At 41.4% G+C, this 57,671-nt stretch carries 55 protein-coding genes and 1 riboswitch (1 of these 56 running past the window's edge); of the genes, 15 read left to right on the forward strand and 40 right to left on the reverse strand.

Annotated features, from left to right (window positions below; all coding sequences use genetic code 11):
• Window positions 1-414: 414 nt before the first annotated feature.
• From ACGHCK_RS06370 to typA, 4 genes are all read right to left on the reverse strand, one after another.
• Window positions 415-1,608 (reverse strand): acetate kinase, encoded by a 1,194-nt coding sequence (locus ACGHCK_RS06370; RefSeq protein ID WP_251423438.1) that lies wholly within the window; start codon window positions 1,606-1,608, stop codon window positions 415-417.
• Window positions 1,609-1,693: 85 nt separating this feature from the next.
• Window positions 1,694-2,629, reverse strand: a complete 936-nt coding sequence (locus ACGHCK_RS06375) for a class I SAM-dependent methyltransferase (protein WP_251423441.1) — start codon at window positions 2,627-2,629, stop codon at window positions 1,694-1,696.
• Window positions 2,630-2,671: 42 nt separating this feature from the next.
• The gene (locus ACGHCK_RS06380) at window positions 2,672-2,902 is read right to left on the reverse strand and encodes a DUF3165 family protein (protein WP_202231218.1); all 231 of its coding nucleotides are present in this window, start codon (window positions 2,900-2,902) and stop codon (window positions 2,672-2,674) included.
• Window positions 2,903-2,976: 74 nt separating this feature from the next.
• The gene (gene typA, locus ACGHCK_RS06385; RefSeq protein ID WP_271328228.1) at window positions 2,977-4,812 is read right to left on the reverse strand and encodes a translational GTPase TypA; all 1,836 of its coding nucleotides are present in this window, start codon (window positions 4,810-4,812) and stop codon (window positions 2,977-2,979) included.
• Window positions 4,813-5,102: 290 nt separating this feature from the next.
• On the opposite strand from typA, the gene ACGHCK_RS06390 reads away from it, so the two are divergent.
• The 3 genes from ACGHCK_RS06390 to ACGHCK_RS06400 are packed head-to-tail and all read left to right on the forward strand — an operon-like array spanning window position 5,103 to window position 6,673.
• Entirely contained in the window at window positions 5,103-5,315 is a 213-nt protein-coding gene (locus ACGHCK_RS06390) for a YqgQ family protein (protein WP_202231220.1), read from the forward strand.
• The gene (locus ACGHCK_RS06395; protein ID WP_202231221.1) at window positions 5,308-6,276 is read left to right on the forward strand and encodes an ROK family glucokinase; all 969 of its coding nucleotides are present in this window, start codon (window positions 5,308-5,310) and stop codon (window positions 6,274-6,276) included. Before ACGHCK_RS06390 ends, ACGHCK_RS06395 begins: the two co-directional genes overlap by 8 nt.
• 16 nt (window positions 6,277-6,292) lie before the next feature.
• On the forward strand, window positions 6,293-6,673 hold the full coding sequence (locus ACGHCK_RS06400; protein WP_251423447.1) for a rhodanese-like domain-containing protein: 381 nt from the start codon (window positions 6,293-6,295) through the stop codon (window positions 6,671-6,673).
• Window positions 6,674-6,706: 33 nt separating this feature from the next.
• Here the strand turns inward: ACGHCK_RS06400 and ACGHCK_RS06405 are convergent, their stop codons facing one another.
• Window positions 6,707-7,153 carry a Dps family protein gene (locus ACGHCK_RS06405; protein WP_251423450.1) on the reverse strand — a complete coding sequence of 149 codons (447 nt, stop codon included), beginning with the start codon at window positions 7,151-7,153 and terminating at the stop codon, window positions 6,707-6,709.
• Window positions 7,154-7,711: 558 nt separating this feature from the next.
• Between ACGHCK_RS06405 and ACGHCK_RS06410 the strand changes: the two genes are divergently transcribed.
• Window positions 7,712-8,365: a prepilin peptidase gene (locus tag ACGHCK_RS06410; protein WP_202231224.1), complete on the forward strand. Its 654-nt coding sequence runs from the start codon at window positions 7,712-7,714 to the stop codon at window positions 8,363-8,365.
• Here the strand turns inward: ACGHCK_RS06410 and dinB are convergent.
• The 7 genes from dinB to mvk form a co-directional block, all read right to left on the reverse strand.
• Window positions 8,319-9,416, reverse strand: a complete 1,098-nt coding sequence (dinB, locus tag ACGHCK_RS06415) for a DNA polymerase IV (protein WP_202231225.1) — start codon at window positions 9,414-9,416, stop codon at window positions 8,319-8,321. The two genes, ACGHCK_RS06410 and dinB, sit on opposite strands and share 47 nt — an antisense overlap.
• Before the next feature lie 304 nt (window positions 9,417-9,720).
• Entirely contained in the window at window positions 9,721-10,329 is a 609-nt protein-coding gene (locus ACGHCK_RS06420) for a superoxide dismutase (RefSeq protein WP_202231226.1), read from the reverse strand.
• Window positions 10,330-10,382: 53 nt separating this feature from the next.
• A complete protein-coding gene (gene fni / locus ACGHCK_RS06425) occupies window positions 10,383-11,438 on the reverse strand; it encodes a type 2 isopentenyl-diphosphate Delta-isomerase (RefSeq protein ID WP_202231227.1) in 1,056 nt (351 codons plus the stop codon).
• The gene (locus tag ACGHCK_RS06430; RefSeq protein WP_202231228.1) at window positions 11,431-12,372 is read right to left on the reverse strand and encodes a mevalonate kinase family protein; all 942 of its coding nucleotides are present in this window, start codon (window positions 12,370-12,372) and stop codon (window positions 11,431-11,433) included. The genes fni and ACGHCK_RS06430 overlap by 8 nt, the downstream gene beginning before the upstream one ends.
• Window positions 12,359-13,306 carry a diphosphomevalonate decarboxylase gene (gene mvaD, locus ACGHCK_RS06435; RefSeq protein ID WP_251423459.1) on the reverse strand — a complete coding sequence of 316 codons (948 nt, stop codon included), beginning with the start codon at window positions 13,304-13,306 and terminating at the stop codon, window positions 12,359-12,361. The genes ACGHCK_RS06430 and mvaD overlap by 14 nt, the downstream gene beginning before the upstream one ends.
• 265 nt (window positions 13,307-13,571) lie before the next feature.
• A complete protein-coding gene (locus tag ACGHCK_RS06440; protein WP_202231240.1) occupies window positions 13,572-13,985 on the reverse strand; it encodes a universal stress protein in 414 nt (137 codons plus the stop codon).
• A gap of 223 nt (window positions 13,986-14,208) precedes the next feature.
• Complete coding sequence (gene mvk / locus ACGHCK_RS06445) at window positions 14,209-15,141, reverse strand: mevalonate kinase (RefSeq protein WP_202231230.1); 933 nt, start codon at window positions 15,139-15,141, stop codon at window positions 14,209-14,211.
• Between the two features lie 160 nt (window positions 15,142-15,301).
• On the opposite strand from mvk, the gene ACGHCK_RS06450 reads away from it, so the two are divergent.
• Window positions 15,302-15,481, forward strand: a complete 180-nt coding sequence (locus ACGHCK_RS06450) for a hypothetical protein (protein ID WP_202231231.1) — start codon at window positions 15,302-15,304, stop codon at window positions 15,479-15,481.
• A gap of 112 nt (window positions 15,482-15,593) precedes the next feature.
• Here ACGHCK_RS06450 and rsmI read toward each other — a convergent pair whose 3' ends face one another.
• The 5 genes from rsmI to tmk are packed head-to-tail and all read right to left on the reverse strand — an operon-like array spanning window position 15,594 to window position 19,128.
• The gene (rsmI, locus tag ACGHCK_RS06455; RefSeq protein WP_251423461.1) at window positions 15,594-16,460 is read right to left on the reverse strand and encodes a 16S rRNA (cytidine(1402)-2'-O)-methyltransferase; all 867 of its coding nucleotides are present in this window, start codon (window positions 16,458-16,460) and stop codon (window positions 15,594-15,596) included.
• The gene (locus ACGHCK_RS06460) at window positions 16,457-16,798 is read right to left on the reverse strand and encodes an initiation control protein YabA (RefSeq protein WP_202231233.1); all 342 of its coding nucleotides are present in this window, start codon (window positions 16,796-16,798) and stop codon (window positions 16,457-16,459) included. The genes rsmI and ACGHCK_RS06460 overlap by 4 nt, the downstream gene beginning before the upstream one ends.
• A gap of 24 nt (window positions 16,799-16,822) precedes the next feature.
• Entirely contained in the window at window positions 16,823-17,596 is a 774-nt protein-coding gene (gene ricT, locus ACGHCK_RS06465) for a regulatory iron-sulfur-containing complex subunit RicT (protein ID WP_251423464.1), read from the reverse strand.
• Between the two features lie 12 nt (window positions 17,597-17,608).
• Complete coding sequence (locus tag ACGHCK_RS06470; protein WP_251423467.1) at window positions 17,609-18,472, reverse strand: DNA polymerase III subunit delta'; 864 nt, start codon at window positions 18,470-18,472, stop codon at window positions 17,609-17,611.
• A 26-nt stretch (window positions 18,473-18,498) separates the two neighbouring features.
• Window positions 18,499-19,128, reverse strand: coding sequence for a dTMP kinase (tmk, locus tag ACGHCK_RS06475; RefSeq protein WP_271328227.1), 630 nt, complete (start codon window positions 19,126-19,128; stop codon window positions 18,499-18,501).
• Window positions 19,129-19,483: 355 nt separating this feature from the next.
• On the opposite strand from tmk, the gene yycF reads away from it, so the two are divergent.
• Genes yycF through ACGHCK_RS06490 form a run of 3 tightly spaced genes read left to right on the forward strand, consistent with a single transcriptional unit; the run spans window position 19,484 to window position 22,405 of the window.
• Complete coding sequence (gene yycF / locus ACGHCK_RS06480) at window positions 19,484-20,185, forward strand: response regulator YycF (protein ID WP_202231237.1); 702 nt, start codon at window positions 19,484-19,486, stop codon at window positions 20,183-20,185.
• A complete protein-coding gene (locus ACGHCK_RS06485) occupies window positions 20,178-21,596 on the forward strand; it encodes an ATP-binding protein (RefSeq protein ID WP_251423469.1) in 1,419 nt (472 codons plus the stop codon). Before yycF ends, ACGHCK_RS06485 begins: the two co-directional genes overlap by 8 nt.
• A complete protein-coding gene (locus ACGHCK_RS06490) occupies window positions 21,593-22,405 on the forward strand; it encodes an MBL fold metallo-hydrolase (protein ID WP_251423471.1) in 813 nt (270 codons plus the stop codon). The genes ACGHCK_RS06485 and ACGHCK_RS06490 overlap by 4 nt, the downstream gene beginning before the upstream one ends.
• A 121-nt stretch (window positions 22,406-22,526) precedes the next feature.
• On the opposite strand, the gene ACGHCK_RS06495 is transcribed toward ACGHCK_RS06490, so the two are convergent.
• From ACGHCK_RS06495 to ACGHCK_RS06505, 3 genes are all read right to left on the reverse strand, one after another.
• Window positions 22,527-24,155: a hypothetical protein gene (locus tag ACGHCK_RS06495; RefSeq protein ID WP_271328226.1), complete on the reverse strand. Its 1,629-nt coding sequence runs from the start codon at window positions 24,153-24,155 to the stop codon at window positions 22,527-22,529.
• A 220-nt stretch (window positions 24,156-24,375) separates the two neighbouring features.
• Complete coding sequence (locus ACGHCK_RS06500; RefSeq protein WP_202231691.1) at window positions 24,376-24,591, reverse strand: YdbC family protein; 216 nt, start codon at window positions 24,589-24,591, stop codon at window positions 24,376-24,378.
• A gap of 47 nt (window positions 24,592-24,638) precedes the next feature.
• Complete coding sequence (locus ACGHCK_RS06505; protein WP_251423876.1) at window positions 24,639-25,904, reverse strand: UDP-N-acetylglucosamine 1-carboxyvinyltransferase; 1,266 nt, start codon at window positions 25,902-25,904, stop codon at window positions 24,639-24,641.
• Between the two features lie 220 nt (window positions 25,905-26,124).
• Here ACGHCK_RS06505 and ACGHCK_RS06510 point away from each other — a divergent pair, with 220 nt between their 5' ends.
• Window positions 26,125-26,844: a hypothetical protein gene (locus ACGHCK_RS06510; protein ID WP_251423879.1), complete on the forward strand. Its 720-nt coding sequence runs from the start codon at window positions 26,125-26,127 to the stop codon at window positions 26,842-26,844.
• Between the two features lie 436 nt (window positions 26,845-27,280).
• Here ACGHCK_RS06510 and ACGHCK_RS06515 read toward each other — a convergent pair whose 3' ends face one another.
• The gene (locus ACGHCK_RS06515) at window positions 27,281-29,374 is read right to left on the reverse strand and encodes an ABC transporter ATP-binding protein (protein ID WP_271328225.1); all 2,094 of its coding nucleotides are present in this window, start codon (window positions 29,372-29,374) and stop codon (window positions 27,281-27,283) included.
• A gap of 54 nt (window positions 29,375-29,428) precedes the next feature.
• Window positions 29,429-31,162 (reverse strand): ABC transporter ATP-binding protein, encoded by a 1,734-nt coding sequence (locus ACGHCK_RS06520; protein WP_271328224.1) that lies wholly within the window; start codon window positions 31,160-31,162, stop codon window positions 29,429-29,431.
• A 339-nt stretch (window positions 31,163-31,501) separates the two neighbouring features.
• Here ACGHCK_RS06520 and ACGHCK_RS06525 point away from each other — a divergent pair, with 339 nt between their 5' ends.
• Window positions 31,502-32,734: a cation diffusion facilitator family transporter gene (locus ACGHCK_RS06525; RefSeq protein ID WP_251423885.1), complete on the forward strand. Its 1,233-nt coding sequence runs from the start codon at window positions 31,502-31,504 to the stop codon at window positions 32,732-32,734.
• A 111-nt stretch (window positions 32,735-32,845) separates the two neighbouring features.
• Here ACGHCK_RS06525 and ACGHCK_RS06530 read toward each other — a convergent pair whose 3' ends face one another.
• From ACGHCK_RS06530 to ACGHCK_RS06545, 4 genes are all read right to left on the reverse strand, one after another.
• Entirely contained in the window at window positions 32,846-34,483 is a 1,638-nt protein-coding gene (locus ACGHCK_RS06530; protein ID WP_271328223.1) for a hypothetical protein, read from the reverse strand.
• A gap of 150 nt (window positions 34,484-34,633) precedes the next feature.
• Window positions 34,634-34,849, reverse strand: coding sequence for an adenine methyltransferase (locus ACGHCK_RS06535; protein ID WP_394304514.1), 216 nt, complete (start codon window positions 34,847-34,849; stop codon window positions 34,634-34,636).
• A 189-nt stretch (window positions 34,850-35,038) separates the two neighbouring features.
• A complete protein-coding gene (locus ACGHCK_RS06540; RefSeq protein ID WP_271328364.1) occupies window positions 35,039-35,578 on the reverse strand; it encodes a folate family ECF transporter S component in 540 nt (179 codons plus the stop codon).
• A 43-nt stretch (window positions 35,579-35,621) separates the two neighbouring features.
• Window positions 35,622-35,719: riboswitch (THF riboswitch) on the reverse strand.
• A 162-nt stretch (window positions 35,720-35,881) separates the two neighbouring features.
• Window positions 35,882-38,422 (reverse strand): M1 family metallopeptidase, encoded by a 2,541-nt coding sequence (locus tag ACGHCK_RS06545; protein ID WP_251423660.1) that lies wholly within the window; start codon window positions 38,420-38,422, stop codon window positions 35,882-35,884.
• A gap of 134 nt (window positions 38,423-38,556) precedes the next feature.
• Between ACGHCK_RS06545 and ACGHCK_RS06550 the strand changes: the two genes are divergently transcribed.
• Both ACGHCK_RS06550 and ACGHCK_RS06555 read left to right on the forward strand, forming a co-directional pair.
• Entirely contained in the window at window positions 38,557-39,357 is an 801-nt protein-coding gene (locus ACGHCK_RS06550) for a hypothetical protein (RefSeq protein ID WP_251423662.1), read from the forward strand.
• A gap of 9 nt (window positions 39,358-39,366) precedes the next feature.
• Complete coding sequence (locus ACGHCK_RS06555; protein ID WP_271328365.1) at window positions 39,367-39,843, forward strand: effector binding domain-containing protein; 477 nt, start codon at window positions 39,367-39,369, stop codon at window positions 39,841-39,843.
• Window positions 39,844-40,168: 325 nt separating this feature from the next.
• On the opposite strand, the gene tsaD is transcribed toward ACGHCK_RS06555, so the two are convergent.
• The 5 genes from tsaD to ACGHCK_RS06580 form a co-directional block, all read right to left on the reverse strand.
• Window positions 40,169-41,188 (reverse strand): tRNA (adenosine(37)-N6)-threonylcarbamoyltransferase complex transferase subunit TsaD, encoded by a 1,020-nt coding sequence (gene tsaD / locus ACGHCK_RS06560; protein WP_251423668.1) that lies wholly within the window; start codon window positions 41,186-41,188, stop codon window positions 40,169-40,171.
• A gap of 1 nt (window position 41,189) precedes the next feature.
• The gene (rimI, locus tag ACGHCK_RS06565) at window positions 41,190-41,630 is read right to left on the reverse strand and encodes a ribosomal protein S18-alanine N-acetyltransferase (RefSeq protein WP_251423670.1); all 441 of its coding nucleotides are present in this window, start codon (window positions 41,628-41,630) and stop codon (window positions 41,190-41,192) included.
• Complete coding sequence (gene rimI, locus ACGHCK_RS06570) at window positions 41,614-42,150, reverse strand: ribosomal protein S18-alanine N-acetyltransferase (RefSeq protein WP_271328367.1); 537 nt, start codon at window positions 42,148-42,150, stop codon at window positions 41,614-41,616. The genes rimI (ACGHCK_RS06565) and rimI (ACGHCK_RS06570) overlap by 17 nt, the downstream gene beginning before the upstream one ends.
• Window positions 42,134-42,844, reverse strand: a complete 711-nt coding sequence (gene tsaB, locus ACGHCK_RS06575; RefSeq protein WP_202231382.1) for a tRNA (adenosine(37)-N6)-threonylcarbamoyltransferase complex dimerization subunit type 1 TsaB — start codon at window positions 42,842-42,844, stop codon at window positions 42,134-42,136. The genes rimI (ACGHCK_RS06570) and tsaB overlap by 17 nt, the downstream gene beginning before the upstream one ends.
• A gap of 546 nt (window positions 42,845-43,390) precedes the next feature.
• Window positions 43,391-44,791, reverse strand: coding sequence for an APC family permease (locus tag ACGHCK_RS06580; protein ID WP_251423673.1), 1,401 nt, complete (start codon window positions 44,789-44,791; stop codon window positions 43,391-43,393).
• A 436-nt stretch (window positions 44,792-45,227) separates the two neighbouring features.
• On the opposite strand from ACGHCK_RS06580, the gene ACGHCK_RS06585 reads away from it, so the two are divergent.
• The 3 genes from ACGHCK_RS06585 (at window position 45,228) to ACGHCK_RS06595 (ending at window position 47,867) form a co-directional block, all read left to right on the forward strand.
• The gene (locus ACGHCK_RS06585) at window positions 45,228-45,458 is read left to right on the forward strand and encodes a DNA-directed RNA polymerase subunit epsilon (RefSeq protein ID WP_202231384.1); all 231 of its coding nucleotides are present in this window, start codon (window positions 45,228-45,230) and stop codon (window positions 45,456-45,458) included.
• Between the two features lie 134 nt (window positions 45,459-45,592).
• Window positions 45,593-47,281: a ribonuclease J1 gene (gene rnjA / locus ACGHCK_RS06590; RefSeq protein WP_251423675.1), complete on the forward strand. Its 1,689-nt coding sequence runs from the start codon at window positions 45,593-45,595 to the stop codon at window positions 47,279-47,281.
• Window positions 47,282-47,402: 121 nt separating this feature from the next.
• The gene (locus tag ACGHCK_RS06595) at window positions 47,403-47,867 is read left to right on the forward strand and encodes a VanZ family protein (RefSeq protein WP_251423677.1); all 465 of its coding nucleotides are present in this window, start codon (window positions 47,403-47,405) and stop codon (window positions 47,865-47,867) included.
• Between the two features lie 15 nt (window positions 47,868-47,882).
• On the opposite strand, the gene add is transcribed toward ACGHCK_RS06595, so the two are convergent.
• From add to ACGHCK_RS06640, 9 genes are all read right to left on the reverse strand, one after another.
• On the reverse strand, window positions 47,883-48,914 hold the full coding sequence (gene add / locus ACGHCK_RS06600; RefSeq protein ID WP_251423680.1) for an adenosine deaminase: 1,032 nt from the start codon (window positions 48,912-48,914) through the stop codon (window positions 47,883-47,885).
• Window positions 48,915-49,139: 225 nt separating this feature from the next.
• Entirely contained in the window at window positions 49,140-50,810 is a 1,671-nt protein-coding gene (locus ACGHCK_RS06605; protein WP_394304515.1) for a hypothetical protein, read from the reverse strand.
• A gap of 211 nt (window positions 50,811-51,021) precedes the next feature.
• Window positions 51,022-51,477: a SprT family protein gene (locus ACGHCK_RS06610; RefSeq protein ID WP_251423475.1), complete on the reverse strand. Its 456-nt coding sequence runs from the start codon at window positions 51,475-51,477 to the stop codon at window positions 51,022-51,024.
• Complete coding sequence (locus ACGHCK_RS06615) at window positions 51,467-53,599, reverse strand: Tex family protein (protein WP_251423478.1); 2,133 nt, start codon at window positions 53,597-53,599, stop codon at window positions 51,467-51,469. The genes ACGHCK_RS06610 and ACGHCK_RS06615 overlap by 11 nt, the downstream gene beginning before the upstream one ends.
• A gap of 287 nt (window positions 53,600-53,886) precedes the next feature.
• Window positions 53,887-54,870 (reverse strand): serine hydrolase domain-containing protein, encoded by a 984-nt coding sequence (locus tag ACGHCK_RS06620; RefSeq protein ID WP_271328149.1) that lies wholly within the window; start codon window positions 54,868-54,870, stop codon window positions 53,887-53,889.
• On the reverse strand, window positions 54,833-55,735 hold the full coding sequence (murQ, locus tag ACGHCK_RS06625; protein ID WP_251423484.1) for an N-acetylmuramic acid 6-phosphate etherase: 903 nt from the start codon (window positions 55,733-55,735) through the stop codon (window positions 54,833-54,835). The genes ACGHCK_RS06620 and murQ overlap by 38 nt, the downstream gene beginning before the upstream one ends.
• A gap of 12 nt (window positions 55,736-55,747) precedes the next feature.
• Window positions 55,748-56,596 carry a MurR/RpiR family transcriptional regulator gene (locus ACGHCK_RS06630; protein ID WP_202230050.1) on the reverse strand — a complete coding sequence of 283 codons (849 nt, stop codon included), beginning with the start codon at window positions 56,594-56,596 and terminating at the stop codon, window positions 55,748-55,750.
• A gap of 15 nt (window positions 56,597-56,611) precedes the next feature.
• Window positions 56,612-57,091 carry a PTS sugar transporter subunit IIB gene (locus ACGHCK_RS06635; protein ID WP_202230049.1) on the reverse strand — a complete coding sequence of 160 codons (480 nt, stop codon included), beginning with the start codon at window positions 57,089-57,091 and terminating at the stop codon, window positions 56,612-56,614.
• A 38-nt stretch (window positions 57,092-57,129) separates the two neighbouring features.
• Window positions 57,130-57,671: the 3' portion of a PTS system mannose/fructose/sorbose family transporter subunit IID gene (locus ACGHCK_RS06640; protein WP_202230048.1), read on the reverse strand. Its footprint extends 295 nt past the window's final position; 542 of the gene's 837 nt are visible here — the last part of the coding sequence; its start codon lies off the right edge, out of view — the gene reads right to left on this strand; it ends in the stop codon at window positions 57,130-57,132.

A 57,671-nucleotide genomic window follows, 5' to 3' on the forward strand; every position in this document is an offset into this window, starting at 1 on the left:
AGTAGTCGTGGACACGCCCGCCGACATTGATGTCCACTTCATTCAACCGGTCATTGATGGCCCGTTGGTTGAAGGCTTGGAAGGCGAAGGTGCCGCCTACTGCGAGTAACAAGAGCGACAGGAGTGCAAGGTTGCGCAGCCGCCGCTGTTTTTTCTTTTCTGGTGTCATAAACTCCTCCTTTGGCGTAACATTTACTTTTGGATTTTCATTACAACTACATTTCTAATGTTACGTTTACTTTCTGAGTCTATAGTATAAAAAAAAAAAGGTCAAATGAAATGAGTGTTTGATGAGAAAAGCGAGGAGGGCTTTCACTTGGACTTGTTTTCAGCTTCCGTAACCAGCGCCTGAAAAGCGGACAAAAAAGAAGCTCTTGCCTGAGCTAGAGCTTCTTCACTTAATCTCACCACTTTTTACTTAGCTTTCGCCGCTTCAACATCACGCGCAATAACAAGTTCTTCGTCAGTTGGAATAACAAAGACCTTAACACGCGACTCTGGCGTTGACAGTTCACCTTCAAAGCCAAAAACATTCTTAGAAAAATCAACATCAATGCCAAACCATGACAGTCCTTTTAAGACAGCTTCACGTACAGGAGCAGAGTTTTCACCTACACCTGCTGTAAATACAATCGCATCTGCACCATTCAACACAGCTAAGTATTGTCCTATAAATTTTTGTATACGGTCCACATACATCTCAAAGGCCAAACTTGCATCTGCATCTCCTGCATCACGTGCAGCAATGATTTCACGCATATCTGAAGACAAGCCCGATACACCAAGCAAGCCTGACTCTTTATTCATCATATCGACAACGTCTTGAGCATCTTTGAGTGAATCATCGTTGGCAATAAGGTAAGGGAAAACAGAAGGATCCATATCGCCTGTACGTGTTCCCATCATTATCCCTGCTAATGGTGTGAAGCCCATTGAGGTATCCATTGACTCGCCACCCTTAACAGCAGTGATAGAACCACCATTTCCGATGTGTGCAGTGATAATTTTTGTATCCTTAATATCCTTGCCCAACATTTTTGCAGCTTCCTGTGCCACAAACATGTGTGAAGTTCCGTGTGCCCCGTATTTACGCACGGCATTTTCAGTGTAATATTTTTTAGGCAAAGGATAACGGAAAGCTTTTTCAGGCATTGTTGTGTGGAAAGCCGTATCAAACACAGCTACAGCTGTAGCATCAGGCAGGAGTTCCAAGAAGGCCTTGATTCCTGCTGCATTTGCTGGATTGTGCAGTGGAGCAAGCGGCGACAGTTCCTCTATTTGTTGCACAACTTCTTGGTTAATCAAAGTAGATTTTTTAAAAATTTCTCCACCAGCAACCACACGGTGTCCCACTCCCGTGATTTCAGTAAATTCTTCAACAATGTGGAGACGCTTCAAATCTTCAAGCAAAATATGAACGGCTTGTGTGTGGTCTACAATATCAAGTACCCGCTCTTCTTTTTGGTCTCCAAACTTTACAGTTGTAACTGAATCTTTTAAGCCAATACGTTCAATCAAACCTTTGGCAAGAACTTTTTCTTCAGGCATCTCATACATTTGCCATTTCATTGATGATGAACCAGCGTTAACTGCAAGCGTTTTTGTCATTTTATTTGTTCCTTCTTCTTTCAATTCTCCCTTAAATTATATCACAAAACCAAATTGAAGGCAGTGACTGGCTAAGAGTTTTTGGTCAAATCTTGACATTTTTCACAAACTCAGACATAAATTCTTGTAAAACAGAAGGGTCTGCTAAGTCGGTCAACGGATAGACAAAAGTAGGTGTGTGCAGCTGCTTTTTGCTGAGTAGATAAATCGATTTTCCAGCCCCTTTAAACAGCGATGAAGGCAGTGTGATAACTGCTGCGACATGGGCGTTTTCTTTTATCCAGCCTTTCAGGAGCTCTGATTGTGCACTGGTTAAAAGATTATCCGGTGCCAGGAAAAGAGCAAATCCTGTCTCTTTAAGATATTTAAAGGATTGCTCCATCATCAAATGATGGACATAAGTATGCTCTGACTTGTCGTGAACTTGAAAATGGCGCGCGGTTTCATCATCAGGATAATATCCCACCGGAAGATCACTAACCACAAGGTCTACAGCCTCTAATGTTTGGGGTTTCACTGCATCTACTTGCACAAAAGTTGCATCGGTTCCTATCACTTCTGACATAGAAGCAGCCAAATCCAATAATAAGTCATCTATCTCAAAACCGACATAGTCCAACTCTTTCTGCAAATAAACCAGGAGCGTTTCTGCCAAGTTTCCTGTACCTGAGCCAAACTCCAGCACACGTACTTTCCTCTCCTTATGTAGTTCTTCGATAATAAAATTAAAGATGAACCCAATGGAATCTGGTGTTAAAGCGTGATTTGCCTGCATCGGTGCTACACGTGACCCTTGGAGTAAGACAAACTGAAAAAGTTTCTGCCACTCACTCTTTGTAAGATTCATTGAACGAACCTTGTCATTGTTAACTTTTGTAATGTCAGCAAACTCCAAGGCCCCCAGATAAGCTGCATTTTGTTCCACAAAGGCATCATAAAAATCCGTCGTCAGTTCAGCTTGAATCCCCATGATGTTCTCAAGTACAAAACCGAAGGCTTTTTCGATTTTTTCTATATCCATATTACCTCCAAAAAATAGTCTGTCAGAGACAAACTATTTTTTCTATAATTTTTCAATTTCCACAAGTGCCTTAAAAGCAAGCGCTAAAAGGGCAATCACCATTGCAATATCATACAAGGCTGCTCTATGACTGACAGCCTGACCAATTACAACAGCAACGATAAGCACAGCCACTGAGGCAAAGACAAAGATATCTGTACTTCTTCTCACATCCTTAGGCATTAAAAAGATATAGCCCAAGGCAAATAAAACCAAAAGTATCAGATAAAACATGCTTTTCTCCTTATCTTATTTGCTTTTAAAACTGCTTCTCTTCTGAGATTAGAAAGACGTTTCAACTCTATTACTCAGCATTTTTTCTTCTTCGTTGCCTTTTCACGCATTGCTTTGTCAAGAATTTGTTTACGCAAGCGGATGGACTCTGGTGTGACTTCCATGTATTCATCATCACCCAAGAACTCGAGAGATTCTTCAAGTGACAAGATTTTAGAAGCATTGAGCACTGAAGTTGAGTCTTTATTAGATGAACGAACGTTTGTTTGTTGCTTAGCTTTTGTAACGTTAACAGTTAGGTCATTATCACGTGAGTGTTCACCAATAATCATACCACCATAAACTTCTGTTCCTGGTTCAACAAAGAGGACGCCGCGTTCTTGTACATAGCCCATAGCATAAGCTGTTACTGTCCCCTGATCCATAGAAATCAAAGCCCCACGACTACGTCCACCGATTGTTCCTTTAACCATTGGCATATATTGGTCAAAGGTGTGGTTCATGATACCATAACCACGTGTCATTGACATAAATTCTGTTGTGAAACCAATCAAACCACGTGCTGGGACTAAGAAGACCAAACGGGCTTGACCGTTACCAGTGATTTCCATATCCAACATATCCCCTTTACGTTCTGAAAGGGCTTGGATGATTGAACCTTGATATTCTTCAGGTGTGTCGATACGTACACGTTCAAATGGTTCGCACTCTACGCCGTCGATTTCTTTAACGATAACTTCTGGACGTGACACTTGAAGTTCATAGCCTTCACGACGCATTGTTTCGATAAGGATAGACAAGTGCAACTCTCCACGGCCTGAAACGATCCATTTATCTGGTGAATCAGTACTTTCAACACGAAGCGAAACGTCTGTTTGAAGTTCTGCTTGCAAACGTTCTTCAACTTTACGTGCAGTTACCCATTTACCTTCGCGTCCTGCGAATGGTGAGTTATTTACAAGGAAAGTCATTTGAAGTGTTGGTTCGTCAATGTGAAGTACTGGCAATGGTTCAACAGCATCTGTCGGTGTAACAGTTTCACCAACGAAGATATCGTCCATACCAGAAACAGCAATCAAGTCCCCTGCTTTTGCTTCTGTGATTTCTTGACGTTCAAGCCCAAAGAAACCAAAAAGTTTTGTGACACGGAAGTTCTTCGTTGAACCATCAAGTTTAGACAAGGTTACATTGTCGCCTACTTTGATCGTTCCACGGAAGACACGTCCGATACCAATACGACCCACGAAATCATTGTAGTCCAAAAGAGAAACTTGGAATTGCAAGGGTTCGTCAGAGTTATCGATAGGCGCTGGAATGTGTTCGATGATTGTGTTGAAGATTGGATCCATCGTTGCTTCTTGATCTGCTGGATCATCGCTCAATGAAGATGAACCGTTAATTGCTGAAGCATAAACTACTGGGAAATCCAATTGATCATCGTCTGCACCAAGTTCGATGAAAAGTTCCAAAACTTCATCAACAACTTCTTGTGGACGTGCAGATGGTTTATCGATTTTGTTCACGACAACGATTGGTGTCAAGTTTTGATCCAAAGCTTTTTTCAATACAAAACGTGTTTGAGGCATTGTACCTTCATAAGCATCCACGACAAGAACAACGCCGTCAACCATCTTCATGATACGTTCTACTTCACCACCGAAGTCCGCGTGCCCTGGTGTGTCCAAGATGTTAATGCGTGTGTCGCCATATTCTACGGCTGTATTTTTAGCAAGGATTGTAATCCCACGTTCTTGTTCAAGAGCGTTGGAGTCCATCGCGCGTTCAGCGAGGTTTGTACGGGCATCAAGCGTTTGAGATTGTTTAAGCAACTCATCAACCAAAGTTGTTTTACCATGGTCGACGTGGGCAATAATCGCAACGTTTCTGATGTTTTCGCGTAATTTAGTCAATTTATTTCTACCTATTCTTTCGAAAATTTCCTGCGGAAATCGTATCTCCACAGCTTGAACGCTAGCTTTCATGGGCGCCCAAACAATATATCAGACTTATTATAGCACACTTTTAGGCAAAGGCGAAAATGCACGCGTTTACAAGTTTTAGAGAGAAAAGTCATGCTCCTCCCCTTATAAATTTGTCCCCTTTCTTTGAAAAAAATCATGGCTAAATACACACCGAATGTTAGAGAGAAAAATTCCTCCCAACACTTGAAAACCGCTTACAGTTAAGGTAAAATAGAGAGATGAGAACACTTTACGATGTACAAGAAATGTTAAAAAAATATGGGTTTATTAATTTCATGACCAATCGCTTAGATGCGATTTATTTTATGCAACAAGAACTCTCCCAAATGGCTGAGCAAGGTATTTTCGAGAAAAGTGATGAGGACTACCTTACAGCTCAACTTATTTTACGTCGTGAAGAAAGAATTGAGGAGGATAAACGAAATGGCTAACAAAATTATTGGTGTTGATCTCGGTGGAACGTCCATCAAGTTTGGGATTTTGACACTTGAAGGTGAGGTACAAGATAAGTGGGCTATCCCGACAAATATCTTGAATGACGGAAAGCACATCGTCCCTGATATTATCGAATCCATCAACCACCGCTTGGAACTTTACAACTTGGATAAATCAGACTTCGTCGGTATTGGTATGGGAACGCCTGGTACAGTTGATATTGAAGCTGCTACTGTCCGTGGTGCATACAATCTAAACTGGGAAGATGTCCAAGAAGTTGGAGTCCCAATCAGCCAAGGTGTTGGACTACCTTTTATCCTTGATAATGATGCAAATGTTGCTGCTTTAGGCGAACGCTGGGTTGGTGCTGGCGAAAATCAACCCGATGTTGTCTTTATCACCTTAGGAACTGGTGTTGGTGGCGGTATTGTTGCCGATGGTGCTCTCCTCCACGGTATTGTAGGCGCCGCTGGGGAAATCGGACATATCGTTGTAGAACCCCATAACGGCTTTGCTTGTACATGTGGAAACTATGGCTGCCTTGAGACGGTAACTTCTGCAACTGGTATTGTACGTCTCGCAAGAAAATTCGCTGAAGAATACGAAGGCGACAGCCAAATTAAAGCAAGTATTGACAACGGTGACGAAGTAACTTCTAAAGACATCTTTATTGCAGCTGAGGCTGGCGATGCCTTTTCATTGAGTGTCGTTGATAAGTTTGCTTACTATCTTGGCTTTGCTTGCGCAAATCTTGGAAGCACACTTAATCCTGCTGCTATCGTTATCGGGGGTGGAGTATCTGCTGCTGGCGAATTTCTTCGCGCCAAAGTAGAAGCAAACTTCAAAAAATACTCTTTCCCAACTGTACGTGAATCAACAAAAATAAAACTTGCTGAACTGGGGAATGATGCTGGTATTATCGGCGCAGCAAGTCTCGCTTTAAAATTTAAAAAATAATCTTAGGAGAAAACAAATGCTTTGGGTCATTAACTTTATACTTTTAGCTATCATCATCGTCTTTTTCATCTATCCACGTTGGACACTTAAGCGTAATGCTAAAGTTGTGGAACAGCTTGAATTTGAACGCTTGATGGCAACATCACAACTTATTGATATACGCGAGATTTCAGAATTTCGTGTAAAGCATATCCTCAGCGCGCGTAATTTACCAGCCTCACAGATGGAGCAGAGCCTAAACGCTATCAATAAAAAGAAACCCGTCTTGCTCTATGAAAATGGCAAACCACTTGCCTCAGTCAAGGTCGCTAAGCAACTCAAAAAAGCTGGTGTCCCTGAAATTTATATCCTCAAAGATGGGCTTAACAACTGGACAGGGAAAATAAAAAAAGGATAACGAAAAGAACCTTAAAAACTAAGGTTCTTTTTATTATCCAAGCTCTGCTTCAAGCATCCAGATTGTTTTCTCAACATCGCCTAGTGCAACTGTATAAAGGTCAACTGTAACTGCATCTCCTTCAGCTTCAGCCACGTCCATACCTTCTTGGAAAAGTTTCGCCAAGTACTTATAGGCATTCAAAACTTCTTGCAAACGTTCAGACATTGACTTGTCCCAAGTTGCAGGATGAAGCTCAATTTTTGACTTTTCATCAAATTCTTTAAGTGTTGAAACAGGTGAACCACCGATAGTGATTAAACGTTCTGCAAACTCATCTAAATGATCGTTCAGTCCATCCATGAACTCGTCCATTTTAGGGTGCAATGTTAAGAAGCCAGAACCACGCATATACCAGTGAGTTTGGTGAATAAGCGCTGCTGCTTTAGATAAATCTGCAACTGTTTGATTCAAAACTTCTTGTGTTTTTTCCTTTGACATAGTAACCTCCAATTTTTTATTTCTACTATAATTATATAAAAATATAGCCAAGTAATCCAATAATAGAACCGCACATATCGTATAGATATTGGTACAATTGTCAAGAGGATTTACAGCACTTTAAAGCATAAGACAGAGCCTCTTATTCCCTATAAATTAGAGCTTGACTGCTTGTCCCTAATCCAATCTTTGAACTATCCATTGCGGAAGATATGTGCCAAAAACGCAAGCAAATATAGGAGCTGTAGAAGAACTTCACCAAATGGATACTTTTAGACCGTACAATGGATAACCAAGCGGCTATTTACAATTCTACTGCCACTCTTTCGTTTTCTACAATAACATGTTAGCTTGCCAAACAGAAGGGAAGGTGGGGACTAGCACTTTTTGCCTCCATATGCTGATACCGCTGCTTAAGCACTTTGTATTTTTGAGACCTTTATTCCAGCTGCCCTTGGCGGGTACAGTTTTATTTATATTTTTTAACTACTTTTTAAACCACTATCTCTTATTTTAATTCTTTGGTGAATTTTTTCGCTTTTTTACGTCTTCATAAGTATGCTTGTATTTTTCATTTTTACAGTGGGTTGCAGTGTTGGCTCTTTTCTAGGATTGGTCACCGACCGCTGGTATTCAAAGGATTCCATTATCTGGGGACGTTCTCGCTGTAACAGTTGTCAAAGGGTACTGACATGGAAGCAGTTAGTCCCTTTGTTTTCTCAACTCATTTTTAAAAGCCGCTGTTTCTATTGCCAAGCCCGTTTTTCTTATAGCTATTTTTTTCTAGAATTTTTGACAGGGGTTTTATTTGTAGCCGCATGGTTTGATTTAGATTTTTTACATTTTTGGACCTTGCTCCTTAGCTTGCTTCTAAGCAAGTTTGATATTGATTCTTTTTCTTACCCTTTGAGTCTCGGGCTATTTTTTGCCGGAATATTTTTCTTATGCTTTCCCTCAAATGCTTGGACGTATTTTTGGCTGGGCCTTGCCTACTTTTCTTATTTTTTCGACATCAAAATCGGTGCTGGAGATTTTCTCTGGCTTTTTCTCGCATCATTTTCGCTTTCACTAAATCAGCTGCTTTCTTTGATTCAAATTGCGTGTATACTTGGACTCTGCTTCTTATTGATCAAAAAAGAACGAAAATTACCCTTTATTCCTTTTCTTAGTCTGGCATATCTAATCGTAATTCTTCTGCCCCAAATCCAGTAAGCGTCACACCCAGAAGGCGAACTCCTAGGGTATCATCATAGTCAATTTCCTCAAGTAAATCTTGAGCAACAAGTGCCAAAGCTTCTGCTTCACTCAGTTTCTCAGAAAGTTTTTTTCTTTTTGTTAAAGTTCGAAAGTCTGAATAACGCAACTTTAAAACGACTGTATCTCCTTTAAGATGATGTTTTTTAAGACTGTCTGCAACGCGTTCTGATAGATTGATGAGCTCTTGCTTTACATCTTCAATCTGATAAAGTAATTTGCCATAGGTTTTCTCTTTTCCTACAGACTTACGCTGGCGGCTAGTAACTACTGCCGAATCATGGATACCATTTGCTTTTTGAAAAAGTTTCCATCCGTAAAGACCAAAGCGTTCTGCTAAAACTAAAGGATCTGCTGCCTGTATGTCTGCTCCTGTAAATATGCCCATCTCATGCAGCTTCATTTCGGTTGCCTTGCCTACTCCATGAAATTTTTCAACTGGAAGGTCTGCTAAAAACTTTTTAGCATCTTTAGGCATGATAACCGTCAGACCGTGTGGCTTTTCATAATCCGAAGCAATCTTTGCTAAGAACTTATTGTAAGAAACTCCTGCCGAACAGGTCAAGCCAAGCTCAACAAAGATATCATGTTGAATAAGCTTGGCGATTTTTATTGCACTTGTTGATCCTATCTTGTTCTCAGTTACATCTAGATAAGCTTCATCGATAGAAGCAGCTTCAATTTCATCCGTATAACGCCTAAAAATTTCACGCACCTGTTCGGAAACTGCACGGTATTTTTCATAATTTCCACTAATAAAAATAGCCTGTGGACAGAGATCGTAAGCTTCCTTGGCACTCATTGCCGAATGAATACCAAAAGCTCTTGCTTCATAAGAACAAGTTGAAACAACACCTCGTCCTCCTGTCTGTAAAGGGCTCCGAGCAATAACAACAGGTTTTCCTTTCAAGCTTGGATTATCACGAATTTCCACCGATGCAAAAAAGGCATCCATATCAATATGGATGATTTTACGTGAAATGTCATTAATCAGTGGAAAAGTTAACATGTTTTCATTATATCATAGACAGTCCGAGGGGAAGTTACTTCCAAACTGACATGGAAATTCCAAAATAATTCCCCACAATCCTTAATAAGCAGATAGAAAAACTAACGCAATGGCAAAGCAAAAAGACAGATTTATCCAATACCACTACATGTACCATAGCAAGGGCATCATGAACTTCCCTTTTCCATAGGGGAACTTTTTCAGATAAAAGCCCAGACATGCATTAAAAAGACCAGACTCTCTTCTTCAAAGATCTGGTCTTAAGACTTTATTAATTTAAGAGCAGCGCTCTATCCTTTTACGCTTATTTAGCCTTTGTATAAAGTTCGTTTACCTTATCCCAGTTAATCAGGCTGAAGAAAGCTTCAATATAATCTGGACGAACGTTGCGGTACTTCAAGTAATAAGCATGTTCCCAAACGTCAAGACCAAGCACCGGAATTTGACCGTCAGAAATTGGATTGTCTTGGTTTGCTGTAGAAACAACTTTAAGTTTACCATAGTCAAGAACCAACCAAGCCCAGCCGGAACCGAAACGACCTGTGGCAGCAGCCTTAAATTCAGCTTTAAAGTTGTCAAATGAGCCGAAAGCTTCATCAATTGCTGCAGCAATGTCGCCCGTTGGCGCACCACCTGCGTTTGGAGCTAACCATTCCCAGAACATTGTGTGATTAAGATGCCCACCACCATTATTGCGTACTGCAGTACGAATATCTTCTGGTAAACTGTCCAAATAAGCCACTAATTCTCCAACAGTTTTATCAAAAAATTCAGGGTGCTTCTCGATGGCTGCATTAAGATTATTTACATAAGTTTGGTGATGTTTATCATGATGCAGATGCATTGTTTCTTCATCAAAGAAAGGTTCCAAAGCATCGTATGCGTAAGGTAATTCTGGAAGTGTGTAAGCCATAATATTCTCCTTAAATGTTAATATACTCTATATTATAAAGAAATAAGAACCGTTTACAAAATTATCTGCTTATCTTTTCTTTCTTCAAGAAAATGCCTCAAGGATTGATTATAGATAAATTCGACCTGTGATAGATCATTGAACTGACGGGCGCCAACTAAAGTATAGAGTTTCACCAGCTCATCTTTCCACTGACTAAACAGTTCATCCAAGGCCTGAGAACCTTCATCCTTAAGCACAGACAGGACATATCCGGCAGAGCTTACGAGAGAGGCCCCAAAAAGCTGTGCTGCAAGAATATCCATTGAAGAAGACACAGCTCCCGTAGCAATTAAGGGCTTATTATTTTTGGCCAGTCGGGCTTCTACGAGACTTTCTGGTCCCGTGAAACCGTAATGGTCTAAGTTTAGAGTAGTTTGGCCTCGCTCACGTTCAATCCAAGCAAAGTTCGTTCCTCCTTTGCCGCCAATATTAATTCCTGCTACAGCTGTCTGACTGAGTTGCTTGAACATTTTTTGGCTCATACCAAAGCCTACTTCTTTGACTACAACAGGAACTCCTAAGTTTTCAGCAATACCGTTGATATTTTCAAGCCAGTAAAAAGAACGATCTCCTTCACTGTCTTTCATGACTAACTCTTGGCCAGTATTGATATGGATTTCTAAAGCATCAGCAGAGAGCATCTCGACAGCTTTTTGAGCGTTTTCCAATGAATGCCCTGCGCCTATGTTCGCAAAAATAAAGCCTTGAGGGTTATGCTGACGCACTTGACGAAAGCCTTCCGCCAACTCAGGGTATTTAAGGGCAATAGACTGTGAGCCAACAGCCATAGCAAGCTTTTGACTGGCAGCTATTTCGGCAAGCTCTAAGTTAATCCTGTTTCCCATTTTTGAGCCGCCTGTCATAGCTTCTATGTAAAAAGGAAATTCAAACTGATGTCCAAAGAGAGTCAGAGATAAATCCACTTCTTCTGTGGAAATTTCAGGCAAACCATTCGGAACCAAGCGTAGAGCAGATGAAAATTCAGAATGGTTTCGCCCTTCCTTCCAGTATTTTAAGGCAAGTGACAAATGCTCATCTTTACGATGACTATGTATTTCTTTACTCATTTATTTTTCCTATCCTTGCTTTTTCAAGCTTCATCCCTTCTGCTTCAAGGACAGCACCCAATTCAGCTATATTCTCCTCATGTTCTGCAAAGAGAATGATATTTTCACCAAAACCAGCACCTGAAATTTTCCCAGCCAATTCTGGTTGACTATTAATAATATTTAAGGCCAAGGCAAGTTGATCTGTCATGTAACCCTTGGTCTGGTTATTTATGAGGAGTATCTGATTTTCTAAAAGTTTCTCTTTAAAAAGGGCAAAGTCTTGCATATCAATAGCTGTGCTGATTTCAATGACGAGTTCATCACTTTTTTCAAAGAACTCCTTAGGCCACTTTTGCTTTAGTTTTTCTCCTGTCTTAGAAGATTGATTGGTCTGTACAACATAAGGCTGCCAAGGAATATTTATGGGAAAAACACGTTGATGATTTTCATAAAAGATACTGCCGCCGTACATAATAGCCGCAACATCCCCCCGCGAACCGCTGCCTTGCACATCGTAATGCGCTTGTCCAGCAAGTCTAAAACGCTGTTCAAGTGACAAATTTAAACGAAAAAATTCGTTAAGCGCATTGACGACACCCACCACAACACAGGCTGATGACCCATAGCCTTTTTTGTCTTTTCCAAGACCTAGACCACTCTTGATTTCAAGCTCAAACTCTTCGTTCAGTTTGACTTCCTTTCGCACATACTCAATCGCCGTCATGACAAAATTCCACGGACCTGTTCGTTCAGGCTTGAAATTTTTCATTGAAAAAGTATAGTCTGGTATATCAACATTGGTTCGTAAGAGACTGACTTCTGTCGCTGTTGTGATGCTTACTTGGAAATCACTTTCCAGACTAGTGACCAGCGCCAATCCACCTGGGCGAGTGACCGCATATTCTCCCGCAATAAAAAGCTTTCCAGGAACATCTATCTTATAAGTATTCAAGACCGCCTCCAGCATGTGCGACATCAAAGGTAATTTCTGGGAAATTCGCACGAAATTTTTCTAAAAGTATCTTTTCTGTAGCTTTATCCGTGATAATCTTCACATTTGGTCCGGCATCAATCGTCACAAAAGCTAGAAGTCCTGACTTATAGCATTTTTGCGCAAAGGCAATGATACGCCGCGTATCCTCTGTAAAATAGTCAAAAGGTTCTGCACATGAACGATTTTGCTCATGCATGCCTAAAGCATTGTCTTCCGCAAGGAGACCTATCTTTTCAATATCCGCTTGGCGAATGGCTGCTTTCATTTCTTCCAGTTGACGTGCTGATTTTTCTACCCAAGAACGATAAGTTGGTGCGGTTTGTGCTAGCTGCATGCCTCGTGTTGAAGGCATTTTCTTTTGCGCACTTGAAATCTCTGCTACAAGCATTGACAGTTGGATGTCTTCATCATAAAAACTCTCCGCATAAGAAGAGGCATCATTCTCGCCCTTATTCCAGACTGCAAAATTTCCAAAAAGCGAGCGTGACGCTGATCCAGAGCCACGACGAGCAATGCGAGACATTTCGGTCAAGTCTTCTGACAATTCTAAAAGTCTAAACATTGCACCTGTTAAAGCCGCGAAGCTTGATGCCGATGATGCTAATCCTGCCGCAGTGGGCACATGATTTGTCGAAGTCACTAAGACAGCAGGAAAATCACCATGTTTTGCACGGAGTATGTCTAGGAAATTATGCACCCGTGTCGCATCTGCAGTTTGTCCATTTAAGACCAGCTGATCCTGATCAGCAAATGCAACTGAAGTCGTTGTGTAAAACCTATCCAAAGTCATTGATAAGGAACTCGTTGTTGGGATGTTTAATGGCACGTTCGCTTTACCCCAATATTTAATCAAGGCAATATTCGTATGTGCTCTTACGGTAATTTCATTCATTTTATTTTTCCTCTTGTGGGGATTAATCTCTCCCATTATAACAAAGGTACTGAAATTTAGCCATTTGTTATTTTTCACCTTGTCCCAACTGCCGCAGATTTTAAAGGAAATTTGCAAGTTGCTATGGTTCTCCCCCTTTTTTCTTCTCTTAATAAAGAAAAAAAGAACAGGAAAAAGAATTACGTTCCTCGTGTATAATCAACTGTTCTGATTCGTATATTGTTTTAATTTCTGTTGAATGAGAAAAATATATTGCCCATGTCTACTACTTCACCACTGTAACATTACAAGGGGCATGGTTAACAACATAGGCTGTAGTTGAACCTAAGGTCATTCGCTCAAAATAATTTGCACCTGTAGCTCCCATGACAATCAAATCACTTTTCTGCTCTGTCGCAAATTCTACAATCTGTTTTTTAGGCAGTCCAACAACCACAAAGATTTGACTTTTGACAGTGTCTTTTACCACATCTAGAGCTTCTTGCACAATCATTTCTGAAGCTCTTGTGTAGCGTTGTTTAGGAATAGGCAAAGCATGACCGTATAATTTCCCGTCATCCTGTACTATCAAAATAGAAATTTCATCCTTATTCGCCTGAGCAATTTCTACTGCTTCACGAAGTGCCTTGTATGCATTTTCTGAGCCATCTACTGGCACCAAAATGTTTTTATATCTTATCATGATACTCCTCCATCGCTCTGCTTATATTATAATGCTTTCTAAGGACAAATGAAAGCGCCACGCTTTTATAAATAAATGTACTTCACCAGTTAGGAAAATCTAAGGACTAAAGGCAATCTCCAAGCTTATAAATAACGTCCCCTTAAAACCTTAAGTCATTTTGAAATAAAAAAACCTTCAGGAAAACCATATTCCTAAAGGTCAATCACATCTTTAGACTTTAAAAAGAGTAAATCCAAGTGTTTTTCGCCCCATTTTTCAAAAGTTTTTGACTGATATGGATGGCATCTTTTTCATTAGAAGCCAAAGCGACCATCACTCCGCCCAAACCAGAACCTGTGAGCTTCGCCCCCAGCGCGCCATTTCTTAGGGCCGTATCCACAAGGGTATCCAAACGAGGGTGCGACACACCGAGAGCCGAGAGATTTTCATGGGCTTGATTCATCACCTGCCCAAATTCCTCCAATTTATTGGTCATCAAAAAATCTTTTGAAGCTTTAGAAAGACTTCCCAGATTCTCAATATATTCTTGAGCTTTTACCCTATTGTCAGATAACTTTTCTCTTACTATACTAATAGCCTGACTTGTAAAACCATGTACTCCTGAGTCTCCGATAACCAAATGGCCTGAAAGCTTCAAGTCAAAAGGTTCCGCCGTTTGCCCCTTGATAAACCAAAGCGGCGACTCCGAATTAACGGTTGCCACATCAATACCCGATGAGCGCCCGTGTGTGATGTTCTCTGAGAAGTTGGCAAAAGATAAAAGTGTCTTATCTGTTAGCTCTGTGTCAAAGAAATCATAAAAAGCACGTGTGATGGCTGTTGCCAAAGCAGCGGATGCCCCCAAACCACGACCAAGAGGGATATTAGAATCTACTTCTAACGAAAAAGGAAGCTTTACAGACTGAAATTTCTCCAATAGGCGTAAAATAAGTTGGCGCACCCCCTCAAATTCGTCTCCCAGCACATCCAATCTACGACGAGATTCATTATTTTCAATGTATTGTCCGTATTTGATAGAAGAAATTGTAACCGTTGTTTTCAAAATCTTGACAGGAAGCGCAATGGCAGGCTGTCCATGGACAACTGAATGCTCTCCAATCAAAATTAATTTAGCATGAGCTGTTCCCGTGCCCATTTTATTTGTAGTCATAACTATAAATTCTCCATTAAGGTACACAAAGGTACTTGACAATTTTATAAAATTTGAGAGTGAAAATCAAGTGGCAATTTCTTTTTAAGAAAATCTGTAGGAGAAATGACGCTCTGTACTTTCTTTTCCTAAATTTTAGAAAAAAAGATATAATGAACCTATGGAAAATTTACGTTTAGCCCTTGAAAACATGGAGATTGTCACTTTGGATGCGGCCGTTAAATACAGTGGTTTAAGCAGAGAAGAAGCTCTTAAATTTATTCTTGACAATCCCCAGCTAAGAATTTTTGATGAGAAAAATCAGCGCTGGATTAATGAAAATGTAGACGGACACTGTTAAGCATAATCAGAGATGCAGAGATAAAAAATTTATCCAAAATAAGAAAAAAATCGCTCAACAAAGCATTATTATATGCCAAATGGAGCGATTTTTTTTTACTTTTTGAAATTTTTTATAAGTTATGATACTGCGCATAAAGCTCTTGACGCACCAAGTTCCGTTCTTTTGCAACTTGTTTAATGGCCACATTCGGCTTTATCCCCTCCTCAACAAGACGAGCAACAGCCTCCAAAGGGGAAGTTTCTTCAACTCCTTCAGTCTCTCCTCTACCGCTAAAACCCGAAACGATAATCAAGCATTCTCCTTTTATCGGTTGTTCTTTCAATGAGAGCAAAATTTCGGAAATTTTTCCACGCCGGTATTCTTCATAGATTTTTGTCAATTCTCTGACCAGAGTCACTTGGCGATTGCCATAAACCTGAAACATATTCTCTAAGGTTTCTGCCACACGATATGGGGATTCATAAAAAATCTGCGTTTCTGGATAAGCCTTCTTCATTTCCAAAAACTTTTTCTGCTCCCCCTTTTTTCGTGGTAAAAAGCCATAAAAAACATGAGGCTGAGGCACCAAACCTGAAGCGATAAGCGCTGTAATACCCGCTGAGGCGCCAGGGAGAGCAATGACATCAATATTTAGCTTAATCGCTTCAACAACCAAGTCATGACCCGGATCCGATATCGAAGGCATGCCTGCATCAGATACCTGAGCCACTGACTTTCCTGCCAAAAGAAAATCCAGAAGCTTGGGAATTTTCTCAAAGGAATTATGTTCATGAAAAGATTCTTGTGCAACTTTAATCTCAAAATGGTTTAAAAGTTTTTGAGTATTGCGCGTGTCCTCACTTGCCACCACGTCCACACTGCGCAATGTTTCTAGCGCACGTAGGGTCATATCCTGCATATTGCCAATGGGCGTGGGCACCAAGTAGAGTTTTCCAGCTTCTTTTTCTCCTTTGAAACTCCTTTGTATATTGATCATCTGTATAACAGCTCCAAACAGTCCAAGCAATTCTCACCATCTTGCAAACGTTCAGCATAATGCAAGTGGCATACATGAAAGCCTTCATTAAAAATTTGAATAAGATTTGGATTAGGCTCATTTTTTGATTTTGAGCTGGCTTTTCCTTCTTTCTTCTCAACATGGGCCAAACGCTCACGTAGCTTCTCATTTTCCATGCGAATTGTCGCATTTTCTCTTAAGGATTCATCAAGCGCATCACGTACTGCTGAAATCTGGCTCAATGTATAAGCTAAACTTTCTTCTAATAGTCCAAGTTGCACATAAATCTCATTCTTATCAATCATTGTTCCCCCCATAAATCACCTAAATCTTAAGACACCTTACATCTCAACCTCTGAAATATCAAACTCTTTTATCGTATGCTCAAGCTGTAGCTTAATTTTATTGTTCAAAATATTCAATCCGATAACTTTTCCTTCACCTTGCGCAGTCGTAATATGCTCACCAAAATCAGGGAAATTTTTTCGTGCTTCCCGGTAAAACTCGTCTTCATAGGACAGGCAACACATCAAACGCCCACAGAGACCATTAAGCTTACTTTGTTTCAAAGATAGGGACTGATTTTTAGCCATCTTAATCGAAACATTAGGAAATTCGTAGATAAATTCAGAACAACACAGCGGACGCCCACAAGGACCAACTCCTCCATAAATTTTTGCAGCATCACGCGCACCGATCTGTCTGAGTTCAATACGTGTACGGAAAGTCGCTGCCAATTCTTTCAGTAACTCTCGGAAATCTACTCTGTTTTCCGACGTAAAAGACACAAAGAGCTGACTCTGGTTTAAATTATAGGCTGCGTTGATGACCTTCATATCGATACCATGAGCAGCAACAATTTGACGAATCTTAGTACATGCTTTTTGCGAAAGTTCCTCCGTTGTTTCAATCAACTCCCTGTCTTCTTCCGTTACTGCACGCACAATCTCTCCCGAAGTGTTCATCTCACTTCCTTCCGGCAATTGCTTTATTACACGCCCATGACATTTTCCTTTTTCATTTTGGATAATGACTTGAGTTCTGGGCATAAGCGCTATGCAGCTACTTACAAAGGCGTTTTGCTCCCCATGCGTAAACTCTATTTTATAAATCATAGTATTTTCTTCCTATTTCAGTACTATATATTCTAAACAAGCTCCAAAGCGAACATTACTTTTCCACATCTTTTCTGCCTGAAAAGTACTTTGAAGCTTTTCAGACAGTTTCTCTTGATTAAACAGTTCTAAGAGCAATGAAAAAATAAGTTTCTGCCTCTCTTTTTCCTCAACATTCTCCACTACACTTGAAAGATAAAGAAAGGCTTCTCTCTGATCGGTTCTTATTAATTTTATCAGCTGTTGTAATTTATTGAGAGTCTCAGTAAACCAGGAGGCTCCTGCTATCTCCTGGGCCTCTTCAACAGAAGTGCAAATTCGTCCAAGCAGCTCTGCCTGTGTTTTTAATATGCCTCTATTTTCAAGAAATTCTTGCATATAAGCACTGTTTTTAGGAAAGCTAAAGACTTGTGCCCGGGACTTCACCGTTGGTAAAATCAAATTTTCGTTTTCTGTCAGCAAAAAAACATGGGTTGCGTTATCTGGCTCTTCAATGGACTTGAGGAGAGCATTCGCCGCATTACTATGCATTTTTTCTGCCTCAGTAATAATCACTACCTTTTGACTCCCCTCAAATCCAGACTGACTAAAAATCTCTGATAAGTCGCGAATCTGACCCGTCTTTATAGTTTGCCCTTCTGGACGAATGATGTGCAAGTCAGTAAACTCTTCCATTGCGACTAACCGACAATGTCGGCACGCTTCACAAGGTAGACCTTTCTTTGGATTTTCACAAAAAATCGCTTGGCTTAACCATATCGCCATATCAAAACTGCCGAAACCACCACTGAATAAATAAGCATGACTCAACTTATGGTTTTGCAAAATATGTTGAAATCTTTTATAAAGCATGGGCTGGATTTCTGCGATTTTCATAGAAACTCCTTAATTTTGAATTTTTATTACAAGAAAAACCTTTTTTTGATAGCTCTTAGCGTATCTGCAACAACTGTATCAATATCTTGACTTGCATCTATTGTGACAAAGCGTTCTGGGTCATGTTGCACAATTTCTAAATAACCTTGTCTTACTTTGCGGTGCATCTCAGCACGCTCCAAGTCAAGGCGGTTCAGCTCATCCGCTCTGTTCCTCATGATGCGCTCCAGTGCAATATTTGTATCAATATCGAAATATAATGTCAAATCTGGTTTAAGACCGTCTGTTGCAAATTCATTAAGCCAATTTACAGGTTCAACACCAAGCGCACGTCCATAACCTTGATAAGCAACTGAAGAATCAATAAAACGATCGACAAGCACAAGTTTCCCTGCTGCAAGAGCAGGGAGCATTTTCGTCTGCATGTGTAGCCGCCTTGCTGCAGCAAATAGCATCAGCTCCGTCTTGCTGTCAATTTCTGTATTTTCTGTGCTGAGAATTATCTTGCGAATTTCTTCTGCCACACGTACTCCGCCTGGTTCACGTGTTGCAAGCACTTCATATCGTGATTTTTCTAGTTCAGGAAGTATCCTTTGTAAAACCGTTGTTTTACCGGCTCCATCCGGTCCTTCCAGACTAATAAGTATTCCATTCATAACTTATATTATAGCAAAAAAGCAGGGAAGTTGCTTTTCTCCAAGTGTCCTATTCACTAAAATCTAGAAACGATTTTTTTTTACTTTTTTGTCTGCAATTTGCTTGAATAGTATCCCAAAGTCTGAATCGTGTGTCAAAGTTCTTATAGATTTCTGTAAAGAGCATTATGACAAAATTTATGCAGAAATTCTTATTTTGTAAACATTTTTTACCATATAAGTTTCTTATTTTACAAATGATTTCGCTTTTGTAAAATTTCTATATTATGGACATCTTTACCTTGCTATACTACTGTAATAATTGTATAATGAGAAAAGCAATTAATATTAAATACATCTAAGCGAAAGGATTATCATGAAAAAAATTCTTGTTGTTGACGACGAAAAGCCAATTTCAGATATTGTTAAATTTAATCTCGTCAAAGAAGGGTATGAAGTAGTCACTGCTTTTGATGGTGAAGAAGCTCTTGAACTCTTTGAATCAGAAAAACCAGACCTTATCTATCTTGATTTGATGTTGCCAAAAATTGATGGCCTTGAAGTTACACGTCAAATCCGTAAGACTTCTGAGGTTCCGATTTTGATGGTTTCTGCCAAAGATACAGAGTTTGATAAAGTTATCGGTCTTGAACTTGGCGCAGATGATTATATTACGAAGCCATTTTCAAACCGTGAATTGCTGGCGCGCATTAAGTCAAACTTGCGGCGAATTACAAACATGCCTGTGGAACAACCCAAAGATTCTAAAAAAGAATTGGTTATTGGTACTTTGCGTATCAATCCTACACACTATGCAGCCTACAAAAATGAGAAGCAGTTAGATCTCACACATCGTGAATTCGAGTTACTTTACTATCTTGCACAGCATCTTGGTGAAGTAATCACACGTGAAACATTACTTGAAACTGTTTGGGGCTATGACTACTTTGGGGATGTCCGTACTGTTGACGTTACCGTTCGTCGCTTGCGTGAAAAAGTTGAAGATACACCAAGCCGCCCACAATACGTGTCTACACGTCGCGGTGTCGGCTACTACATGAGCGAACCACATGAATAAATTCTTTAATTCGATAGTATTGAAAGGAGTAGTGATTCATCTACTTCTTTTTGGCATTTTTGAGATAATGAACAGTACATATTATCTTAGTGATACAAAAGCCCTCTTACTGTTTTTTATTTTTTACATCGTTACTCTGAGCTTGCTTATCTGGTACCTCAGCAATTTAGCTCAGACTGCAAACAAAATTTCCAATCAAGTTGATAATTTTCTAAATAATAACTATGAGAATCTCCAAAAATCAACGGAAAATGATGAACTCTCTACAGCCTATAATAAATTAATCACACTCGGACATGAAATAGAAGATCGGCAAGAACATCTCGAAAATCAAAGAAGCCAGCTTGAAAGCATTTTGACCTACCTTGTCGATGGCGTTATCACAACAGACAGACATGGACATATTAACTTGGCTAACCACGCAGCTCTGAATTTACTTGATCAGTCGAATGAAGGCATCCTCGGAAAAGAACTGATAGAGGTATTAAAAATATCCGACAAATATTCTTTTCATGACTTACTCCAGAAAGAGCCTGAACTGACCTTAAACACTGTAAACTGTGAAGGGGCAAGTGTCATTCTTCGTGTTAATTTCATGCTTTTTCGAAGCGAATCAGGCTTCATCTCTGGTATCATAGCCGTTTTGCATGACACAACTGAACAAGAAAAGACTGAACGTGATCGCCGCCTTTTTGTGTCTAACGTTTCCCATGAATTGCGAACACCTTTAACTTCTGTCAAAGCTTACTTGGAAGCATTAAACGATGGAGCACTCGCTGACCCCAACTTAGCTGCGAGCTTTGTTGACGTCTCTCTCAACGAAACAGACCGTATGATTCGCATGATTGGTGAGCTGCTAGAACTTTCACGCATGGATCAAGACAAAGTCAAACTTCATACTGAAATTATAAACTATGTTGACTTTATCAACTATATTCTTGATCGTTTTGATAAAATCATCGAAAAAAATTATAGAAACTTTAAAATTAAGCGCCAAATACCTCGCCAAGAAATCTGGCTTGAGATTGACACTGATAAGCTCTCACAGGTTATTGACAACATCATTAACAACGCCTTTAAATATTCGCCAAATGGTGGCACTATAACTGTAACGGTATGGTGTAATAACAATAAAGCATTTACCTCTATTGCTGACCAAGGTATAGGGATTCCTAAACCAGCGTTGTCTAAAGTTTTTGATCGCTTTTATCGCGTAGATAATTCTTCTCGAAACAGTCAGATTGGTGGTACTGGCTTAGGACTATCTATTGCCTACGATATCATGAAACTGCACAAAGGCGATATTCAGGTCACTTCTGATGGCAAAAATGGCTCAACTTTCACTCTGTCTTTCCCCTACAGTGATGAAATCAATCAAGAAAATAACGACTGGGAGGATTTTGCTGAATGAGTAAGGAAGCAGCATTTAAATATTCGATTTTAGCCTCTGGAAGTACTGGAAATTCTTTTTACTTAGAAACCCCAAAAAAGAAAATCCTTGTAGATGCCGGACTGTCTGGGAAAAAAATAGAAAGTCTTCTGAAAGAAATTGACCGTGATATCAAGGACATCGACTCCCTTCTCATCACGCATGAACATGGGGATCACATCAAAGGAATTGGGGTTCTTGCTCGAAAATACGGGATTCAACTCTACGCCAACGAACTGACTTGGCAAGAGTTGGACAGTAAAAATTCATTGGGAAAAATCCCGCATGAACAAAAACATGTTTTTGAAATGGGCAAAACTAAAACTTTCGGTGATATTGATGTTGAAAGTTTCGGTGTCAGCCATGATGCTATTGCCCCTCAGTTTTATCGTTTTATGAAAGACAATAAGTCTTTTGTTTTACTGACTGACACAGGTTATGTTAGTGATCGCATACGAGGAACGATTGAAAATGCAGATGCTTATCTCATGGAAAGCAATCATGATATCGAAATCCTGCGTATGGGAGGCTATCCTTGGAAGACAAAGCAACGTATCCTCAGTGATCAAGGGCATTTGTCCAACGAGGACGGTGCTGAAGCAGCCTTTAGGGTTCTAGGAAACAAGACAAAACGTATCTTCCTCGGTCATCTCAGCTTGAACAACAATATTCAAGAATTAGCCCACATGACCATGGACGGCTTTCTTGCTCAACATGACGTGGACACTAAGCGCGATGTACATATCATTGATACTAGTCATGAACATGCAAGCAAGCTCTATGATATTTAAGGTAAAGCTAGTAGTACATATGGCTTTCCTCTAAAGAGGAAACTAAAAAAATCGTTCAGTCACGCCTTTCTTTAGGCTAAGATTGAACGATTTTTTTGCTGATGAATAAGATTAATGGGTTTTATTGGTTGATGATGAGGGCGGGACGAGCACCGCCTTCAGGACCACCCCATGTATTAAGACGGTCGCCACCCATCCAGCCTCCCATGCTGACGATCCAGCCATGTCCTGATGCTCCGGGAGTACGAAGCATCCAATAAGCACCATATGGAGGAATGTGAGGTAGTCTCCGTTCTTGTCTATTACCAAAAAGACGTGTCACATCTGCCACAGATAGAGGAAATGCACGTGGCGTTCCGCCCGGAACAACTCGAGATACATCTGCATCAGCTTCTGGAAAGTCATGCAAATTGGTTGGTCTATTTATAGTCCCATCTGTCCAAGTTACATCCTCATGTGGAATAGCACCTGTCGTAAAAGTATTGGCCACAGGTTGCACCATATTTCTAACCGATGCATCTAGTCCACTATACCATGTGTCAATGAAGCTCTCTTGATTATGAAAACGAGCATTACTAATCACATTGTTCCGAATAATCAGATGATTCCCAGAACCTTGATTCTCCAGATAACGATACTGCTCCCCAGCCATGGTAAAGATACGGCCCGGGCGCATGGTCGAAAAGTCAAAGGCTGCAGGGGCACTGTCTTCGTTAGGCAGTGGGTTCGGGCCGTCATCGTACATCGCTCCGTTCTGGATACCACGGAGAAGGTCTGCCAGCTCCGCATGGTGTTGCTCCCCGTCATTGAGGAACTCCTCATGCTGGTCAGGACTCACCAGTCCACTCTCGACATGAATCCCATAGTAGTAAAAGCCGTTAAAAACCTTGTCCTCAATGGCAGCTGTCATCTCCGCTGCATCAAGCAGGTAAGAGCTGGCTTGCTCACTGTTCAGTCTGTTGGCCCAGTAAGCCCAACCTGTGTTGTGGTCAACCACCCAGAAGTTGCCTATCTTGTCTTCGTTAGGCAAGGTGCTCCACTGGTTCATGGTCATTGGGGCACGGTCTTGGGGAAGGTTCTGGGCGGTGTGGTTGGTCACTTCTTCTCCCGGCCAGATTGGACCACTGTTGTCAAAGTCTTCACCTGCTGACCAGTAAGCATCGGTTCCGTCACCCGGATGTGTCGCGCCGTCTGTGACCGCATCTGTTGCACCGTTCCCTTCGATCCAGTCCCGCGCATGACCTGCCGCTGCTGTTCTCTGGTCGAGGTTGTCATGGTTGAAGGTGGGCATATACCATGGGGCATCTTGACCGGAACGTTCCCAACCAAAGATGAGGTTGGCGTACTGGTCGAAAGCATTTGAGTCATTGGTGTTTTCACGGTCGGTGATGTCGTTTGCGCTGGGAATCCATGTGGTCCAGTTTTCTACATCGTCACGGCTGGTCCCTGCCACTAGGGGCGTGAAGTCCGTTTCGTCACGCTGGCGGGTTTCAAGGAACTCGGACAGGCGTATCCGTGCCATGATAGGCCGCTCCCCGTAGTTTTCCACGAAGACGTCCTTGTTTTCGGTGTCTCGGTTGTAGTAGTCGTGGACACGACCACCGACATTGATGTCCACTTCATTCAACCGGTCATTGATGGCCCGTTGGTTGAAGGCTTGGAAGGCGAAGGTGCCGCCTACCAAGAGCAATAAGAGGGACAGGAGCGCGAGGTTGCGCAGCCGCCGCTGGTTTTTCTTTTCTGGTGTCATAAACTCCTCCTTTGACGTAACCTGTGGTTTAGATTTTCATTACATTTTCATTTCTAATGTTACGTTTACTTTCTGAGTCTATAGTATAAAAAAAAAAAGGTCAAATGAAATGAGTGTTTGATGAGAAAAGGGTGGGTGGCTGGGACTTGACTTTTAGGCATGCGAAAAGAAGCCCCGGTTGGAGCTTCTTGTCTCTATCTTATTGACAGTCTACTGGTCTTTATTTGTTCCCAAGTTCTCTTAAGAGCACAGCAAACTCTTCATCCGTCAAAGTCACACCTTTACCCATCTTTTTATGATCAGGTGACCATTGACGGAGGTCATACTTTGCTTCCATACCATTCCAAGAAACACGGTTAAGTTCTTTTGTCCAGCCTTTAGCATTTTCAGACAGCGTAATAAGATGTTCCTCAATCTCAAATTTTAAATCAGCCATATTTACCTCCTGTAGATTGATACGTAAAAGTATCAAACTTTTCACGCCTAATCTTCGATTAGTTTAATGTCCACGCCGAGGGCTGTCATCTTTTCAATGATACTGTCATAGCCCCGCAGGATAAATTCAATATTTTCGATTGTCGTTGTCCCTTCTGCAATAATACCTGCCAAGACCAATCCAGCGCCCGCACGTAAGTCCGTTGCACGCACACGCGCCCCCTTAAGTGTACTCGGTGCTTCATAAACGATTCGATCATCAACAGTTGAAATAGCAGCACCCATGCGTGCCATTTCCGGCACATGATTGACACGTTTTTCATAGATTGTGTCCATAACCCATCCGCGACCTTTCGCTTTGAGCAAAAGTGGCGTAATGGGTTGCTGTAAATCTGTTGCAAATCCTGGATAAGGTACTGTCTTTATGTTAACAGCCTTCAAGTTTTCAGAGCGATGAACTTCGATAGAGTCTTCGCGAATCGTCATCCGTACACCCATTTCTTCCAGTTTAGCGATAAAAGATTCTAAATGCTCGTAAATCACATTATCAACAATAACACCCTCACCGACAGCTGCAGCTAAGGCCAGATAAGTCCCTGCCTCGATACGATCAGGAATCACTGTATGACGTGCACCATGCATGTCTGCCTTCCCCGTGATACGAATAACATCTGTACCAGCACCCCGAACTTTAGCACCCATATTATTCAGCAAAGTAGCCACATCAATAATTTCTGGTTCACGCGCAGCATTTTCAATAATCGTAACACCTTCTGCTGTACTTGCCGCAAGCATGGTATTGATTGTCGCTCCTACAGACACCATATCCATATAGATAGTTGTGCCATGTAATTTTTCTTCTTTAGCCTCAAGATGCATTGCGTTTTCAAGATAAGACAGCTCTGCTCCTAAAGCTTCAAAAGCTTTAATGTGCAAATCCATCGGACGTGGTCCAAGATCACAGCCTCCCGGTAGACCAACGGTTGCTTTCCCAAAACGTCCAAGCAAGGCACCGTTGAAATAATAAGAAGCACGTAGGGAATTTATCTTACCGTAGGGCAGAGGTTTGGAAACAACATCACGTGTATCGATGGTCAAAACCCCAGCATCAACATCACGCTCAATCTTTGCCCCCATAATCTCCATGATTTCTACCAAGCTCGCAACGTCAGAAATATCAGGAACACCTTCAAGAGTTACAACATCATTGGCTAAAATAGTTGCCGGAATGAGGGCGACAACACTATTTTTAGCTCCAGAAATTGTCACTCTCCCCGAAATACTTCGACCACCATTGATTACTATCTTTTTCATAAATTTATTTACTCTATCACTTATTGTTTTATTTGAGACATGAAATACATGTACCTTCTATTCTATCATTTTTCCTTTCTTTTGGATAGATAAAAAGTGCTCTTTTTCCTTCACATATATCTGCATAAATTGTCTGTCTCTATAGCCATGCCATATTATTGTATATCATTAGAAAAAAATGATAATATAACCTTAAAGACTAAATCAAAGAAAGGGATAAATGATGAATTTTTCGCTCAAAACTTCCTTCATCCCAAATAAAAAGAAATCCAACTTTTTTAAAGCCAATTATTTTTTTAATATTAACAAAGACATGCTTCACCATCTTGAAAGAGCCGAACTTTCTCCACTGCCGCTTCTCAATGAGGCAGACTACCAAAACTACCATAAGATTTTTAACTCCGAGGGCAAATGGATTGGTATGAGTTCTGAGCTCCTTCCAAAAAGTCAAAGTTATTCTCTTAAAAACAAAACTTTGAAGCTTCAAGGCTACACGTTTGAGGGTTGGGCGAAGGTCCGCAATCGTCACAATGTACTCGCCACTCCTCAATCACAAGAACAGGCTCAACTTTACGCTGGACCAAGTTCTGTTATCCATCGGACAAGAGTGTATAACCCGAGCTTTCTTTGGAAACCGCAGGAGAATCCTAACTTTGAACCACTGGGACAAATCTATGATTTTCATGCACAATGGACGCCTATCAAATATCCTGTTCGCTATAGTGCAAGGACAATCTGGAATGAATCTCTAGATTGGACGCATCCTGTGGGGATGCGGAGCATCGAGCAAGGCTATATTTCCCAAGCCAAAGCTAAGTTACCTTACTATCAGTTCATCGGCTGGCAAGTGGGAGATAATCCCGTCAGCAAAGACCAACCCATTATCCCGCCTGGCGTTGGTGCCGTTGATATTGTTGCTGTTTTTGAACAAATATCATAATCTGGGTGTTCGTCATTCTTACAATAAATATTCTAAAAAACATAAAAATATCCCTCTACTTCATCATTACTCTAGAAGCTTTTAATTTTATGCCATAATAAACTTTGTCCTTCTGGATAATCTAGCAGAAAGGAGGGCTTGAAGTGTCAAATTTCGCTATTACACTTTTAGTCTCGGTTATATCGGATTGTATCGTGGCTATCTTTACTTATTAGCTTAACCATAAAGATAAGCGCTAGATTTATTGGATGTTAGCCACACATAACAAAAACGCTCGTACGGGAATACGGGCGTTTTTGCGTGTCAAATTTCGTTGGATTCACTATAACACATTTAGAGTATTTGTCCAAAAGTTAAATCTCAACTCGCCCACTAAGCAGTTTTTAGAGTCGAGTTATGTCGTTGTGGCCTTTATATATAAAGGCTATTCTTAATTTTATTCAAAGACAAATTGGTTATGATAAAGCTCAGAATAAAAGCCTCCGAGATTTACAAGTTCATTGTGGTTTCCTTCTTCGATGACCTCACCATCCTTAAGAACAACAATCTTATCTGCATTAAGAATTGTTTTCAAACGGTGTGCGATAACAAAAGAGGTACGCCCAGCGATGGCTGCTTCCATCGCCCACTGAATTTGCTCTTCCGTTACTGTATCAACATTAGATGTCGCCTCATCCAGAATCAGCAATTCCGGATTTGTCAAAATAGTTCGCGCGATTGAAATTTGTTGCTTTTGCCCCACAGAGAAGACGTTGTCTTCATCGTCGACCATCGTGTCATATCCCTCGGGCAAACTCTCAATAAATTCATGGATATGTGTTGTCTTGGCTACCGTGATAACTTCTTCCATAGTCGCATCTTTTTTACCAAACTTGATATTGTCCGCAATTGTGCCAGAGAAAAGGACAGACTCTTGCAAAACAATACCAACCTTAGAGCGTAGAGAATCTAAGTCAAATTCTCGGATATCTGTTCCATCAAACTTGATTCCGCCCTTGTCCACATCATAGAAACGGTTCATAAGATTCATAACAGTGGTTTTACCTGACCCTGTTGGACCAACCAAGGCAACCATTTGGCCTTTTTCGACATTGATATTCACGTTTTTAAGGACTGGTTTTTCTGGAAGATAACTGAAGTCAATATTTTCAATGTGAACCCCTTCAGAAATGCCTTCAAATACTTTTCCATTTTCAGGACGTACTTCTTCTTTTTCATCGAACATCACATTCAGACGTGTTGCACCAGTTACCGCAAGTTGCAATTGACCGAAAGAAGATGAAATTTGCATGATTGGGTTGTAATACTGTTGTGCATATTGGATAAATGTAGCAAGTAAACCAAAAGCTGCTGCAGTTGACAATGAAGCATCGTTAAGTAGGATATTCGCTCCTGCAAAGATAACCAAGGCCAAAGTCAAGAGCGAGAAGCCATTCATCAGTGGAAAAATCATCCCTGACCAAGCTTGCGCTGCAAAGGTTGTTTTACGCACTTTATCATTACGGACTTCAAAACCTGCAATCGCATCTGCTTGAAGTCCTTCAACGATAATCGCTTTTTGCCCAGAAATTTTTTCATCCATATAAGCATTGAGTTCACCGACTTCTTTTTGCTGCTTGTCTGTGTACTTTTTAGCTTGGACAATGATAATCACTGCACAGAGGATAGCGACAGGTGTCGTCGAGATTGTAACCAAAGCCATCTTGACATTTTGATCAAAAATCATATACAAAATCCCGATGAAAAGAGCAAAGTTGGTCGTTACATTGACCGCTGCTTGGTTCAGTGTATTTTGAATATTATCCAAGTCAGAAGTAAAGCGGGCGAGAATGTCACCATCCGCATGGCGGTCAAAATAAGAAATCGTAAGGCGCTCCAACTTACCAAAGAGACCTTTACGCATACGGTTTGTAGAGTGTGCAACGATACGTGTAAAGAGCAAGCTATAGATGAGCTGAGCCACACCTGTCATCAAGTAAAAGGCAAGAAGCATCCACATCGAATTCATAAAGTCAGCCTTACTTGGCGCTTGTGAGGTAGCCACCTTCATCAAGTCAGCAATAGACTGCCCATTGAGCGTTGCACGGATAACTTCTGGTACATTGGCATCTGTCAATTGGTGCCAGTCTGTGGGAATTTTAGCCAGAGCTTGCAAGCTGTCAATAGTCGTACCAGATGGTAGGTTTGACGTTACCGCTGCAGGAACATTAGCAGATGTTAGGCTATGCCAATCAACCACATGACCTGCGGCCTGAGACATTTGACTAGCGATTTGCTGCAGTGCATCTTGTGCCTGACTCGAGCTAGCCGCGATTTGTTGCAAGCCCTTGACCGCTTCATCAGCATGTTGATGACTAAAATAACCTCCTACGTAGGTAGAAAGGTGTGTAATAGAATCCCCAAGAAGTACGGGTGCTTTAACTTGCAGATAAGTAGCCGCAATGATAAATATCGCAATCACGAGGAACTGTAATTTGTATTTTTTGAAGTAGAGATAGAAGAACTTCAATGCACGAGATGTATCATTCATAATCTTTTTTCATTTTCTTGTTTTCAAATAAATGGTTTGAAGAACAATGAAAACTTAGTCCTCCTTTGCTTTCTGTGTATCATAGATTTCACGGTAAACCGCAGAGTTCTTAACTAGCTCTGTGTGTGTGCCCTGCGCAACAAGTTTACCTTCATCAAGGACAAGAATATTGTCCGCATGAACGACAGATGAAATCTTTTGAGCGATAATAATTGTTGTCGTATCTTTCAAGTCTTTACTTAGAGCTTCCTGAACTAACTTTTCTGACTTGGCATCAAGCGCTGATGTTGAGTCATCCAAGATGAGAACTTTAGGATCTTTGATGATACCACGTGTGATCGACATGCGTTGTTTTTGACCACCAGAGAAGTTATTTCCACGTTCTTCAACCTGTGATTCATAGTGTTCGGGAAGCTTCTCGATAAATTCTGCTGCTTGGGCAATTTCTGCTGCACGGCTCATCTGTTCTGGTGTCGCATCTGCTTTACCTTGTTTCAGATTTCCTGAAATTGTCCCCGAGAAGAGGATCGCTTTTTGCAAGACAATCGAAATCGTGTTTTTCAGGGTTGTCTTGGAAACATGCCGCAGGTCTTTGCCGCCGACACTTACTGTACCTTCTGTCGGATCAAAAAGACGAGGAATAAGCTGAGCCAAGGTTGATTTACCAGAACCTGTAGCTCCGACAATACCCACCATTTGACCTGGTTTTATTTCAAAACTTATGTCTTTAAGTGTTGGCTGCTCATCATTAGGGTAAGAGAAAGAAACATGATCAAACTTGACTGATCCTTCTAGCTCTTCATCCGGAACATCTTCGAAGACCATCGCAGGTTCGGTTTCAAGCACTTCTTTGATACGCCCAATCGAAACAAAACCACGCGATGCAAACATGGACATCATTCCTCCCATGATGATAGCCATCATGATTTGCATCATGTACTGGATGAAGGACATGATACCACCAAGTGTGCTGGCAGCTGTATTTAAATCACGGGTAACATAGGTAGAAACCAACAGAATCGCTCCAAATACAGCCAGTTGAGAGATGATAGTGAAGGCTGGAATCATGGCAGCAAAAGTGTAGCCTACAGCCATATTGTGATCCAGAAGTTCGTCAGAGGTTTCATCAAATTTTTGAATCTGGTCTTTTTCCTGAACAAAGGACTTAACAACACGTGCGCCACGTAGGTTTTCTTTGGCAATCCCGTTAATGCGGTCCATCAGTTTTTGAAAGACCATGAAGTGAGGCCCCATTGACTTCATGGACAGCATGGTTACTATTACGATGAGTACAACCATGACAACGATAATCCACCAAAGTTCTGGCATAGTGATAATGGACAAGACAAAAGCTCCGACAAAGAGCAAGGGCACCCGGATTAAAACTTGGAAAGTCATCATCAAAAGTGTCTGCACTTGGTTGATGTCGTTCGTCATACGTACAACCAGATTTCCGGCATTAAACTTCTCAATGTTTTCATAGGAGAAAGTTTGAATCTTACGGAAAGTTTCTTCACGGATATCTGCGGATACTGACTGCGCAATCTTTGCAGCAGTAACTGTGTTAAGAATAGAACCAATCAATCCTACGGCGGCGATGAGTAAAAGATATACCCCATAGTGATTAATTTTATCGACCTTATCTGATATTGAGATAGACTCTGCCATAACGCTTAGAATGTTCTTCATATATTGCGGTTGCCAAAGCGCAGCACCAACTTGAAGAAGCATGGTAGCGAGGGCAGCGAAGACAAGAAATTTGTACTTGCCGATGGCTTTCATTACCATAAATAAAAAAGTTTCCTTTCATTTTCTTGTCAAAAATGACAAAAATAAATACGTTAGCTGAAAAATTATAACATTTAAATATTTATTTTTCAACAAAAATAACTAACACTGTTAATCTTTTGTTTAGTTTATAACTTGTATAAACTAACAATTATATTCTAACCTTTTTCAAGAAGAGTGTCAATGATTTGTGATACCCTAGTTAATGAACAGTCCCCTTCCTTTAATCTTCTCATTCTGGTGAAAGAAAGACGGTAAGCCTTGGCTTGTTTTTACTCCACTCTCTTATGGAGGTATTGGTGAAAAGCGGGCGAGCTGCTTTTCTGTTATAATTATGTTATGAACAACGGTAAAATTTCACGCTCTCACAGCCTTAAGCTTGCCGAACGTGGCGTGTGGGTCAGTATAGGCGCTTATATATTTCTCTCCCTCTTACAACTTGGAGTCGCACAAATCACTCACTCTGCTTCCCTTTTGGCCAATGGTTTTAATAATGTCACTGATATTCTAGGTAACATCGCCATCGTTATCGGTCTACGCATTGCGCGCATTCCTTCTGATAATGATCATGCTTATGGACATTGGAAAGTCGAGTCTATTTCCAGTCTTATCTCCAGCTTTATCATGTTCCTTATCGGTTTTGAAGTTCTTCGTCAAACCATCGTCAATTTTATAGAAGGAAGTTCAGCAGAAATCAATCCAGTTGGTGCTATAATCGCACTATTTTCTGCTCTGGTTATGATTTCCGTTTATTTCTACTCTAATCGTTTAGCTAAGAAAACACAATCAAAAGCACTTGAAGCATCTAGCAAAGACAATCTTAGTGATGCACTGACTTCTTTGGGTACAACTGTTGCTATCATTGCAGCTGCTATGCATTGGATTTGGTTAGACCGCATCATGGCTTTAATCATTTGTGGCTTCATTCTCAAAACCGCTTATGATATTTTCCGAGACAGTGTCTTTTCGCTCTCTGATGGTTTTGACGATAATCTTTTAGAAGATTATAAGGAAGCTATCGAACTGATCGATAAGGTCAAATCTGTTAAAATGATTCGTGGTCGCACCTATGGCAGCAATATCTTTCTGGATGTTGTCGTTGAGATGTCACGTGACCTCTCTGTCTATGAAAGTCATGCTGCTACTGAAAAAATAGAGCGTATGCTCATGGCTGGTTTTGATGTTTATGATGTTGATGTCCATGTAGAACCCGCCGCTTTACCAGAGGAAGAGCACTTTGCTTCACGTGCTTTGGAACTTCTCCCAAAGGAAGAAATGCTCCTCAATGGTCAAAACCTCAATCAGCTGCTAGCCCCACAATTTCAAGCTATCACCTCAAGCGGTGAAATTATCCAAGCAGAAAGCTTCATCGCTAACGCAACACCAAAAGAAAACTTAGCGATTAAAAACTATCAGGCAGAGCAAGTCAGCAAGAAAACTTTCATCCTCACTTACCATTATCTGGACAACCAAAAGAGCTATACGGTATCAAGTGTCTGGCGAAGAAATGAGTACTGGCGTTGTATCTACCGTCAGCTCACAGAAAAAGCTGAGGAAACTTCTGTCCTTTGAAGAGATTAAAGCGAGTTCTTAGTAGTCTCGGTAACAGGCTGAAATACTATGTAAAAAGTACAATTCCTTAAGGAATTGTACTTTTTGTAGATAGAGGTTGTTGATGCTTTGTTATTGATGGATGATGAGGGCGGGGCGGACGCCTCTACCAGAGAAAGCTTCTCCTGTGGTACTTATCGAACCATGAAAACCACCCGAAGAACTTGTCTCCCAAGCCCTATTTTCAACAGTAGATGGGGTACGTAGCCACCAATGTATACCAGCACCACGTTCTGCATTGTTCGGAAACCCACGACCTGGACCGGAAAATCGGATAACATCCGCTAAGGAAAGGGCAAAAGCACGCCTAGCTCCTCCAGGAACAACAGCAGTAAAATCTATTGCCGCCGCCCCAGTTAAATTGGTAGGATTACGCATACTCCCTAACCACTCGAAAGCAGACGAATCAAACGCAACATTTCCAGTTATAAAGTTATTAGCAACAGGTTGAACAATGTCCTGCAAATCTTGAGGTGTCTCTGTAGCTAACCACATGTTAAAATAAGCATCTTTTCCATTCCAAGTAACGGAAGGGATTACTTCATCGCGGATAATCAAGTGATTCCCCTCTCCCATATCTTCAAGGTAACGGAATTGTTGCCCGTCTGATGTCGTAAAGAGACGACCAGGATTCATACTCTCAAAATTAAAAGCGCTTATCGGCGAAGGTTCATCGGCATCTGGATTTTCTGCAGGCAGTTCGCCATTATCATCCACTGCATTATTCCGGATACCACGAAGCAGACGACCTACCTCTCCACTTTCTGGCTCATTTTCAAAGTCGCGGTCCGGCGTAATCAACTGGCTGTCCACATGGATAGCGTAGTAATAAGAACCACGGATATCATGTGCCGCCTCTGTCATCACTGCTGCATCAAGCAGGTAAGAACTGCTTTCCCCCTCCTGCAGTTGACTGGCCCAGTAAGCCCAGCCTGTTTCATGGTCGATTACCCAGAAGTCCCCAATTTTATGCTCATTGGGTAAGGCAGACCATTGCTGAAGTGTAAGTGGGGCACGGTCTTGTGCTAAATTTTGCGCTGTTGTACGTTCAACGCCTTCAAGGGCACCGGGCCAGACTGTACTTGTTGGGCCTTGACCATTTGTATAGCTCTCCCCTTCTTGCCAGTAGGCATCCTCACCCGTACCTGGATGAGTGGCCCCATCTGTCTCACCGTCTGTGGCGCCAGTTCCAGCGATATAGTCTCGCGCATGCCCTGCTGCAGCCGTCATCAGGTCGTTCTCCACATGGTTGAAGGTGGGCAAGTACCAAGGCGCATGTTCTCCTTGACGGGTCCAACCAAAGGTCAGGTTACTATATTGGTTAAAGACGGCAGAGTCGCCCGTGCGGATACTGAGGCTTTCTGTTGAGGGAATGTAGGTCGTCCAAGTCTCTACACTCTCTCGAACGGCAGTTGGCACTATGGAATTGAAGTTCTCTTCTCCACGGGCTCGAATCGCCATAAACTCAGACAGGCGAACCCGTGCCATGATAGGCTCCTCCCCATAGTTTTCGACAAAGACGTCCTTGTTTTCTGTGTCACGGTTGTAGTAGTCGTGAACACGGCCGCCTACTTCGCCCAGATTATCTCTTAGGCGGTCGTTAATAGCGCGTTGGTTGAAGGCGGTGAAGGCGAATGTCCCTGCAATCAGCAGAAGGAGTGTGAACAGAACTAGGGCAATCCCCAGTTTTCTCTTGTTTTTTACGTGCATTTTGTTTTTCCTCTTTTTTAGTTTTTTCGATTAGAAGTGATGGTGAATAGGAGCACTTTCAGGCACATGGCAGCAGCACACGGCAAAAAACGTCCCAGTCATCCGGAACGTTTTGGTGCATGGAGAAAAGAGCGACAATCTACCGCCTGTTTATGTGCTGTGCTGTGCTGTGTGTGCTGTGCTGTGCTGTGCTGTGCTGTGCTGTGCTGTGCTGTGCTGTGCTGTGCTGTGCTGTGCTGTGCTGTGCTGTGCTGTGCTGTGCTGTGCTGTGCTGTGCTGTGCTGTGCTGTGCTGTGCTGTCTGATTATAGAGCATGGCCTTTTCCTCGTCAAGTATATTGTACACATCAAGTAACACAATATACATATTATATAATGTTATTGTAATCTTTTTCTTACCAAATTCAAAATGATATTTAAAAAAGTATCCAGTGACAAAGAAAACAATAATACAAAGCCAAAGAAGGAAGATATTCTAATTTCAGACAAAATGGAAAAACAAAAATTGCTTACCTGCAGCATTCCTGTGTATTAGGTAAGCAATTTTTCATCTTTTTTATGTTTTTAGACGGCTCATAATCTGTGGTAAACGTTGAATATTATCAAACACTACCATGAAGATGGCCGTTCTTATAGGAATCTGCACGAGAAAAGGAATGCGGGTAGCCAATAGAACTTTAAAAGGTGTCTGATACATGAGCGAAAGCCAAAAAGTATTGAGTAGCACTGTTTGAAGAAGCATTGTTACACTCACAACAGCTAAAATATAAAGCCAATCTTTAGTTCGCGTTATGCTGAACTTCTTGTTGTAAAAAGCCCAACCATAAATAACTCCGACAATGACAGCTGTTACAGTCATACCCGGTGAAGAGATACTCCCTCGAAAAAGTACACCTAGGATATCGCCTAGTCCTAGAGCTACTCCCGCCCACAAAGGGCCAACAAAGAAGCCAATCAAGCCATCAGCCACAAAGCCTGGCGATAACTTCCAAAGACTACTCCCAAGAGTAAAAGAGCGTAAGATGATAGACAATGCCAACAAAATCGCTAAGAAAACAAGCTGTATGAGTGACAGCTTCACAGTAAACTTTTTCATATAGTACCTCCCAAGGATCTGGTGAGTAACTGATTATATGAGAATCAGCGGATGCAAGCCTCTACCGCACTTGAAAAATCAAGTTTCGTCTGTGAACGACATCCCATTTCACAGCACTTAACGCATCGGCCCTACTCTGTTTATTTTTTACCTCCCTAGCTTATCATAAGCTTTGTTCAGATACTTCTCAATTTCAAGGCTTTTCTTTTACATTGGATTTTAGATGTTTACAGAAGTTTGCTTCATAAAATGAAAAGCGCTCAAAAGTCAGTTTTATCCAACTTTCAAGCAACATTTTCCTTCTTAAAGTTCTTTTTCTACAGCAGCAATTGCGTTCTCAACAGCACGCTTTTGATTGTTAATCAATGCTACACGCGCATCGATTTGTTTAATCGCCATCTCAATAGAACGTTTGAGTCCTGGATTACTTAGTTTTGGCTCAAAGAACGCTTTATATTCTTCAAATTTTTCAGCTGTCTTGAAGACATTACCTGGGTAAATAACAAATTTATCATAACTCATGTCACCACCAAGTTTTTCAGCGAGCCACTCCCAGTTTTCACGTTCCCAAGTCCATGCAGCATCTTGGGCAAAATCTTTTGATAAGAGGTAGAACCATGAGAAAGCAATATCTTGTGGTTTCACAACATCAGCGTTCTTGAAGTCCTTCAAGAGGCTGTCGATAGCAGCCTCATCACGTATGTTAGCCACAGCTGCTGCCAACTCACGTTTTAACTCTTGCAAGCTTGTTTTTGTATAAATGTCCATGTAGGAAGCTACAAGTTCTGCAGAGTTCGTAACTTTGATTTCGTTAGTCAGAATGATTGGACGGATGTCCGCAGGAATAGTCGCTACATTGTCCTTATGTGCTGCATAAATTTCGCTTGCTTTCGCTACTGCTCCAGGATTTTCAGCATAAAGTATGCGAGAAAGTACCGTTCCGCGTAGTGTCTCATCGCCAGCAGATTCTCCTGCTTTTTTCTCCCAACCTAGACGGGCATAGTTTTTCGCAAATAATTTGCCAACAAGGGACTTGTATGATTTTTCGGTCTCTGATTCATCATCAACGAAGATATCCAACTCTGCAAAAATTTGATTGAGGGCTTGGTTAACGATATAGCTTTCTTCATTGGCGAAGGCAGGTAAAATTTTCACCACATCAGCATAGCTAATGACCTCACCTTTAGCAAGGTATTTGCGGTCTTGCAAAATTTGGAATTTTGTAATGTCTTCAAGATTTGCGAGGTCAGCCAAAAGATTATCCAAAAGCTCGCCTTTGTAATCAATAATATAGTGCGCTGCATGCGCTTCATTGAAGAAGAGCGGTTGACCTGCATTTTCAGCCTTAAGAGCTGCATAACCCGGAATTTCAACCTTTTCCGTAGTCAATGTATCTGGCAAGCCTTTCCAGTTCGTATTCAATGGAATTTGCCACAAACGCCCTTTATCCTCACCTTTACCAATGAAGAATTGCTTTTGACTTAAGACCAGTGTGTCATCAACAACTTCCGCAGTCAACACAGGATAGCCGGGTTGGTTAACCCATGAGTTCATAAATGCGCCGACATCCTTACCTGACGTACTTGAAAGCGCCGTCCAGAGATCTTCACCTACTGTATTTCCATATTGGTGTGTTTCAAAGTATTTGTGAAGTCCTGCTGAGAAGTCTTTATCGCCGAGCCATTTACGGAGCATGACCATCAGGCGAGAGCCCTTGGCATAGACAATGGCAGCATCAAAAAGTGTACCGATTTCGTCAGGATGGTTCACATCCACGTGAACAGATTGAACACCATCTGTAGCATCACGATCTAAGGCAAGACTGGCTTCTTTAACAGAGAAGCTTTCCCAAACTTTCCAGTCAGGCTCAATAGCATCAATCGCCACATATTCCATGTTGTTGGCAAAGGATTCGTTGAGCCACAAGTCATCCCACCAGCGCATGGTTACCAAATCACCAAACCACTGGTGCGCCAGCTCGTGCGCAATGACTGTTGCTACATACTGCTTGCTGGCAACTGTGGCATTTTCTGGGTCAACCAGCATGCAGACTTCACGGTAAGTGATACAGCCCCAGTTTTCCATCGCACCTGCTGAGAAGTCAGGCAGCGCAACATGCCAGCTGTGTGGCAATGGATAAGGTGTTTTATAATAGTCCTCGTAAAATTCAATCGAACGAATCGCGATATCTAAAGGAAAGTCTAAGACCTCTTCTGAATGTGCCTTTGTTGAGAAAGTTCCTACTTCAATACCAGACTTGGTACGTCCTTTTTTATACTGCATGTCACCGAAGACGAAAGCAAGAAGGTAAGTACTCATACGAACTGTACGTTCAAAAACGTGAATGCCTTCGATATTGAGAAGCTCTGGCATATTAGAAATGATAATATCACCCGGTTCTTCATCAAACTTCACAGAGAGGTCGAATGTAGCTTTAGCCTCTGGCTCATCAATAGATGGGAAGGCTTGACGTGCAAAATGCGACTCAAATTGCGTACCGATAAGCATTTTCTTCTCACCGTTTACCTCATAATATGAAGGATAAATCCCCATCATATTATCTGTAATCTTACCTTCATACTCAAAAGCTACAGTGACTTGTCCTTCATGACCGACTTTAACCGCGATTTCTTCATTGGCATCATCTACAGTAAAGTCTGCCTCAACACTAAAAGCAGAAACCTTAGTAATATTCAAATCTTTTTGGTGAAAATAAACAGTGTCTGCCTTGGCTTCACCTTTGATAGCTACTTGACCTTTGAAAGTTTTAGCCTTACGGTCAATATCAAGAAAAATTTTATAATTTTCTGGTACAAATGTTTCGATTAAACGTTTTACTGCCATAGTTTTTTCGCTTCCTTTTTAGTTAGTTTAACCAATTATAGCAAATTGTTTAGAAAATTTCGAGAAAATAAACAAATTTTACTGCATATTTCAAAACAGGATGAAAAAACAATTTTTTCTGGTAAAATGAAACTATGAAAAAAACAAGATTTTCGGTAACCCTTGATGAAAAGGGAAAGCTTCTCTTAGAGCTTGCATCTGGCGCAAGTATTCGTATTTTTGAAAGCCACAATAGTCGCTTTGCCCTACAGGAAGGCGAAATATTTTTGTTGGTGAAAAAAGGACAGATTATTATGATTGCTGTGGATAAAAAGTTAATCCCTAAACTAGAGTTTGACAAAGTAATCGTCCTTAATCCGAGTGCTTACGATATAGACAGCAACTATCTAGAAGCCTTTCTGATTGAAAAGGCGCAGGAAGCAGGGATGAAACTGGCAGCTCAACCTGAGTCTCTCAAGATTCCTAAAAATATCTACCAAGCCTGCAGTAAAGCGGCGGCGGAATTTCTACCTAGTTTGGAAGCTTTCGGGTTTAAGTTTGCGAAGAAAAAAGCTTTCTCCGCTAAGGCACAACATCGTTGGAAAAAGGCAATTTCTGATATTGAATTTCACATTAAACATGAGGGAACATCTGGGACTGTTATTTGGCAAAAATCTACTGAGATGCGCCTTCTTGCAGGGGCAAAGATTTTGCCTGATGATGCTGCCCCAAAAAGAGCAGATGGAACCTTTGGCTTGGCAGCAAAATTTACGTTCGCACTTCGAGAAGAAAACAAGGACAAGTTCGACCCTAAAACTTGGACAACTACAGAGGATATCATCTTACGCTCTGTAAATGAAGTGGGACATTTTCTTTATTTTGCGGGGACTAACAGCTGGTTGGAAATGTTTGATGATGAAGGTCGCTCTATACATGAACTAACTGTTGTCAACTAAGGAGCACTTATGATTGACTATACTTTGGAGCACAAACCCTCTTTTATATTATCTGCCTACGGCTTTCCAGTCCAAGCTTCGCTTCAAGATTATCGCACCTTGTTGCTTGAAAAGGAACTGTTTGAGAAGACTTTACGAACGGATGGGCGTTTTGACAAACTCAAAAAGCTGGCCAAAAATGACCGAGAATGGTCCGTCAATGATGATTACTATGAAAAAGCTTGGAATTATTTTGCAGTGGAAACCAGAAAAACAGTCAAGGATGATAGCCGCTTGATTAAATTCCCTGAGAGTGATTACATTGTTATTGCTGCTATCGCAGATAAGGAAGCAATCTTCGAGCGGTTGTCTCATCAGGCTTTCCGAAATATCCTGCCAGCAATGACTGACTATGCTTACCTCGGGGGCTCAAATGCTGCTTATCGGCAAGAGAGAGGAGACGGGAGCTATTATGGAGAATTTTGGCCTCCCGTTGTGAAAAAATAAAAAGCCTCAGAAAAAGAAGGCGAAAAAATTTCGAAAAAGCGATGAATGTATTACTTAATGCGTAATGCGCCCTGAATATTTTAACAGTTCTTATACTGCTCTTCACTCCTTCAAGCTAGAATGACATGTAAGAGCTTCTCTTGTTCTCAGGATTTTTTCATGCATTTGTCTTATAAAAAAACTCATTTCGTCAAAGCACATCATAAAAAACGCTTAACCACAGCATTCTCATACATGGGGTTAAGCGTTTTTTCATTTTTGAAACTTTTGTCTCACTCTCTTTCCCTTATAACAAGAAGGTACTTAAGAAAAGCACCGAACTTTCTTACATATCACGAAAAACAAGACTTGGACGGGCATTAAGCGATAAATCTGCAAGATTTCCTTTTTCCATTTCAATAGAAGCCGCAGCAGCAATCATTCCTGCATTATCACCACAGAGGCGAAGGGGTGGCAAGATAACCTTAATGTCTGTCATATCGGTAGCCAAGCGCTCGCGTAAACCTTGATTTGCAGACACACCGCCTCCAACAATCAATGTCTTCGCTGGGTACTGTTCAAGTGCACGTTTTGTTTTTTCAATAAGAACATCTACTACCGCCGCTTGAAAACTTGCCGCGAGATTTTCTAAATCATCTGCAACTAAGTCCTTTCCTCCTTGCTTTGCGTTATGTACAAGGTTGATAAAGGCAGATTTGAGCCCGCTGAAAGACATCTCGAGACCGTCTGCTGCAGTCATCATCGCACGTGGGAAAGCGTAAGTATCTTTCCCTTTATGCGCGAGCTCATCAATTTCTTTTCCTGATGGATAAGTCAGGCCCATCACACGTCCAACCTTATCATAGGCTTCTCCTGCGGCATCATCCCGTGTTTCACCTATTTTCTTGTAATTGCCCTCAGATTCAACATAGACGAGCTCCGTATGTCCACCACTGACTAGAAGCGCCATTGCTGGATATTCGATAGTATCCACTAATGCAGCTGCCATAAGATGACCAGCCATATGATTGACCGGAATAAGCGGTAGTTTATGAGCCCAGGCAAAAGTTTTCGCCGCCATAATCCCAATCAGCAAAGCACCAACGAGACCAGGTCCTTCTGTTACAGCTACTGCTGTAAGATCAGAGGCCTCGATGCCAGCTTCATCTAAGGCTTCATCGATACATGCTGTGATTTGTTCAACATGGTGACGGCTGGCAACTTCTGGAACCACTCCACCAAAACGTTTGTGGCTATTTACTTGACTCGCGATAATGTTAGAAAGAAGCTCTGTTCCATTTTTTAAAACAGCAACAGATGTTTCATCGCAAGAAGTTTCAAAAGCTAGTATATATTTATCCTTCATTTTATTGTATTTTCCTCATCAGAATCGCATCTTCTGTCGGGTGCGAATAATAGTTTTTTCGAGTATGAAACTTTTCGAAATTATATTTTTGGTATAAATTTTGAGCAGGTATATTTGATTCTCTAACCTCTAAGAAAATCGTTCCCGAAAAATCCTTTACCTGTTCCATCAGGGCACTGGCAATTTTTTTACTTTGAAATTCCGGTTTAACTGCAAGATTGGTGATTTCCATATCGCCCATGATAAGCTGAACAGATAAAAAACCAACAAGCTCTCCCTCAGCTTCTGCTAGAAAATACGTATCCGTTTTCAGGTTCTTCATGAGATATGCTTCAGACCAAGGCGAACGACCGTAGCAGTCTTTCAAAATTTTTTCTAGCTTATGCGCTAACTTGGCTCTATCCGAATTTTTAACATCAAGTCGCCTAATTTTTAGATTCATTTTTCAACTGCCTTGACATCCACACGGCATCTCCACCATCTTCATAATACTGTGAAATCAGCTTACCTGTTGAGAAACCCAAACGCCGATAAAGTCCTTGAGCTTTGGTATTGTCACGGCGCACTTCAAGCGTTACCTGATTCTTGCCGAGTAAGGTCATCAGTCGAATCATCTGGTTCACAAGATGAGTTCCCACTCCCCACCCTTGATAGGCGACTGAAACAGCAAGATTAGTGATATGAACAACCTTGCCCCGCTCTGTAAGACGAATCCCAATAAATCCAATAAGTTTTCCGTCAACTACCGCAGACACAAAAAAGGCATTTTCATTCTGAACAATTTCATGCTCAAAATGTGAAAAGGTCCATGGAACTTCACCATTATAAACGTCACGCTCAATAGCTAGCATCTCAACAATGTCTTCACGTTCTGCTAAACGATATTCAACACCATCAATATTAGACTTTAACTCAACTTCATCCATATTTAGATAGCGGCGTGGTTCAAATCCTTTGAACATATTCGCCAGCAGCGCTTTCAGCTTCTTCATGTGTCTCCAACCATTTCTCTTCTGCTTCAACTTTTTTCAAATAATTTGGAGCAAAGCCATGAACTTCCACCGGTTCAAGACTTTTTCCAAGACGTGCCATTTGATAAGCCGAGGGTAATTTTTCTAAACTGTCTTCAATAATCTCAAAATTCGCAAACTCTGCCGCTTTGATATCAGCTACAAAATTCTCCGTCTCTCCCGTAAATACAACCGGCAGATTTTTATCTAATTGCTCTAAGAATTCACGAAAAGCGCAATGCTGACCGGAAATAATTTCCTCATCTCCCTTATAGAGGGCTGCATAAGCATTGCCACGACGCGCATCCATCACAGGGACGATGGCTTTATTTGTTTTCAACCTTTTGGCGATAGCTAAGAGGCTTGATACACCCACAAGTTCTTTATTTAAACTGTAGGCCAACGTTTTCCCTACAGTAGCTGCCAGGCGCAAACCTGTATAAGAGCCTGGGCCTTGTGCGACAACGATCCGATCAAGCTCACTTGCTTCAACGGCAGCCTGTTGCATCAAGAAGTCCACGGAAGTCATCAGAGTCGTGCTGTGATTTTTCTTTAAGTTTAGAGTAATTTCTCCCAATAAGACATCATTGTCAACAAGTGCCACAGATAGTGCCTTACTGGAACTGTCAAAAGCTAAAATTTTCACGAGTTATCTCTCCATTCTTCCTTATTTCTACCCTACTCTAAGGTTTGCTGCTTTATTGTAATCGCTCAGGTTCAGAAAACATATGCAACTTCTCTTTATAATCTAGGAGTATACGACAGTTCCTATTATAACATTTTTTATATTTCTTGAAATTTTTTTCTTTGATAATGACGAAAAATAGGATAAAAAAAGACAAATAAAAAGAGCTTGCGATAAACAAGCTCTGTAGAAACCCTTTAAGACGGTTGGTTTACATATGTAAAAACAGATATTGCTGACTCATCTTCTAAAGGGCACCGCAAGCTCTTCTTGACCCCAGCATTAAAATGACATCAGCAACGACCAGCACAGCAACAGCTTGAAGCTTAGCAACTGATAAAATGGAATAGACTCCCTGCGCTGGCATATGACCTAAACGTCAAAGCTGAATTGCGAAATCCCTGTCTCATTCGGAAGTGTTGTGCGGAGAAATGAGTCAAGCTCCCTTGATTTTTTTCAAGTGGCTGACTCATCCTATATCAGCAAATCATCTTAATTTATCCGTAACTATTCAGACTTAGTACGTTTTGCACCATATAATGAATACAAAACTAAACCAATAAGTAACCAGATAAAGCAATAGAGTTTTGCCAATCCATCAAGGTTTTCAAAGACAATGACTGAACCAATAGCTCCTAATGCTGGCAACCATGGATAAAATGGCATTTTATAGCTTGCTTCAGGCAAGTCTTTTCCTTCACGCGGACGAAGTGCAAATATTCCGACGGATACGAAGATAAAGGCAACCAGCGTTCCTGCTGAAATTAGCTGTGCGAGGAAAGTGAACGGGAAAAAGGCACCGATAACTACTGAGATAGCAGTTAAAACCCATAAAGCGTTAGATGGATTTTCGCGTTTGTCGATTTTTCCAATGCTTTGTGGCAGCATACCATCACGTCCAAACGCGTAGAGCAGACGTGAACCTGCAAGAATCATTCCAAGTAGAGCAACGAACATTCCTGTGTCTGCAACTATTGACACAATTTGTGAAAGAAGTGGGAAACCAGCCTCTGTAAGAGCCCATGATACAGGAGCCGCATTGCCAGCATATGCTGAATAGTGATGCATTCCTACAAGAACGAGTGTTACTGCTGAAAACAAAGCAACAGCAATGGCGAGTGAGCCCAAAATTCCCAATGGCATTGTGCGTTTTGGATTCTTCGCCTCAGCTGAATTAGCCGCAATAGAGTCAAATCCGATGTAAGCAAGGAAAATCATCGATACTCCTGCAAGGATACCTGATACACCACCAAATCCTGTGTTTGGATCATGTTTAGGAACAAATGGCACATAGTTTTGCGGTTTTATAACTGTTAAACCAACAACGATAAAGGTAAGGATAGCCAATACTTTTAAAACGACTAAGACCTGCGCAACTCTCCCGGCATCGCTCGCACCACGCCAGACGAAAAGTGCTGCAATCAAAATAACTGCTAATGATATAATATCAACGATTCCGCCATTCGTTCCAAATGGATGTGCTAAAGCTGCAGGCAAATGAATATTAGCCGTTGCAAGCAAATGTTGGAAGGTAGCTGAAAAGCCTGAACCTACAAAGGCCACAGCAATAAAATATTCTGCAAGTAAAGCCCAACCTGCAATCCAACCAAAACCTTCTCCAAATAAAATAGAAATCCATGAATATGCAGAACCCGCAAATGGCATAACTGTTGACATTTCAGCGTATGCAAATGCTACCAAGCCTGCTACAACAGCGGCAAGCAAGAATGAAAATACAACCGCTGGACCTGCAAACTTCGCTGCAACAATACCTGGCAATGTAAAAATTGATGTTGAAATTATTGTCCCAACACCAAGCGCCAAAAAGTCTTTGACACCAAGTTTTTGTTCCAGCCGCTTGTCTTTTTGGCTGTATGTTTCAAATTTTGCTTTCGTGGAAAACCCCATAGTTTTTTTCCTTCCTAGTGATTTATTTTTGCAAATCATCAAAGATGAAGACGAGGCAGCTAATGTTATCCATCTTTATGCTCTCCATTTGCTTCCTAGACTGTCTTCCCAGAGTTTAGGAAACTATGAACAAATGACAAGCACCACTTAAATGATGATATTAATCGAATAATTTCGCAGTATAAATTTTTCTGACTCTATCATTTTAATAATTTACATTATTAATCTTAACATTATTTTGGAAATAGTTCAAACAATTACATAATATTTCCAGTGTCACATCTATTACTGCCTTGTTTGACTTTAACTTCAACTTTTCCCTTGTAACCTTTGCTTTTCATTATCTATAATTTATGCTAAAATGAGGATAACTGTAAAACTGAAACATTGAGAAACGAAAGAAAGGAAGGCGAGTGTTTACTCGCCCAGATATAACATGATTTTCAAAGTATTTTACCAAAAAGATAAAACCCGCTCACCACGTCGTGAAACAACAGAAGTTCTCTACCTCGACCTTGATGTTACCGATACACGTGAAGGGATTATCTTAGCCCGTGAACTCCTCGCTGCAAACACGGACTACCTCGTTGAATTTATCGATTCACTTTCAGATGAAGCTGTTGAATATGAAAAAGAAAACGGTGGTCTTGAAATTACAAGCTTTTAATTTTAAAAAATAGGTAAATGCGAACATACCTTACCATAAGATTTACAGCAAAACACTTTAGAAGGAGACGCGAGTCAAAAATCTAAAGTGATTTTGTCATACAACTATATAATATAATGAATAGAAAGAAAAAAATGATTAAACCACTTAAAATAAATAGCGATGAAGTCGCAGTTTACGCTATAGGCGGACTGGGCGAAATCGGAAAAAATACTTACGGTGTCGAATATAAGGATGAAATCATCATCATTGACGCGGGTATAAAATTTCCTGAGGATGATCTCTTAGGGGTTGACTATGTTATCCCTGACTATAGCTATATTGTCGAAAATGTCAACCGTATCAAGGGACTCTTTATTACACACGGACACGAAGATCACATTGGCGGGATTCCTTTCCTGCTCAAACAGGCAAACATTCCTATCTATGCCGGTCCTCTGTCACTTGCTCTGATTCGTGGAAAGTTGGAAGAACACGGTCTTTTGCGTGATGCAAAACTTTTTGAAATCCATGCTGATAGCGAAATCAAGTTTAATAACTTGAGTGTCAACTTCTTCCGAACAACCCACTCTATTCCAGAACCTCTAGGAATTGTTGTCGAAACACCCCAAGGTAAGATTGTTGCCACAGGTGACTTCAAGTTTGACTTTACACCTGTCGGAGAGCCTGCTGACCTCCATCGCATGGCAGCTCTTGGTGAAGAAGGTGTCCTACTGCTCCTCTCTGACTCAACAAATGCGGAAATCCCCATCTTCTCACACTCTGAGAAAGTTGTTGGTCAAAATATCATGAAAATTTTCGAGCGTATCGAAGGGCGTATTATTTTCGCTTCTTTTGCTTCAAATATCTTCCGCTTGCAGCAAGCGGTTGATGGGGCTGTAAAGACCGGACGTAAAATCGTCGTCTTTGGTCGCTCCATGGAAAAAGCTATTGTTAACGGGCTTGAACTTGGTTATATCAAGGCTCCGAAAGGAACCTTCATTGAACCAAATGAAGTTAACCAGTACAACTCTAGCGAGCTCCTTATCATGTGTACCGGTTCGCAAGGTGAGCCGATGGCTGCCCTTAGTCGTATCGCAAACGGCATGCACCGTCATATCACACTTCAAATGGGGGATACAGTTGTCTTCTCGTCTAATGCTATTCCAGGAAATACACACGGTGTTAACCAGTTGGCGAACACAATCACCGAGGCTGGAGCGACCGTTGTTTATGGCAAGATGAACAACATCCACACCTCAGGTCACGGAGGCCAGCAGGAGCAAAAACTCATGCTACGTCTCATCAAACCAAAATACTTTATGCCTGTCCATGGTGAATACCGCATGCTTAAAATTCATGCTGGGCTCGCCCAAGACACTGGTGTGCCAAAAGAAAATTGCTTCATCTTGGAAAATGGTGATGTCCTTGCCCTGACAGCAGATTCAGCACGTTATGCTGATCATTTCCCTGCTGCTGATACTTATGTCGATGGTTCAGGGATAGGTGATGTAGGAAACGCTGTACTTCATGATCGTCATGAACTTGCTGAAGACGGTATCGTTCTCGCTGTTGCAACTGTCGATTTCAAAAACAAGACTGTTCTTGCAGGACCTGATATGCTGAGTCGCGGCTTTATCTATATGCGGGAATCTGGTGATTTGATCCGTAATGGGCAACGTGTCCTTTTCAACGCCATACGTGAGGCAATGTTAAATACAGAAAATGTCAATGAAGCCGCTGTTGCCCGTGCAATGCGTGAAGCTCTTGCTCCTTTCCTGTACAAACAAACAGAACGCCGTCCACTGATTGTACCAATGATTATGACGCCTGACGATAAGTAACGTAGAAAAGCCATACGTGCTATACAGCATATGGCTTTTTTCTATGCCTCTTAAGGGTTCGTTTAGCTTTTTTTGGTACAGTTAAGAAAGTAAAAATATTTTTAATCCCCCAAGGAGCCCCATGAACAAACTTTCCAAAATTATCTTCACTTACTATCTTTTCTTTCTGTTTTGGGGCATTCTCTTTAAGTTTAACATTCAAGATACGCTGAATATTGCCCAAAACTTTCCCACACGAAGCCTCAATCTTTCACCTTTTTCTGCCTCTGGTGGACGTTTAGAAGTTATCTTCAACGTGCTTATCTTTATTCCTTTTGGCTTCTTTAGTATTTACCTATCAAAAAATAAATCCTTCCTTGGAAAACTCTGGATGATTTTTGTTGTGAGCTTCTTTGTGGAAATTCTCCAATATTTTTTAGGCATCGGAGCCAGCGATGTAACTGACTTAATCACCAATACTTTTGGAGGGCTCATCGGAATCATCATTTGCCAGATAACACAGAAAAGTAGAAATGCTCAGAACTTTGTCCACCTTCTTTTTGCTTTTTTCCTCGCCTTCTTTACTTTTTTAATCCTTTCTCACTAAAAAAGCTGACCCATGTCAGCCTTTTTCTATCTTCGCATATTCTTCCGAAAATCTTTGATGGAGCAGTTCCTTTTCGTCTTCACTAATAAAAGCTCCATCAATGGCATAGTGATTAATTCTTTCAAAGTCACTGATTTGGAAATCATACCAGTTCGCAATTTTCTCGTATTCTTTTTGGAGGTTTGTATTGCTGACGGTGCGATTGTCTGTATTTATCGTGACATGAATTCCACGTTTATAAAGAGCCATAAAAGGATACTCAGACAGTTCACGAATCGCTTTGGTCTGGAAATTACTGCTTGGAGCCATTTCTAAGACAATTCCCAACTTTGTCAATATTTCTTGATATTCTGGAATATCTTTAGTCATAATGCCGTGCCCGATGCGGGTTGCACCCATCTCTACAGAATCAATGATATTCTGCGCACAGCCGGGACACTCGCCAGCATGCAGGGTAACTTGTACACCACGACTGGTCACTTTTTCCAATAATTTTTTAAACTTAACTTGGGGATAATTGACTTCATCACCTGCCAAATCAAAGCCCACCAAGTGTTCGTCATCTATCTCATCAAAAAGTGGCAGCAACTTTTTCAAGCGCTCTACAGGAACTTGGCGTAAGCCACAGAGCAAGATATTCACGACAATATCAAAATCTTCTTCTGCACGTGCTGCCCCAGCAATAACAGCCTCCACAGCTTCTTCAAGACTCAAATTTTTCTCTAAATGTTGACCAGGTGCAAAACGTATCTCCATGTACTTTACATTGTCTTCCGCGGCTTGACGTGCTACATCATAAGCCGCCAATTCTAGATTAACATAACTTTGAAGCAGGGGAAGAACAAAGTCAAAGCGTTCCAGATACTCCAAAAGACTTTGTGTTGTTTCTGGGGCTTGAGCGTGTTTGAGGATTTCCTCATCACTCATATTCAAATCTTTTCCTATGTTATTTGCAAGTTGCTTGATGCAAGTCAAACTGAGAGAGCCATCCAGATGACAGTGAAGTTCAACCTTTGGCATTAAAGCAATCGTTTCTGGTTTCAGCATTAGATTATGTCCCCCATGAGAATATATTTTTTCTATTTTACGCTTTTTTCTTGAGACATGCAACTCTTTTTTATCCTACTGAGATGCACTTCTCTCTCAGAGCGAAAAGCATTTTCACTGGCTATGAGTCAAAAATATCGTGAACATTCCGCAAAATAAAAAATCACATCTTTCTGGGGCGCTGACTGCCAGAGGAAGTGATTTTTGTTTTTATGAGTTTATTCTTTAGTTCGATTGGTTGATGATGAGGGCGGGACGAGTGCCGCCAGTCGGCAGAGGACCATGCTGTCCAACATTTAAACCATATACCCGGTCACCCACTCTGCTAAGAGTCGCAACCCAAGGGGCACCAGTGTCCCTTCCACGAGTACGAAGTTGCCACCAACCCCGACCTGAAACTAAGCGTGAATTAAAAGTAGGGAAAGCTCGTCCTGAACCCGATAAGCGTACCACATCCGCTAATGAAAGTGAAAATGCACGAGGACTCCCACTCGGATCAACTTGCGTAATATCAGCCGCAACATCTGGGAAGTCTGCTAGATTATCTGGAACCCACCCACGAGCATCTTCAGTATTTAGAGAAATAAAAGTAAGTTCAGCATGGTTAACTCTTCCTGTCTCAAAACTATCTGCTACAGGCTGAACCATGTCTTGAACCAGTGTATCGAGGTTGGAATACCAATCATTAAGAATATCATCATGATTAGCCCAATGAACATCCCGTATCGCCTCATTCCGGATAATCATATGATTGCCAGAACCCATGTTTTCAAGGTAACGGTACTGCTCACCTGCCATGGTAAAGATACGCCCCGGACGCATGGTCGAGAAGTCAAAAGCATCCGGTTGACTGTCTTCGTTAGGCAATGGGTTCTGTCCATCATCGTACATCACCCCATTCTGGATACCTCTGAGGAAGTCTTCCAGCTCCGCATGGTGTTGCTCCCCGTCATTGAGGAACTCCTCATGCTGGTCAGGACTGACTAAGCCACTCTCGACATGAATCCCATAGTAGTAAAAGCCGTTAAAGACCTTGTCCTCAATGGCAGCCGTCATCTCCGCTGCATCAAGCAGGTAAGAGGTGGCTTGTTCTCGGTCCAGTCGGTTGGCCCAGTAAGCCCAGCCCGTGTTCGGGTCAACCACCCAGAAGTTCCCTATCTTGTCTTCGTTAGGCAAATTACTCCACTGGTTCATGGTCATTGGGGCACGGTCTTGGGGAAGGTTCTGGGCGGTTTGGTTGGTCACTTCTTCTCCCGGCCAGATTGGACCACTGTTGTCAAAGCTGCCGCCTGCTGACCAGTAGGCATCGGTCCCGTCTCCCGGGTGAGTCGCGCCGTCTGTGACCGCATCTGTTGCACCATTTCCTTCGATCCAGTCCCGCGCATGACCTGCCGCTGCTGTTCTCTGGTCGAGGTTGTCATGGTTGAAGGTCGGCATATACCATGGGGCATCTTGACCGGAACGTTCCCAACCAAAGATGAGGTTGGCGTACTGGTCGAAGGCATTTGAGGCATTGGTGTTTTCACGGTCGGTGATGTCGTTTGCGCTGGGAATCCATGTGGTCCAGTTTTCTACATCGTCACGGCTGGTTCCTGCCACTAATGGGGTGAAGTTGCTTTCATCACGTTGGCGGGTTTCGAGGAACTCGGACAGGCGTATCCGGGCCATAATCGGCCGTTCGCCATAGTTTTCTACGAAGACGTCCTTGTTTTCGGTGTCTCGGTTGTAGTAGTCGTGGACACGGCCACCGACATTGATCTCTACTTCATTCAGCCGGTCATTGATGGCCCGTTGGTTGAAGGCTTGGAAGGCGAAGGTGCCGCCTACTGCGAGTAACAAGAGCGACAGAAGCACGAGGTTGCGCAGCCGCCGCTGGTTTTTCTTTTCTGGTGTCATAAACTCCTCCTTGACGTAACCTGTGGTTTAGATTTTTCATTACATTTGCATTTCTAATGTTACGTTTACTTTCTGAGTCTATAGTATAAAAAAAAAAAAAAGGTCAAATGAAATGAGTGTTTGATGAGAAAAGCGGAGGGGACTTTCAGGTGAGGTAACTTCTGGCTTCCGTAGTACGTGCCTGAAAAGTGGATAAAAAAGAAGCTCCAGTCTAGGCCGGAGCTTCTTCATTCGTATCTTTTTTCTTACTTTCTCTTAGTTTACCACGACACTTGCCGCAGGCGTACTTCTTAATATCAATTTTACGCTGCCGCTGATAGACCTGCTGGCAGCTTTGACAGATATAAGTATATCTTACCTCCTTCATAGGTGGAGCATAGCGCAGACCACCAACTTGCGCAAGCAGCGTTTTGAAGTCCTTGTCCTTGTGCCTGTAACCTCTTTTTTGAGTATAAAGATGATAGTGTACCAGTTCATGCAGAATGATACGGTCAAACTCTGGTAGTTCCGCCATCTTAGGGTTAAAATCTAAATGCATATCCTTGGGGAAAAAGCACCCTCCCGTACTACGTAAACGGTTATTCCACTGAGCTGTATGTCTAAAAGGGAGCCCAAATTTCGCTAAGGAAATCTGGCGTACATGGTTGGTTAACTCTTTATTGTTCACGTGGCTCTACCAAAGTCAGATTGATTTTTCCGCGTTCTTGATCAATGGACTTGACCCAAACTGTCACAATCTGTCCGACAGCAACGACTTCATGAGGATTTTTGACAAAGTTTTTGCTCAGATCGGAGACGTGAATCAAGCCATCATTTTTAATGCCAATATCCACAAAGGCTCCAAAATCAACAACGTTACGAACTGCTCCTTCAAGTTTTTGCCCCACGCGCAAATCTTCAGCAGAAAGGACATCCTGACGTAAAAGGGGGGCATCAAAACTATCGCGTAAGTCACGTCCCGGTTTTATTAAGTCAGAAATAATATCGGTCAGGGTTTCCTGTCCTACACCCAGATGTTCTGACATTTCTTTGACATCAACTGTTTTCAACACATCTGCCAAATGCGCATCACCCTCGGACAAGCCAAGATACTGAAGCAACTCCTTAACAACTTTATAGGACTCTGGATGAACTCCGGTTTTGTCCAAAAAGTTCTTGGCATCAGGTATGCGAAGAAAACCGGCTGCTTGCTCAAAAGCTTTGGCTCCTAAGCGTGGCACTTGTTTCAACTGACTCCGGCTTGTTAACGCACCATTTTCCTCACGGAATTTTACGACATTATTCGCTAAAGTTTTGTTAAATCCAGCCACATGAGAAAGAAGGGCTGAACTGGCTGTGTTTACATTTACCCCCACTTGGTTAACAACTGTTTCGACCACAAAATCTAGGTTTTCGGTCAGTTTCTTCTCCGACACATCATGTTGATATTGCCCCACACCAATGGCTTTCGGCTCAATTTTAACCAGCTCGGCTAGTGGGTCCTGCAAACGGCGTGCAATAGAAACAGCTGAACGTTTCTCAACAGTGAGATCAGGAAACTCTTCCCGTGCCAGCTCTGAAGCAGAATAAACCGAAGCGCCAGATTCGCTGACAATGACATAAAAGACATCTGATAAGTTATTTTCCTTAAGCACTTCCGCCACAAAAGCTTCTGACTCCCGACTGGCCGTACCGTTACCAATAGCAATCATATCCACTTTGTAAGTTGATATAAGTTCCACTAAGTCATTTTTAGCCTGAGCGATTTGGCTTGTATTTGCTGGTTTTACAGGGTAAATAACCTTTGTTGTAAGAAGCTTACCTGTAGCATCAACGATGGCCAACTTTGCTCCTGTACGGTAGGCGGGATCAAAGCCCATAACTGTACGCCCTTTTAGTGGCGCGACCAGAAGTAAATTCTTTAAATTTTCACCAAAAACTTCGATAGCCGCATCTTCTGCTTTTTCTGTTAACTCAGCCCGAACTGCTCGTTCCATGGCAGGAAGCAATTTTTTCTTTACTGCTTCCTTGATAGCCAAGCTCATATATTTGTTACTACGGGCAGCAAAGCGGTTCTCAAAAAAACGTAAGATTTTATCTTCATTATGTTCAAACTTCACAGAAAGAACACCTAGTTTTTCACCACGGTTAAGAGCAAGTACTCGGTGATTAGGAAGATCTGCTATTTTTTCCGAAAATTCATAGTAAATTTGGAAGACCTTTTTCTCATCTAGACTTTGATCTTTGAGGCTACTTTCAAGCAGACTGTTTTGTTTGACTTCATTTAAAAGCCAACTCCGCAGTTTGGCATCCTCAGATATTGCTTCCGCCAAGATATCCATAGCACCTTGCAATGCTTTTGCTGCAGTTGCAAAATTTTCGTTTGTAAAACTTTCAGCTTCTTCTTCAACATTTACTGCGTTTTTCACGATAAGTTGTGCAAGTGGGAAAAGACCATTTTCTTTGGCAATGGTTGCTTTGGTACGACGCTTTTCTTTATAGGGAAGATAAAGGTCTTCTACTTCTGAAAGTTTCTGTGCAGCTTGAATCTGGGTCTTAAGTTCGTCTGTTAACTTTCCCTGCTCTTCAATTTTTGAAAGTACGGCTGTTTTACGGTCAGCCAACTTTGTCAAGCTGTCGTTTTCATCAATAATTTTTTTAATCTCAACTTCGTCCAAGCTTCCCGTCACTTCTTTTCGATAACGCGCAATAAAGGGGACAGTGTTCCCCTCTGCTGTAAGTTCAAGAACTTTTTGTACTTGGGAGCTTTTGATATTTAACAGTTCAGCTATTTTTTGCGTATTTTCCATGCTTCCATTTTATCATATTCTCAGCAATTTCATTTCATACCGTAAAAAAAAATGGGAGGGAAAGCAATTTAAGGACTGCACATAAAACGGCACACCTATACTGTAAAAGCTGAGAAGTCTAAAAACGTAAGTTCTCACTCACACAGCTTTTTCAAAACTATAAAGTCAATGCTGTCCCCCACTGCAAGTCTTTAAGAAAAACGGTGAAATCCTCAATAGTAATCATAATCCCCCTCCCTCCAATACTTTTCAGCTGTTTTTAAAATTAACAAAAAGCACCAAAAATCTTAGTGCCTTCTTTGAAAAAATTTTTCTATTATATCTTGACGAACATAGGTATAATCCTTATTTTCACGACTCGGGTAAGTCCGGTTACTCAGAACGACTAAAGCACGCCTCTGTAGGAGATCTAAACAAATCAATCCTCCCGTAAAACCTGTGTGATAAAGCTGCCCAGCACCACGAGAAAGCCAGCCTAGTGTCCGTCCCGAAACCTCAAAGGTTTGTAATACTGTCAACAGCTTATCTGATAAAAGTTCACCTGAAAAAACTGCCCGAACAAAGCCTTCTAAGTCACCAACCGTACTGAAAAGTCCTGCATGTCCTGCTTCCTTTCCCCAGAGAAAGGCTTTCCCATCATGAACATTTCCTTTAATCTCACCTCGAGATTTCGTAACTTCTGTCGGTACAGCCAAACTTCCGTCTGGAAAATAGGTCGTCGACTCCATACCAAAGGGCTTAAAAATATGAGTGCGAAAACTCTCCTCAAGGCTACAACCATCTATTTTTTCAATGATTTCTCCTAGGAGTAAATAACCAATGTCGGAGTAAATCGTGTGCTTTTCATGAGGCAAAGGGAGGTTAATTTTCTTCAAAAAATTCCAAAAAAATTCTTGTGAAAAGTCTGTTTTATCTGTGAAGTCCGTAGGAAATCCCGCACGGTGTAAGAGAAGGTCTTGGATCGTTATTTGCAACTCTGCAAGTACAGGAAAAAACACGCCAATCGAATCTGAAAGTGAAATCTCTTCATGGTCTATGAGCTGAAGGATGCGCGTTGTTGTCCCGACCACTTTAGTCAAGCTAGCCAAGTCATAAAGGGACGATGAGGTGACTTCCTCCACATCATCTATTGTCCCACCCCATACAGTTTGACTGTCTTGGTTTTCCATATAAAAAGCCGCAAAGCCCGGCGTATCTTCCCGAACTACTGCGGCTTCTAACATTTTGAAAATATCACTTGCTTTCTCGGATAACATTGGCGATATTTCCATCTTTTTCCTCTAGTAATTTTTTAGCTTCAGTGCTTGAAATATTTAACTCCAGCATCAAAATTGCGACATTAACACGTTCACCAGCCTCGTAAAAGACTTTCTCTGCCTCTTCAAAACTCACGCCTGTTGCCTGAGAAACGATACGAATCCCACGATTCACTAACTTCTCATTTGTTGCTTGAACATTAATCATCAGATTCTGGTAAACCTTACCTGTTCTAACCATGATTCCTGAAGAAATCATGTTGAGCACCATCTTCTGTGCAGTGCCCGACTTCATACGGGTTGAACCTGTAATAACTTCAGGACCAACAGCAACATCTATCCCTACATCAGCCACGGCTGCCATTTCACTGTTTGGGTTTGCAGATACTGAAATAGTCAGTGCGCCTACTTTTTTAGCATATTCCAATGCTGCTAAAACATAGGGGGTTCGGCCACTTGCAGATAACCCTATCAATATATCTTGAGGCATTAACTCGACTGCTTTTATGTCAGCTAAGCCCAGTTCACGAGAATCTTCGGCACCCTCAATGGCCTTATAAACTGCCTCAGCACCTCCTGCGATAATTCCGAAAGCTCGTTCAGCCGGGACACTATAAGTAGGTGTTAATTCAACACCATCCAAAAGTCCTAAACGACCACTCGTCCCTGCACCTATATAAATGATTCGTCCACCCGCAGCAAAACGCTCCGCAGCGAGGTCAATAGCCTTAGCAATTTTAGGCAAAGCAACTGTGATTCCCGCAGCAACCTTCGCATCTTCATTATTAATGATTTCAACCATTTCCAAAGTCGACACCTGATCCAAATTCATCGAATTCGGGTTACGTCCTTCTGTTGATAAACTCTCAATTTTATTCAATTTTTTCTCACTTCATTTAATTTTTTTTATATTTTCAGCCGTTTTCTTCATTCGTTCTGTCAATTCTGTACCAATCATCTCTTCGATAACACCTAAATACAATACTGTGGCAACTTGAAAGGATGACTCAAAAGAAGCAATTGCGCCAACCCGGAGCAAGTGCTCTGTTGTAGGTATTGCGATAATACCGTTCACTTGTTTGCTTAAGTCATCCGACTGATTTTTTGTCACAATATAAGATTGAGCCCCACGTTCACGTGCAATAGCTAAGGCGGCTAGAACTTCTTTTGTCTCGCCTGAATAAGAAAAACTAAGAACAACATCTTGCTCATTCAGATAAGCTAAATTTTCCATAACCATATGTCCATCCCAGCTATGCAGTGCGAGGAAGCCAGCCCGATTAAGTTTATGGGCTAAATCATAGGCAACAACACTAGAAGCTCCCACGCCTATAAGATAAATTCTTCTTGCTTTTTTTAAAGCGGTAATAACCTCTTGCAAAACTTGTTCATCTAAGAAATTTGCGGTATCTGAAACAGTTGTAGAAAGCATAGCAGCAACTTTTTCAATGATAACGGGCAAATCATCGTTCTTTTGGACAATGGGATCGATTTCTAGCAAATCATTTGGAGTCGTAGCAGCAGAACTTTTTGCCAAAGCAATGCGGAAAGCATCCAAGCCCTCATAGCCAAATTTGCGTACAAAACGTGTAATTGCAGAAGCTGAGGTCCCTGACTGTGCAGCGATTTCAGCAATACTCATGGTCAGAACATCAGGATGTCGCAAAAAAGTATCGGCCACCCTTTTTTGACTTTGGTTGAGCGATTCGTAATTTTGCTTGATTTCCATTCTGATATTCATAAGCACTTCCTTTTTTTATTTATCATCAATCATACTCATAATGGAGGCATCGCTTTCACCTGGTACCATACGAGCAGTGATTTTTGTTCCTTTTTCTGTTAGTTCCTTGAGCTGTTCGATATCTTGGGGAGATAAAAAGACAGATTTCTTTATCTGAACGGAGTCTTCACCCTGTTTAGAGATATTTCCAACATTAAATTCATCTAATACGCCAGCATCAACGAGAGCTTTCATGTCGCCAATTGTTTTTGTCAAAACAAAAACACGTTCATCACCAAAGCGATTTTCCTTAAAATTCACAATTGCACGGCGAACACTGGACACGGTTAATTTTTTTCCCGCTGGCTTTGCCAACTGCAATGCACCAAGAACCATCTCATCATTCCATGCGCCATCATTTACTACATAAAGTCGTTCGGCATTCACTACATTTGACCATACGGCAGCAACTTGCCCATGAATCAAACGCTCATCTACCCTTGCATGTATAATCATTTTACTATTTCCTCATTCTTCTTTCAATTAAAACTCTGTTAGTTAAAGAGTTTGCCAACCGCACTTAACATAGGTTGCAGGTTGCCTAAAATCATCCCCAATGCAATCAAGACAAAAATCAAGCGTGTGGAGTTCATTTTCTTTTTACCTAAAAGCCAATAGCTAAGTCCGACAATCGCAAGAGGAACGAGTCCAGGGAGGATTTTATCCAACATTTCTTGAACATCCATAGTAACTTCACCCATTTTATAGGACAGTTCAAGTTTATAGGTAATAACAGAAGGAATCAAGCCACCTACTACAGTCAAACCAAGAATAGCTGCGGCATCAGTCAAGACCTTCATTTGTGATGCAAAACCAACAGCAATTTTTTTACCTTGTGCATAACCAATCTGAAGAAATTTCCATCGAACAGCAAGTACAGCCAGACCGATAATCAAAGGAATAATTAAGCTGACAACTTGTCCTGCTTGGGCCAAGTAAGCCGCCATTGAGAAGACAACAGCACGGTAAATAGCAATAAAAAGCGTATCCCCGACACCAGCAAATGGCCCCATTAAACCAGTCTTAAGACCGATAA

Origin of the sequence: Lactococcus muris (assembly GCF_042849115.1) — a bacterium.
GTDB classification, from domain to species: domain Bacteria; phylum Bacillota; class Bacilli; order Lactobacillales; family Streptococcaceae; genus Lactococcus; species Lactococcus muris.

What these genes read in the sequence shown, in the direction of transcription:
- ACGHCK_RS06370 (WP_251423438.1), bottom strand. Translation starts at nt 1,608, where the DNA reads ATGACAAAAACGCTTGCAGTTAACGCTGGTTCATCATCAATGAAATGG.
- ACGHCK_RS06375 (WP_251423441.1), bottom strand. Translation starts at nt 2,629, where the DNA reads ATGGATATAGAAAAAATCGAAAAAGCCTTCGGTTTTGTACTTGAGAAC.
- ACGHCK_RS06380 (WP_202231218.1), bottom strand. Translation starts at nt 2,902, where the DNA reads ATGTTTTATCTGATACTTTTGGTTTTATTTGCCTTGGGCTATATCTTT.
- ACGHCK_RS06390 (WP_202231220.1), top strand. Translation starts at nt 5,103, where the DNA reads ATGAGAACACTTTACGATGTACAAGAAATGTTAAAAAAATATGGGTTT.
- ACGHCK_RS06395 (WP_202231221.1), top strand. Translation starts at nt 5,308, where the DNA reads ATGGCTAACAAAATTATTGGTGTTGATCTCGGTGGAACGTCCATCAAG.
- ACGHCK_RS06400 (WP_251423447.1), top strand. Translation starts at nt 6,293, where the DNA reads ATGCTTTGGGTCATTAACTTTATACTTTTAGCTATCATCATCGTCTTT.
- ACGHCK_RS06405 (WP_251423450.1), bottom strand. Translation starts at nt 7,153, where the DNA reads ATGTCAAAGGAAAAAACACAAGAAGTTTTGAATCAAACAGTTGCAGAT.
- ACGHCK_RS06410 (WP_202231224.1), top strand. Translation starts at nt 7,712, where the DNA reads ATGCTTGTATTTTTCATTTTTACAGTGGGTTGCAGTGTTGGCTCTTTT.
- dinB (WP_202231225.1), bottom strand. Translation starts at nt 9,416, where the DNA reads ATGTTAACTTTTCCACTGATTAATGACATTTCACGTAAAATCATCCAT.
- ACGHCK_RS06420 (WP_202231226.1), bottom strand. Translation starts at nt 10,329, where the DNA reads ATGGCTTACACACTTCCAGAATTACCTTACGCATACGATGCTTTGGAA.
- fni (WP_202231227.1), bottom strand. Translation starts at nt 11,438, where the DNA reads ATGAGTAAAGAAATACATAGTCATCGTAAAGATGAGCATTTGTCACTT.
- mvaD (WP_251423459.1), bottom strand. Translation starts at nt 13,306, where the DNA reads ATGAATGAAATTACCGTAAGAGCACATACGAATATTGCCTTGATTAAA.
- mvk (WP_202231230.1), bottom strand. Translation starts at nt 15,141, where the DNA reads ATGACTACAAATAAAATGGGCACGGGAACAGCTCATGCTAAATTAATT.
- ACGHCK_RS06450 (WP_202231231.1), top strand. Translation starts at nt 15,302, where the DNA reads ATGGAAAATTTACGTTTAGCCCTTGAAAACATGGAGATTGTCACTTTG.
- rsmI (WP_251423461.1), bottom strand. Translation starts at nt 16,460, where the DNA reads ATGATCAATATACAAAGGAGTTTCAAAGGAGAAAAAGAAGCTGGAAAA.
- ACGHCK_RS06460 (WP_202231233.1), bottom strand. Translation starts at nt 16,798, where the DNA reads ATGGGGGGAACAATGATTGATAAGAATGAGATTTATGTGCAACTTGGA.
- ricT (WP_251423464.1), bottom strand. Translation starts at nt 17,596, where the DNA reads ATGATTTATAAAATAGAGTTTACGCATGGGGAGCAAAACGCCTTTGTA.
- ACGHCK_RS06470 (WP_251423467.1), bottom strand. Translation starts at nt 18,472, where the DNA reads ATGAAAATCGCAGAAATCCAGCCCATGCTTTATAAAAGATTTCAACAT.
- tmk (WP_271328227.1), bottom strand. Translation starts at nt 19,128, where the DNA reads ATGAATGGAATACTTATTAGTCTGGAAGGACCGGATGGAGCCGGTAAA.
- yycF (WP_202231237.1), top strand. Translation starts at nt 19,484, where the DNA reads ATGAAAAAAATTCTTGTTGTTGACGACGAAAAGCCAATTTCAGATATT.
- ACGHCK_RS06485 (WP_251423469.1), top strand. Translation starts at nt 20,178, where the DNA reads ATGAATAAATTCTTTAATTCGATAGTATTGAAAGGAGTAGTGATTCAT.
- ACGHCK_RS06490 (WP_251423471.1), top strand. Translation starts at nt 21,593, where the DNA reads ATGAGTAAGGAAGCAGCATTTAAATATTCGATTTTAGCCTCTGGAAGT.
- ACGHCK_RS06495 (WP_271328226.1), bottom strand. Translation starts at nt 24,155, where the DNA reads ATGACACCAGAAAAGAAAAACCAGCGGCGGCTGCGCAACCTCGCGCTC.
- ACGHCK_RS06500 (WP_202231691.1), bottom strand. Translation starts at nt 24,591, where the DNA reads ATGGCTGATTTAAAATTTGAGATTGAGGAACATCTTATTACGCTGTCT.
- ACGHCK_RS06505 (WP_251423876.1), bottom strand. Translation starts at nt 25,904, where the DNA reads ATGAAAAAGATAGTAATCAATGGTGGTCGAAGTATTTCGGGGAGAGTG.
- ACGHCK_RS06510 (WP_251423879.1), top strand. Translation starts at nt 26,125, where the DNA reads ATGATGAATTTTTCGCTCAAAACTTCCTTCATCCCAAATAAAAAGAAA.
- ACGHCK_RS06515 (WP_271328225.1), bottom strand. Translation starts at nt 29,374, where the DNA reads ATGAATGATACATCTCGTGCATTGAAGTTCTTCTATCTCTACTTCAAA.
- ACGHCK_RS06520 (WP_271328224.1), bottom strand. Translation starts at nt 31,162, where the DNA reads ATGGTAATGAAAGCCATCGGCAAGTACAAATTTCTTGTCTTCGCTGCC.
- ACGHCK_RS06525 (WP_251423885.1), top strand. Translation starts at nt 31,502, where the DNA reads ATGAACAACGGTAAAATTTCACGCTCTCACAGCCTTAAGCTTGCCGAA.
- ACGHCK_RS06530 (WP_271328223.1), bottom strand. Translation starts at nt 34,483, where the DNA reads ATGCACGTAAAAAACAAGAGAAAACTGGGGATTGCCCTAGTTCTGTTC.
- ACGHCK_RS06535 (WP_394304514.1), bottom strand. Translation starts at nt 34,849, where the DNA reads ATGTATATTGTGTTACTTGATGTGTACAATATACTTGACGAGGAAAAG.
- ACGHCK_RS06540 (WP_271328364.1), bottom strand. Translation starts at nt 35,578, where the DNA reads ATGAAAAAGTTTACTGTGAAGCTGTCACTCATACAGCTTGTTTTCTTA.
- ACGHCK_RS06545 (WP_251423660.1), bottom strand. Translation starts at nt 38,422, where the DNA reads ATGGCAGTAAAACGTTTAATCGAAACATTTGTACCAGAAAATTATAAA.
- ACGHCK_RS06550 (WP_251423662.1), top strand. Translation starts at nt 38,557, where the DNA reads ATGAAAAAAACAAGATTTTCGGTAACCCTTGATGAAAAGGGAAAGCTT.
- ACGHCK_RS06555 (WP_271328365.1), top strand. Translation starts at nt 39,367, where the DNA reads ATGATTGACTATACTTTGGAGCACAAACCCTCTTTTATATTATCTGCC.
- tsaD (WP_251423668.1), bottom strand. Translation starts at nt 41,188, where the DNA reads ATGAAGGATAAATATATACTAGCTTTTGAAACTTCTTGCGATGAAACA.
- rimI (WP_251423670.1), bottom strand. Translation starts at nt 41,630, where the DNA reads ATGAATCTAAAAATTAGGCGACTTGATGTTAAAAATTCGGATAGAGCC.
- rimI (WP_271328367.1), bottom strand. Translation starts at nt 42,150, where the DNA reads ATGTTCAAAGGATTTGAACCACGCCGCTATCTAAATATGGATGAAGTT.
- ACGHCK_RS06580 (WP_251423673.1), bottom strand. Translation starts at nt 44,791, where the DNA reads ATGGGGTTTTCCACGAAAGCAAAATTTGAAACATACAGCCAAAAAGAC.
- ACGHCK_RS06585 (WP_202231384.1), top strand. Translation starts at nt 45,228, where the DNA reads ATGATTTTCAAAGTATTTTACCAAAAAGATAAAACCCGCTCACCACGT.
- rnjA (WP_251423675.1), top strand. Translation starts at nt 45,593, where the DNA reads ATGATTAAACCACTTAAAATAAATAGCGATGAAGTCGCAGTTTACGCT.
- ACGHCK_RS06595 (WP_251423677.1), top strand. Translation starts at nt 47,403, where the DNA reads ATGAACAAACTTTCCAAAATTATCTTCACTTACTATCTTTTCTTTCTG.
- add (WP_251423680.1), bottom strand. Translation starts at nt 48,914, where the DNA reads ATGCTGAAACCAGAAACGATTGCTTTAATGCCAAAGGTTGAACTTCAC.
- ACGHCK_RS06605 (WP_394304515.1), bottom strand. Translation starts at nt 50,810, where the DNA reads ATGACACCAGAAAAGAAAAACCAGCGGCGGCTGCGCAACCTCGTGCTT.
- ACGHCK_RS06615 (WP_251423478.1), bottom strand. Translation starts at nt 53,599, where the DNA reads ATGGAAAATACGCAAAAAATAGCTGAACTGTTAAATATCAAAAGCTCC.
- ACGHCK_RS06620 (WP_271328149.1), bottom strand. Translation starts at nt 54,870, where the DNA reads ATGGAAATATCGCCAATGTTATCCGAGAAAGCAAGTGATATTTTCAAA.
- ACGHCK_RS06630 (WP_202230050.1), bottom strand. Translation starts at nt 56,596, where the DNA reads ATGAATATCAGAATGGAAATCAAGCAAAATTACGAATCGCTCAACCAA.
- ACGHCK_RS06635 (WP_202230049.1), bottom strand. Translation starts at nt 57,091, where the DNA reads ATGATTATACATGCAAGGGTAGATGAGCGTTTGATTCATGGGCAAGTT.